Below are 57,283 nucleotides of genomic sequence, written 5' to 3' on the forward strand. Positions count from 1 at the left end.
TGGGCCATCCCACTTGACCCGCCTGACGTGCTGGAACATGCTCCACATGGGTGACGCGCTCATGACGTGCGGGAACGCCGAGCAGGTGCTGGAGGAGTGGACCTGGCCGGTGTGGGGAGGAAGCGGAGGAAGTCACTGTTTCCAGTCTGGCATCCGTGGGCAAAGTCGCCGGGAATCGTGATTTCGTATAGACACAAGGCAGACGCGTGGTTGAATGCCGCGCGTCAGGGTCCGACAGTCGGGAGCCCCGCTCCAGACTGCCATGGCCCGCAAGGGTACTTTCGCAGGCGAGGCGCTGGAGGATCTGTGGATCTGAAGCTGGATCACCACAACGAGGACCGACTCACCATCGTGGAGGTCGAGGGTGAGATCGATGTCTACACCGCGCCCAGATTGCGTGAGCTTCTGATCGACCTGGTCAACAAGGGCAACTTCCACCTTCTCGTGAACATGGAGAAGGTCGACTTCCTGGACTCGACCGGCCTTGGCGTCCTGGTCGGCGGGCTCAAGCGAGTTCGCGCGCACGATGGCTCTCTGGAGCTGGTCTGCACGCAGGAGCGCATCCTGAAGATCTTCCGGATCACCGGTCTGACGAAGGTCTTCGGGATCTACGCTTCGGTCGACGAGGCCAAGGAAGCTCACGGCAAAGACAAGTAGCCATGGCTACCGTCGAGCTGACGTTCAGCGCCCTCCCCGCCCACGTGCGGACCGCCAGGCTGGTCGCCACGGCCATCGCCCGGCGTACCGGCGTGGAGGAGTCGCTGCTTGACGAGGTCAGGCTGGCCGTCGGTGAGGCTTGTTCCCGGGCGGTGGAGGCGCACCGCGCCCACTGCCCGGGTGAGCCGATCCGCATCGAGCTTCGCGATGATTCCGGCCGCTTCGAGGTCACGGTCAGCGACCAGGCCCCGAGCGACGAGATCCAGCAGGAGCAGCCGGTCGATCTGGGCATGCTCTCCGATTCGTTCATGTCGGGTTTCGGCATCGCGGTGATCGCGGGGCTGGCCGACGATGTCGAGGTGTTCCCCAGCCCCAAGGGGATGCGCATCAGGATGAGCTGGCCGGCCTCTCTCAACGGCCGAGCCTCCTGACTTCGGCGCTGCCCTCGAAAGGGGCAGGCCTGCGGAAGCGGCTGCCTGTCCGAAAAGGACACGCCTGTGACAGGGGATGCGCGCCCGCGCCTGTGGTCGCGCGTCCCTGGGGCACATCACCGCCATAGCGGGCATACGTCTTACAACGCGCCCTGTGGTGCCCGGGACGCGTGTCTTGAGCGTGCGGTGGCACCTCCGAGGGGACGGGAGCCGTCCGTGGCGGGGTCCTGAGGGGAACCGTGCGGGTTTCAAGCAACCCGCCCATGGACAGAGCCACGCAACGTGCCTCGGAGCACGCAAGCATGCCTCGGCGAGGCGAGGCGAGGCGAGGCGAGGCGAGGCGAGGGCGAGGGCGGAGCGGGGCAACCGCGAAGGTGCGAGCGGGCGCTGCAGGGGGCGGAGCGGGCGGGACTGCCGCGGAAAGTGTGACGGGGCACGCCGTAGAAAGGCCTCTTGCGGCATTACGGCGAAGCCGACCACCCGCCACCCGCCGACCATGGCGGGCGGCCTCCAGGGGGACGCTTCTGAACCCGCACGTGCCCGGCCGCCGCAACGGCGCCCGGTAGCCCGCCCACGCCTACCCCAATTCCGGACAACACTTTTCAAGAAGTTGTCATGACCGTAAACCCGTGGACATAACCCGAGCCAGTTCCCAAATCGGGTCCCAGTCTGGGGCTTACTGGACGTGGGCATAATTGCCCGCCTCAAGAGCCTTCATATCCGCGGAACCCCTGCGTAGACTCCCCCGCACCGGCCAAGGTGATCCGGCGACACTGCGGACTCAACCGGAAGCGGCACCCATTACCCGGATGGTGCCGCACCAACCGAGAACCTTGCAGCACCGCCCGGGCAGGACGTACCGGTCTTGCCGAGGAGAACGGATGTTTAGGCACTACCTGGCTGCCGAGCCAGCGTCGAATCTGACCCTGAGCGGAAGCAATCTGACCATCGTGGTCGTGGTGGCCGCCGTGGCACTCATCGCATTGGCCGTCGCCGGCGGCCTCGTACGCGAGGTGCTGGCGGCCGACCAAGGCACAGAGCGCATGCAGAACATCGCGCGTGCCGTACAGGAAGGAGCGGCCGCCTATCTGAAGCGGCAGTTCAAGACTCTCGCCATTTTCGTCGTCATCATCCCCATCGTGCTGTGGTTCCTGCCCGGCGCCACGGATGTGAAGATCGGCCGCTCGATCTTCTTCATCGTCGGTGCGGGCTTTTCCGCATTGACGGGATTCATGGGCATGTGGCTGGCCGTACGCGGAAATGTCCGTGTGGCGGCCGCGGCCCGAGCGAGCGGCGAGAAGCGCGCCATGCGCATCGCCTTCAGGACCGGCGGCGTGGCCGGCATGTTCACGGTGGGCCTGGGCCTGCTGGGCGCCGCCGTCGTCGTGTTCCTCTACCAGGGTGACGCGCCCGGAGTGCTCGAAGGCTTCGGCTTCGGCGCGGCGCTGCTGGCCATGTTCATGCGTGTCGGCGGCGGCATCTTCACCAAGGCCGCGGACGTCGGCGCCGACCTGGTCGGCAAGGTCGAACAGGGCATCCCGGAGGACGACCCGCGCAACCCCGCCACCATCGCCGACAACGTCGGTGACAACGTGGGCGACTGCGCGGGCATGGCGGCCGACCTGTTCGAGTCGTACGCGGTCATGCTGGTCGCCAGCCTGATCCTGGGCAAGGTGGCCTTCGGTGAGCAGGGACTGATCTTCCCGCTCATCGTGCCGATGATCGGTGTCGTCACCGCCATCATCGGCATCTTCGTCACCGGCCTGCGCGACAAGGACCGCAACGGCATGGCGGCCATCAACCGCAGCTTCTTCATCTCCGCCGCGATCTCCGCGGTGCTCGTGGCCGCGGCCGCCTTCTGGTACCTGCCGAGCAGCTTCAGCGGCCTGGCCGGTTCCTCGGTCCAGTCCGACGCCGACCCGCGGATCATCGCGATCGGCGCCGTGCTCGTCGGCCTCGTGCTGGCCAGCGCGATCCAGCTGCTCACCGGCTACTTCACCGAGACCAACCGGCGCCCCGTCCAGGAGATCGCCGAGAGCTCCCGGACCGGCGCGGCGACCGTCATCCTGTCCGGCATCAGCGTCGGCCTGGAGTCCGCGGTCTACTCCGCGCTGATCATCGGTGGTGCCGTCTACGGCGCGTTCCTGCTGGGCTTCGGCAACGTGACCGTGGCGCTGTTCGCGGTCGCGCTGGCCGGAACCGGTCTGCTGACCACCGTGGGCGTCATCGTCTCGATGGACACCTTCGGCCCGGTCTCCGACAACGCGCAGGGCATCGCCGAGATGTCGGGCGACGTCGAGGGTGAGGGCGCCCGCGTCCTGACCAGCCTCGACGCGGTCGGCAACACCACCAAGGCGATCACCAAGGGCATCGCGATCGCCACGGCGGTGCTCGCGGCGACCGCCCTGTTCGGCGCCTTCAAGACCGCCGTCCAGGGCGAACTACCGAACCCGGCCACCTTCGGCCTCGACATCGACCAGCCGAACGTGCTCGTCGGCCTGATCATCGGCGCCGCGGTCGTCTTCCTGTTCTCCGGCCTGGCCATCATGGCCGTCGGACGGGCGGCGATGCGGGTGGTCTACGAGGTCCGCGACCAGTTCCGCAACAACCCCGGCATCATGGACGGCACGGTGAAGCCGGAGTACGGCCGCGTCGTCGACATCTGCACCCGCGACTCGCTGCGCGAGCTGGCCACGCCAGGTCTGCTCGCCGTCATGACCCCGATCGCGGTCGGCTTCGCACTGGGCTACGCGCCGCTGGGCGCGTTCCTGGCCGGTGCGATCGCCTGCGGCACGCTGATGGCGGTCTTCCTGGCCAACTCGGGCGGCGCCTGGGACAACGCCAAGAAGCTCGTCGAGGACGGCCACCACGGCGGCAAGGGTTCCGAGGCGCACGAGGCGACGATCATCGGCGACACGGTCGGCGACCCGTTCAAGGACACCGCGGGCCCGGCCATCAACCCGCTCATCAAGGTCATGAACCTGGTGGCGCTGCTGGTGGCCCCCGCCGTCGTCCTCTACGCGGACAACCCGGCGGTGCGTATCGGCGTGACGACGTTCGCGGTCGTGGTGGTCATCGTGGCCATCGTGATCAGCAAGCGCCGCTCGGTGCCGATCGACTCCACCTCCGACAACGACCGCGACCCGGCGCCCGTGGCGTCGTAGCGGTTTCGTAAGAGGTACTACTCAGAAAGGCGCCCGCCGCTCTCGGCGGGCGCCTTTTCACGTCCCGCCCAAACCCCGCCTTTCCCTTACGGCAAGCCCCCGCCCCCACCTCCCGCCGCAGCGGGCGCGCGCCGATCGTCGGGCGCCGCGCACGTCGCACGTGGTCCCCGCCGCCACGACGCCCCGCTGACCAGCCACCGCGGCAAGCAACAACACGAGGCAACGGCATGACGGGAAACCCAGGACAGGCGGATGCCGGGGCGGGGTGGTTGGGTGGGAAACTGGGCGGGTGGAAGAGAAGCGGCCCAACGGTGGCAGGACGCTGGTCCTTATTCTGCTGGCCATGGTGGTGATCCTGGGCGTTCTCGTCGGGCTCGCCGTCTGGGCGTCGAGAGGGTGAGCGGCGAGAGGGTGAGCGGCGTGCGTACGCTCATCGTGCTGAGGCATGCCAAGGCCGCCCAGGTCCCGGGGCTGGCGGATCGGGATCGGCCGCTCACCGAGCGGGGCGAGCGGGACGCCGGGCGCGCCGGTGACGAGATCCGGGCTCTGGGGTACGAGCCTGACCTGGTGCTCTGTTCGCCGTCCCTGCGCACGCGGCGTACCGCGGAGCTGGCTTTTCCCGAGCAGAGCGTCAGCTTCGAGCGGGACATCTACGAGGCCTACGCCGACGAGCTGCTGGCGCTGATCCGGCTGCAGGATCCGGAGGCGGAGACGCTGGTGCTGTGCGGGCACAATCCGGGGGTTCACGAGCTGGCGCTCGGGCTCGCGGGCGGGGATTACGGGTTCCGGCCCGGGTCGTTCGCGGTGATCCAGACGGCTTCGGCCTGGGTAGATCTCTGGCCAGGGGAGGGACGCCTGGTCACGCGCTGGGATCCCAAGCAGGCCTAGGAGCTACACCGGGGGCGGATCCATGCGGGGGGCCGTTCGTTCGCTGAGACGTGGCTTCGAGCTGCCCGCCCGTCCGCCCTGGGGCTACGGGCTGCTGTGCGGGGTGGCGATCGCGCTGCCGCTGGTGATCGGGTCCGTGGCCGGGACGCCGCACGCGGGTGGGCTGGCGGCTCTGGGGGCCTATTTCACGGCTTTCGGGGATTCCTACGGGAAGCCGTATGGGCAGCGGGCCCGGACTCTCGCCATCAAGGTGGGGCTGATCGCGGCGGGGTTCTGGCTCGGGACGTTGATCGCGCCGCACCCGTGGTGGGCGGTCGGGGTGATCGGGCTGGTGGCGGCGGCCGGCGGGCAGTGGCGGACCGTCGGGATGCCGCCGGTGCTGGCCGTGGTCACGGGGTTCTACCTGATCCCCCGGGCGGGGTTCGACGGGGCCTTGATGGTCGGGCTCGGCGGGATCGAGTTCTGCGTACTCGCGCTGGCGCTGTGGCCCGTGCGGCGGCTCGATCCGCTGAAGGACGCCTTCGACGAGGCGGTCGAGGCGCTGGCGGGCATGCTGGACGGGCTCGGGCGCTCCGAGGAGGACTGGGCCGAGCTGCGGGAGCGCGGGTCCCAGGCGCTGGATGACGCCGCCACCTCCTCCGCCGCGTATCGCGGTGGGGAGGATCTCGATCGCTCGCCGGACGCCTACGTGCAGACGCTGGTGCGGATCTTTCACGAGACGGTGGCGCTGCGGGCGTTCCGGGCGGAGGCGGGTGCGGAACGGCAGGAGATCGACAAGGTCGTCGCGGCGCTGACGGCCGCGTTGCGGCAGGTGGCCGCGGGCAGCGTCGCGGGCGTGCCGGTCGCGATGGCGGCCACGGCCGACTTCGCCGAGCACATCTCGCGGCTGCGGGCGCGGCGGCTGTCCGACCCGGAGTCGCTGCGGACCGTCGCGCTCCTCGGTCAGGTACGGCGCTGCCTCGACCGGATCGCCGTGGCGGTGCGGACGATCGGGGTGTTCACCAGCGAGGGCATCCAGGCTCCCGCACGGTTGCCGCGGTTCACCTGGCAGCTCAAGTTCGGTGACGAACCCGAGCACGCCGGGCGGCTCGGCATCGCGGTGGCCGCGTCGATGGCGCTGATGGTGGGCATGCACGAGCACTACGGCAAGTGGTTCGTGTTCACGGTGATGATGGGCCTGCGGTCCACCTATGGCGACACCGTGGACCGGGTGGTGCTCCGGGTCGCCGGGACCGTGGTCGGCGCCGGTGCGGCGGCGCTGGTGCTGGCGGCGGTGCCGAGCGCGTACACGATCGTGGCGACGGTGCTGGTGTTCGGGACGCTCGGGTTCGCGCTGCGTGAGGTCAGCTACGGGTACTGGACGGTGTTCGCGACGCCGCTGGCGCTGCTGCTGACGGACTTCTCGACCCGCCTGGACTGGGAGGCCGCCGGGACCCGTCTCGTGCTGACCGCGGGCGGCGGCGTGCTCGCGCTGGTCGCCGCCCGGCTGCTGTGGCCGCGCGGCGAGGCGAGCGGGATCAAGGACCTGACCGTGGACCTCCTGACCGAGCACGCCGCGGTCATCCGCGCCCTGGCCGAGCGCGACCTCGACGCCATGCCCGAGCGCACCGAGGCCGCCGGTCAGGCCGCCGACCGGCTCGGCGCGTCGCTGGACCGGCTGGAGAAGGAACCCGGCGGCGAGGCGCCCGAGGAACTACGCGGCGCCATCACCCTGTCCAGGAAGCTGCGCGACGACGCGTTGCTGCTGGCCGCGGTGCTGCGGGGTTCGGAGGTGGGCTCGGACGCCACCACCGCCGTGCTCGACGCGGTGGCCGACCGGCTGGTGGCGGGCGCGCGGGCCGTACGGGACAACACGCGGCCTCCGGAGGAGGACGCCTACGGCGACGGGCTGGACGAGGTGGCCAGCCATGTCGACGAGCTGCTGGAGGAGGCCGCCGAGGGCGAGCCTTCCTCGGTACGGCGGGCGTTGCGCCACGCCGTCACCGCCCATCCGGCGCTGCGCACCCTGAACACCGACGCCCTCGACCTCGCCCGATCGGTCACCCGGCGCTGAGTCGCCGCGGTCAGTTCGGCGCCAGGACGTCGTCCTCGGCGTCGGCGGCCTCGACCTCGTCGCGGGAGATGCCGAGGAGGTAGAGGATCACGTCCAGGTATGGGGAGTTGACCGCGGTGTCGGCGGCCTGGCGGACGACGGGCTTGGCGTTGAAGGCGATGCCCAGCCCGGCGGTGGCGATCATGTCGAGGTCGTTGGCGCCGTCGCCGATCGCGACCGTCTGGCTGATCGCGATGCCGGCCTCGCGGGCGAAGCGCTCCAGCGCGCGCGCCTTGCCGGGACGGTCGACGATCTCGCCGACGACCCGGCCGGTGAGGTGGCCGTCGACGACTTCGAGGACGTTGGCCGCTGAGTAGTCGATGCCGAGGTCCGACACCAGCGAGTCGGTGATCTGGGTGAAGCCGCCGCTGACGATGGCGAAGCGGTAGTCGAGGCGCTTGAGCGTGCGCACCAGCGTCCGGGCGCCCGCGGTGAGGACGACCTCCTTGCGCACCTGCTCGAACACCGACGCCGGCAGCCCCTCCAGCAACGCCACCCGGCGGCGCAGCGACTCGGCGAAGTCCAGCTCCCCGCGCATCGCCTCTTCGGTGACCCGCGCCACCTCGTCCAGGCAGCCCGCGTGGGCGGCCAGCAGCTCGATGACCTCGCCCTGGATGAGCGTCGAGTCGACGTCCATGACGATGAGCCGCTTGGCCCGCCGGGACAGGCCCGTGCGCTGGACGGCCACGTCCACCTGCTGGGCGGCGGCCTCGGCGGCCAGCTCGACGCGCAGCGCGTCGGGGTCGGCGCCGGACACGGACAGTTCGATACAGGTGACCGGCCACTGGGCCAGGCGTTCGATGCGGTCGATGTTGGCGCCTGCGGCGGCGATCCTGCCGGCGATGCCGGCGATGGCGGCCGGGGGGAGCGAGGGGCCGAGCACGCTGACCGACAGGCGGCCGCGGCGGCGCTGCTCCTTGGTGAGGGAGCCGGTGGAGAGCTCGACCTCCAGACCGAGGTCCTCCGCGGTGCGCTCGACGGCGGTCCACATGGCGCCGAGCGTGCTGCCGGTGCCGGTGGAGGGGCCGCCGACGTAGGCGACGAGCACGCCGAGGGTGAGCCGGCCGCGGATGACGACCTGTTCGATGTCGGAGACGGTGACCGGGAAGCCGGCCAGGACGGAGAACAGGCGGCTGGTGACACCGGGCCGGTCGGGGCCGGTGAGCGTGATCAGGAGGGTGCGCTGGTCCACTTGAGCCACGGTACTGCGCGCCATCCGCTGCTCGCTCACCGGCCCGACATTCGGACGCCGCCCGGTTTTGGCGCGCGTCCTTCAACCCCGCCTTTCCGTTACGGCAAGCCCCCGCCCCCGCCTCCCGCCGCAGTGGGCGCGCGCCGATCGTCGGGCGCCGCGCACGTCGCACGTGGTCCCCGCCGCCACAACGCCCTGTTGACCAGCCGCCGCGGCCCAAGGGCGAACCCCGGTGGATCCCGGGGTTCGCGTGGGGCGACCTAGCGGACGATCTTGGTCTTGACCTTCTTGCCGTAGAACCAGGACTTGAAGCCGCCGATCCGGTCCATCTCCTCCTTGTCCATGTTCTCCATGCCGATCGGGATGTCGTACACCAGCGCCCCGAGCTGGGCGGTGGCCGTGCCGCGGGTGCCCTTCTTCAGGGTGACCTGGATGTCGAGCCAGTCCCGGTCGCCCTTCTCCAGCTCCCAGGGGCCCCAGCACCAGAACCCGGTCGGGTCCCACTCGCACTGGGTGCCCTTGGGGCCGTTGTAGCGCAGGCCGTTGACGATGCCCTTGGGCAGCTTGCCGCCGACCCAGTAGTAGTCGGCCTGGTGGGGGCCGGTGTTCAGCACGTCGATCCGGTACCGGATCTTGCCGCCGCGCTTCACCGTCTTGGGCGCCTTGACGCCCACTTTCATGATCGAGTAGGGCTGGTCAGCGGCCTTGGTGGCGACGGTGGTGGTGGCCGTGGCGGCGGTGCCGGCGACCGCCGGGACGGCCGGAAGGAGCATGGCCCCCGCGACGAGCGTGAAGGTGGCTACCTTCGTGATGGAGTTGCGCATGCAGCTGTCTCCGTGAGGAAAGTGGGACGAGGAAACCCCCCGTGAACGTCGGCTTTTCCTATCACGCAGGCAAAATCCATGTAAAGCAATTACTTCTGAATCAAGTGCACATCACCAAACTCATGCCACAAATACCCCTCTCGAAGCGCCTCCGCGTACGCCTCCGCCAGCGTCTCCCGGCCCGCGAACGCCGTCAGCATCAGCAGGTGGCTCGACCTCGGCTCGTGCAGCCCGGTGATCAGCCCGGTGACCGCACGGGGCGGCGTATCGGGCGTGACCAGGTGGCTGGTCCATCCGTTCGACGCCCTGACCAGCCCGTCGGCGCCGGTCGCCGTCTCCAGCGCCCGTACGACGGTCGTGCCGACGGCGACCACGCGCCCGCCGTCGCGCCGCGTGAGGTTGACCAGGCGAGCCGTGTGCTCGGGCACGTCGTAGCGCTCGGCGTAGGGCGGCTCGTCCTTCTCCGGTGAGGCGACGCCGGTGTGCAACGTGATCGGCGTGACCCCCACGCCCCGTGACACGAGCGCCGTCACCAGCTCCGCCGTGAACGGCCGTCCCGCGCTCGGCATCTCCGCGCTGCCCGGCACGGTGCCGAACACGGTCTGGTAGGCGGCCAGCGGCCAGTCCCGGTCCACGTAGGAGTAGCGGATCGGCACGCCCTTCCTGGCCAGGTACTTCTCCACGTCCTGGTCGAGCCGCGCCCGCCACAGCCGCGGGGTCTCGCGTTCGATCAGCCTGAGCGTCGCGTTGCCGGGCAGCGGCAGCCATTCGCCCGGCTCGCCGCCGCCGTAGGGCTCGGACGCCTTCGCGGTACGGCGCCGCAGTTCCACCAGCCACGTCCCGTCCTCGCGGGCGGTGGAGAAGTGCACCGAGAGCCGGTCGAGCCGCACCGCCGCCGGAAGCGTGGCCGAGTTGTTGACCACCACGAGGTCGCCGGGATCCAGTTGCGCGGGCAGGTCGCCGAACGGGTGATGGGTGTGCGCGCCGCCCCGGCTCACCAGCAGGCGTACCCCGTCGCGGGACAGGCCGCGGGCCTCGGGCGGCGCGTGGGCCTCCAGCGCGGCGGGAAGCCGGAAGTCGAGACCCGACGGCCCGCCGTCCAGGGTGGCGGTCATTGCAGGTTCACCCGCCCGCTGGCCGGGCGGCGCTTGATGAGGTCGTGCAGGGCGATCGCGACCCGCGCCGGGTCGGCGGCGCCCGCGGCCTCGTCGGCTCCCACGGCGTCGGCCAGCATCCGGGTGTTCATCTCGCCCGGGTCGGCCCACCAGACGGCGACGTCGGGCTCTTCGGCGGCCAGGACGTTCGAGAGCTGCTCCAGGGCCGCCTTGGTGGCTCCGTAGCCGCCCCAGCCCTCGTAGGCGCCGGTGGCGGCGTCGGAGGTGATGTTCACGATCGCGCCCCGGGCGGCCCTGATCGCTGGGATGGTCGCCTGGATGAGGGAGAGCGGGGCGATCACGTTGGTCTCCAGCAGGACGCGGAACGCCTCCAGCGGATAGCCCGCGATCTTCGGCAGCGGGGTGGCGCCGAGTCCGCTGGCGTTGTTGACCAGCAGGTCCAGCGAGGGGACCGCCTTGGCCAGCCGTTCGCGGTGCTCGGCTTCCGCCACGTCGCCGGGGATCGCGGTGGCGCCGATCTCGGCGGCGACCTTCTCCAGGTCGTCGGCGCCGCGCGCGGTGAGGACGAGGTTCCATCCCGCACCTGCCAGGGACCTCGCGAGGGCGAGGCCGAGACCGCGGGAAGCGCCGGTGATGAGTGCGGTGTTCGTCATGGTTAGACGCTAGAAAGGAGCGGCCCGCCGTACATCGGGCTGAAGTCCCGCCCGGGACTGGGCACATCGACCTAGGACCATAGAGTGGTCGGGTGACCCCCGATCGCGACGAGATACTGCAGGCCGTGAGTTCGGCCGTGCTGGCGGTCACCCGTCACCTGTCGGTGCGCGAGGTGCTGCAGGTCATCGTGCGCTCGGCGCAACGCCTGCTCGACGCCCGCTACGCCGCGCTCGGCGTGCCCGACGAGGACGGCTCGTTCGCCGAGTTCGTCGCCGAGGGACTGACCGACAAGCAGTGGGACGCGATCGGCCCGCTGCCCCGCCAGCATGGCATGCTCGGCGCGATGCTCCAGGAGGGCACCCCCGCTCGGCTGCCCGACCTGCGCGAGGACCCCAGGTTCGAGTACTGGCCGAAGGCGCACCCGGTCATGAAGGACTTCCTCGGCGTCCCGATCCGCGACGGCGACGAGGTGCTCGGCATCATCTTTCTCGCCAACAAGCGCACACCCGGCGGTTTCACCCAGGACGACCAGGACCTGCTCACGCTGTTCGCCGCGCACGCCGCGATCGCCCTCACCAACGCCAGGCTGTACGAGCAGGGCCGCGAGCTGGCCCTCGTCGAAGAACGCAACCGCATGGCCCGCGAACTCCACGACGCGGTCACCCAGAAGTTGTTCTCGCTGCGGCTGACCGCCCAGGCCGCGGCCACGATCCTGCGCACCGACCCCGACCGGGCCGCCGCCGAGCTCGACCGCGTCCAGAAGCTGGCCGGTGAGGCCATGGCCGAGCTCCGGGCGGTCATCGTGGAGATGCGCCCGGCCGAGCTCGACCGCCACGGCCTGAGCGAGACGTTGCGCAAGCACGTACGCATGCTCGACCGGCTGCAGTCCGCCGCCATCACCTTCGACAGCGACGAACTCCCGCCGCTTGACCCGGCGGTCGAGGTGGTGGTGCTGCGCGTGGCCCAGGAGTCGCTGCACAACGCGCTGCGCCACTCGGGCGCCACCCAGGTGTGGGTGCGGCTGGCGTACGAGGGTGGCAAGCTGGCCCTCTCGGTGGCCGACAACGGCACCGGCTTCGACCAGGCCGACTCCAGAGGGCTCGGGCTGGCATCCATGAAGGACCGGGCGGAGTCGGTCGGCGGCACGCTGACCGTCGGCTCGTCCCGGGACGAGGGGACCACGGTCCTGGTGGAGGTGGGGATTTGATCAAGGTGCTGATCGCCGACGACCATCCGGTGGTACGGCAGGGCCTGCGCACCTTCCTCGACCTCCAGGATGACATCACGGTCGTGGGCGAGGCCGGAGACGGGCAGGAGGCGGTCGAACTGGTCGGCGAGCTCAAGCCGGACGTGCTGCTGCTCGACCTCAAGATGCCGGTGCTCGGCGGGCTCGGCGCGCTGGAACGCCTGACCGGTTCCGCGACGCGGATCGTGGTGCTCACCTCGGTCAGCGACCGCTCCGACGTCGGCCCGGCGATGCGGGCGGGGGCGGCGGGCTTCCTGTACAAGGACGTGGACCCGTCGGCGCTGGTGCAGGCGGTCCGGGCAGTGCACGGCGGTCAGGTTTTGCTGGCCCCCGAGGCGGCCGAGGCCATGCTCGGCGCGGGCCCGGCCGCTCCCGAGGTGCACGTCCCGGGTCCGGTCCAGCTGACCGAACGCGAACGCGAGGTCCTCACGCTGATCGCCGCCGGACGTTCCAACCGGGAGATCGCGCGGGCGCTGACGGTGGCGGAGAAGACGGTCAAGACACACGTGTCGAACGTGCTCATGAAACTCGGCGTCCAGGACCGCACCCAGGCCGCCCTCTACGCCGTCCGCCACGGCCTAGCCTGATCCCAGCCCCAACCACCCGATCGCCCGTCGCGCCGGACCCGCGCCGACTTCCTCGTTGGTGCCAGGCCCGCCCTGACTCCCCGGCTGGCTGTCGCCGCCGCACTCGCGCATCTATCCGGCGTTTCGCCTGTTGCGCGCCTCCAAGCCCGCGGGTGGCAGAAGCCGGTCCAACTGAGCCCCGTGCCCGGTGACCGGGCGCCGTTGCGGCGCCCGGCCCCGTGCGGGTCTAGTGGCGTCTTCCTGGAGGCCGCCGGCCATGGTCGGCGGGTGGCGGCTCGGTCGGCTTGCCGTAAAGGAAGGTGACGCCCTTAAAGGTCTTTATGTGTCTTTCTTCTTGTTGGACTCTTCGTGCACCACGGGCGGGTTGTAGTCCTTGACCACCGGCGGAGGCGTCCAGCCGCGGGTGGGGCGCTTGGGCGGCCAGACGATCTTGGTCTTGGCGGTCTTGAGCCACTTCCAGCCCTTGATGCCGATGCGCTCGAGCTCTTCCTCGTCGATGTTCTCCGCGCCCAGCGGCACATCGAAGGCGATCACGCCGAGCTTGGCCACGGCGGTGCCCTTGGTGTTCTTCTTGAGCGTCACCTGGAAGTTGAGCCATTCGGAGTCGCCGACTTCGAGGGCGTAGCGGCCCCAGCACCAGAAGTACCGGCCTTCCCAGTTGCACTTGGTGCCCTTGGCGGCGCTCCACCGCAGCGTCGGCACGACGCCCTTGGGGACCATGCCGCCGACCCAGAAGTAGTCGGCGTAGTGGGGGCCGGTGTTCTTGGCCTTGATCTTGTAGAGGATCTTTCCGCCGCGCTTGGTGCGGGTGCTGTATTTGACGCTGACCTTGAAGTTCGAGTACGGCGCGCGGGCGGTTTGGGAAACAATGGTGGCTTCTGTGGTTGCCTGGGCGGGTATGGCGGTCAATCCGGTGACGGCCAGGCTCGCGCCTAAGAGCATGCTGAGAGACTTGCGCATATGCGGCTCCCCCTACGGTGCTGGAAATCCCAGATTCTTCAGCTGATTATTGCCGAGGGCAAATATCCCACAAAGAGTGATGATCTTTCGTGATCTGGAGGTGCTTGCGCGGGTTTGGGGTTGCTGGCCAGGCTTGTCTTGGGGGTTTCTGCGTAAGGGGGAGGGATACGTGCCGGATTTGCACCCCTTACAGCAGGGTGATCCTGTATCGCTGGGGAACTATCGGCTCTTAGGCCGGGTGGGCAAGGGCGCGCAAGGAATCGTTTTCCAGGGCCAGGGCCCCGACGGGCAGATGGTCGCCATCAAACTGCTCAACACCCGGCTCGACCGTCCGGGCATCGACGGCGAGCGGTTCATGCGCGAGGTGGCCGCCGCCCGCCGCGTCGCGCAGTTCTGCACCGCGCAGGTCATCGGGGCGAACATGGACGGCGAATGGCCGTACATCGTCTCCGAGCTGGTCGACGGCGTCTCGCTGCAGCGGGTCGTCCAGACCGAGGGGCCGCGTCAGGGCGGTGCGCTCTACCGGCTGGCCGTCGGCACCGTCACCGCGCTGGCCGCCATCCACCGGGCCGGCATCGTCCACCGCGACTTCAAGCCCAGCAACGTGCTCATCGGCAGCGACGGTCCCCGGGTGATCGACTTCGGCATCGCCAGGGCGCTGGACTCGGCGATCACGATCAGCAGCGGGGTCGTGGGCACGCCCGCGTACATGTCGCCCGAGCAGATCTCCGGCGAGCGCGTGGGACCGGCCGGCGACATGTTCAGCTGGGCCCTGACGATGACCTTCGCGGCCACCGGGCGGCCCGCGTTCGGCCAGGACAGCCTGCCCGCCGTCATCTACCGGGTGATGAACGAGGAAGCCGACCTCTCCGCCCTTCCCGACAACCTCCGCACGATCGTCCGATCCTGCCTCAGCAAGCGCGCCGACGAACGCCCGACGGCCGCCGACACCCTCTTCGCCCTCCTGGAGAACCAGGGCCCCATCCCGGAGCGCGACGCCGACGTGGCGATGACCACGGGCTCCCAGGTCGCCGCCGACCCGCCCTCCATCCCCCCGGCCCACCCGGCGCAGGGCCCGGCCCAGGGTCCTTCGGGGTTCCCGCCGCCCGTGGCGCCGACCGGATGGGCCAACCCCTCCGGCGTGTACGGCCGGCCGTACGCACAACCAGCCGCGCAACCGACCCCGGCCCCGCACCCCCCGACCCCACAGCACCCAAGCCCCCCGCAGCCTCCCGGCGACAACGACGCGTTCTTCAAGGGCGTCCCCCAGAACCCGGGCCCACCCCAGCGCAGACGCGCCGGCCTGGTCACCGCCGCCCTGGTCGTCGCCCTGGCCTTGAGCGCGACGCTGCTGGTCGTGGTGCCGAGGATGTTCACCTCCGGCGAGGGCGAGCCGGACAAACAGAGCGTCGCGGGCGTCACCACCTCGATCACCCCGACGCCCACCCCAACCCCAACCCCAACCCCAACCCCGACACCGACTCCCACGCCGCCACCGCCCCGGGTGGTCGTCCAGCCCCCGGCCCTGGGCAAACAGGACGGCAAGCCGCTCAAGGGCCACTCCAAAGCCGTCCAGACCGTCTCCGCGATCACCATCTCCGGCAAGCTGATGCTCGTCTCCGGCGGCCAGGACGGCCAGGTGCGGATCTGGAACGCCAAGGACCACAAGCACGTGGCCAGGTTGAGGGGCCACAGCCAGGAGGTGTACGCCGTCGCCTGCCTGACCATGGGCAAGACGCCGATGGCCGTCTCCGGCGGGTACGACGGCACGGTCCGCCTCTGGAACCTCAAGACCCGCAAGGGCAAGGTCCTCGGCTACCACGGCGACTCCGTCTACGCGGTCGCGGTCGGCAAGGCGGGCGGCAAGTGGGTCGCGGTGAGCGGCGACGCGAACGGCATGCTGAAGTTCTGGGACCTGGGCAAGAAGAAGCAGGTCGGCAAGACCGTCCGCGCCCACTCCCGATCGGTCAACTGGCTGGGCGTGGGCCGCGTCGGCGAACGCGTGGTCGCGGTCTCGGCCGGCGAGGACAGGACGCTGCGGCTGTGGGATCTGGCCAAGCGCAAGAAGTACGGCAAGCCGTACAAGGGGCACACCAAGGGCGTCTACTCGATCGCGATGGGCGCGCTGGACGGCCGCCCGGTCGTGGCCTCCGGCGGCAAGGACAACAAGATCCGCCTCTGGGACCCGAAGACCGGCAAGTCCATCGGCAAGCCGATGACCGGGCACAAGAAGATCGTCTACTCGCTGTCGTTCGGCGTGGTCGGCGAGCGGGTGGTGCTGGTCTCGGGTAGTACCGACGGCACGATGCGGCTGTGGGATCCCAAGACCCGCAAGCCGCTCGGCAAGCCGGTGAAGGCCCACAGGAAGGGCGTCCTGCTGGTCGCCGTGGTGACGATGTCGGGCAGGCCGGCCATCGTCACCGCCGGCAAGGACAAGCAGATCCGGTTCTGGAAGCTCACGGGTTCCTGATCGGCTCGAAGATCGCGTGGTGGGCGGCCACGGTGGCCCGCCGTACCGCGTGGTCGAGCTGACGCAGGGCCGCGGACCTGGTCGCCATCTGCGCGGAGGTCAGCCCGAGGCCCTCGTCGGCCAGCCGGAGCATCACCGCCAGCCGCGCGGCCAGTGCGGACACGCGGTGGGCGCGGCCCGGATAGCCGGGCGCGAGCTCGCCGCCCGCGCGCTCCAACTGGCCGGGATGGGCCTGGCCCGGCCCTTCGACCGAGGTGAGCGCCTCGGTGGCGGCCCGGATGGCCTCGGCCAGATCGCGTTCCGCCTCGGCCACCGAGGGCAGGTCGGCGCGGACCGGTCCGGCCGGGTGCACCGTGAACGCGGTGCCCTGGTAGGAGGAACCCCGCAGGTCGGGCTCCGGTACCAGGCCGATGTTCCGCTCGGCGAGTACGGCTATCGCCGCCTGCCCGGCGTCCACCGCGGCGGCGTTGAAGTCGGGCGGCCCCGACAGCCCCAGCGGGTCGCCGGGGGCCGGGAGGGCCAGCCGTACCTCATGGAGACCTTGCGAGCGCAGGTCGGCGAGGTGCACACGGAGGGCGACGGTGGCGATCAACGTGGGTCCTGCGACGGACTCCACCTGGTCGGCGGCCTCGTCGAGGCCCACGTGACCGGCCAGCCAGGCGTTGCCCCAGGCCACGAGTGCGGGGGAGACAGGTGATTCAGCGCGCACTGATCCACGATATGTGCTCGCCCTGCAATAGGTTTGTCCCGTGCGTTCCGGCAACCGGGACAATCGGGCGCGAGGAGGTATCGGGGATGGGCGGTCAGGTGCTGCGGCTTCAGGATGTCGCCGTCAGACGCGACGGCGCGGCTCTCCTGCGTGGCATCGACTGGACGGTCAACGAGGACGAGCGCTGGGTGGTCATCGGGCCGAACGGCGCGGGCAAGACCACGCTGCTGCAGGTGGCGGCGACGCTGCTGTTTCCGAGTGAAGGTCTGGTCGAGGTTCTGGGCGAGCGGCTGGGGCAGGCCGACGTCTTCGACCTGCGTCCGCGGATCGGGCTGGCCAGCGCGGCGCTGGCCGAGCGCATCCCGGCCGAGGAGAAGGTCATCGACCTGGTGCTGACCGCGTCGTACGCGATCCTCGGCCGCTGGACGGAGGAGTACGACTCCAACGACGTCACCCGCGCGGTCGAGCTGATCGACATGATGGGCGCCGCCCATCTGATCAGGCGCAGGTTCGGCACGTTGTCGGAAGGCGAGCGCAAGCGGGTGCAGATCGCCCGCGCGCTGATGCCGGACCCCGAGATGCTGCTGCTCGACGAGCCGGCCGCAGGGCTCGACCTGGGCGGGCGCGAGGACCTGGTGCGCCGGTTGTCGCTGCTGGCCGGGGACCGGCGCTCGCCGACCCTGGTGCTGGTCACGCACCACGTCGAGGAGGTGCCGAGCGGGTTCACGCACGGGTTGCTGCTGAAGCACGGCTCGGTGGTGGCGCAGGGGCCACTCGACGTGGTCATGACCGCCGACAACCTCTCCCGCACCTTCGGCGTGCCGCTGTCGCTGGACCGCAGCGCCGAGGGCCGCTGGTATGCGAGAGCGCACTAGATCGTATTTGTGCGGTTACCGACCGCCTCCGTACAAAACCAAATAGGATCTCCGTGGTCGGGACCCCCACGACTTTCCGGAGCGTGCCATGGCCACGGAGCTCATCGTCATCCTTGTCGTGGTCGTCCTGGTGGGGCTGGCTCTGTACCGGACGGTCCGGATCATCGGGCAGGCGACCGCGGCGATCGTCGAACGGCTCGGCCGCTATCACCGCACGCTCGGCCCGGGACTCAACCTCGTGATGCCGTTCATCGACCGGATCAGGGACGAGATCGACCTGCGCGAGCAGGTGGTCTCCTTCCCGCCCCAGCCGGTGATCACCTCCGACAACCTGGTCGTCTCCATCGACACCGTCATCTACTTCCAGGTGACCAACCCCAAGGCGGCCACCTACGAGATCGCCAACTTCATCGTCGCCGTCGAGCAGCTCACCGTCACCACGCTGAGGAACGTGGTCGGCGGCATGGACCTCGAAAGCACGCTGACCTCCCGCGAGGAGATCAACACCGAGCTGCGCGGCGTACTCGACGAGGCCACCGGAAAGTGGGGCATCCGGGTCAACCGGGTCGAGCTCAAGGCGATCGACCCTCCCTCCTCCATCCAGGACTCGATGGAGAAGCAGATGCGCGCCGACCGTGACAAGCGCGCCGCCGTCCTGACCGCCGAAGGCCAACGGCAGGCGGCGATCCTGACGGCCGAGGGCGAGAAGCAGGCGGCGGTGCTGCGGGCGCGCGGCGAGGCGGAGGCGGCCGTGCTGCGCGCGCAGGCCGACGCCGAGGCGCAGGCGATGCGGGCCAAGGGCCAGGCCGACGCGATCGGCATGGTGTTCAAGGCCATCCACGAGGGCAATCCGGACCAGCGGCTGCTGGCCTACCAGTACCTGCAGATGCTTCCCGAGATCGCCAAGGGCGACGCCAACAAGTTGTGGATCGTGCCGTCGGAGATGGGCAAGGTGATCGAGGGCCTCGGCGGCCTGTTCGGCCCGCCGAAGGACCCGGCGTAAAGAGATATCTCCCAGGTCTCTAAGCTCGGGAAACGAGTTCTGAGCGAGGAGGGGCAGTGACGCCGTGGGAGGTGGCCGCGGTGTGCGCGGCCGGGGTCGGGGCCGGAGCCATCAACGCGGTGGTGGGGTCGGGGTCGCTGATCACCTTCCCCGCGCTGGTGGCGGTAGGCGTGGACCCGGTCGTGGCCAACGTCTCCAACAGCATCGGCCTGGTGCCGGGCTCGTTCACCGGCGCCTACGGCTACCGCGCCGAGCTGTCCGGGCAGCGTGAGCGGCTGGTCAAGCTGGGCACGGCCTCGCTGATCGGCTCGCTCGCCGGCGGCCTGCTGCTGCTCTGGCTGGACCCGGACGTCTTCCAGGTCGTGGTGCCGATCCTGATCGGGCTGGCCTGCGTGCTCGTCGTCATCCAGCCCAAGCTGAACGGCTGGCTGTCGGCCCGGCGTGAGCACGCGCACCCCGACGGCGGCGTCGTCCTGTGGCTGGGCGTGCTGGGCGCGGGCGTCTACGGCGGCTATTTCGGCGCCGCCCAGGGCGTGCTGCTCATCGGCCTGCTCGGCAGCTTCCTCACCGACGGCCTGCAGCGGGTCAACGCCGCCAAGAACGTCCTGTCCCTGATCGTGAACGGCGCCGCCGCCGTGCTGTTCATCCTGGTGGCGGAGGTCGACTGGTGGGCCGTGGCCGGGATCGCCGTGGGCGCCACGATCGGCGGCTACGTCGGCGCCAAGGTCGGCAGGAAGATCCCCGCTCCGGTGCTGCGCGGCATCATCGTCTGCGTCGGAATCGCGGCGATTATCAAACTAGTGTACGGATAAAAATAGGTCTTTCTGGGTATAAATCCAGACATGAAGGGTGACTGGGTAGAGATCGTCATCGACGCCGGGGGAACCCCGCGAACCTACGAAGTCAAGGCCACCCGCGCCGGCCGCAGGGTCGAGGTGGCCACCCGCCGAGGTCTGGTCGAAGTCAGCGAGGTGACCAGGAGCGGCAGTGCCGTACGCACCGCCCGGTTCATGTCCAGCCGCATCCTCGCCCTGGTCGAGCACCCCGCCGATCAGCGGAAGGCGTCCGCGTGATCGCGCGCCCACTCCCGGAACGACCGCGGCTCCCGGCCGGTCAGCACCCGCACGGTGTTGGTGACCGGCTCCGGTGAGTCCGCGAACTCGCTCAAGGCCTTGAGCTCCGCGTCCACGTACGCCTCGTCCCCCCAGGCCCTCAGCAGTTCCGGCCGCGCCAGTTCGGGCGCCAGATCCTCCCACCGCACCTCCCTGCCCACCGCCTCGCCGAGGATGCGCACCTGCTCGACCTGTGTGAGCGCCTCGGGCCCGCTGAGCGCGTAACGTACGCCGCCGTGCCCGGCCGAGGCCAGCACGTGCGTGGCGACCGCCGCCACGTCCTTCTCGTGGATCAAGGACCTCCTGGCCATCCCGTGCGGCCGGCGTACCACCCCGTTCCGCACCTGATCGGCCATGGCCAGGGTGCCGGTCGCCAGCCCGCTGGTCTGTAGGAAGGTCCATGAGGGCCCGGAATGCTCGATCAGCCGCTCGATGTCGGCGTGGAAGCCGTGTGTGTGGGTCGAGAGAAAGACCACGCGCCGCGCGTGCCTGGCGATCAGCTCGATCACCGGGGCCGCCCGCTGAGCGTTCAGAGCGGGCCACTCGAGGAACACCGTCTCCACCCCGTCGAGGCTTACCGGATCGAGCAGGTCGATGTCCTTCCCGGACAGCCCCCGCACGGGCACGCCCGCCGCGCTCAGCGAGGCGAACACGTGCCGGCCGATGTCGCCGGAGGCCCCGGTCACCAGAATCTCGCACATGGATCGACGGTAGAACCTCAAGTAAGCTTTACGTCAACCTCCCGGGCGTACCTGGATGGTCCCGTCACGCCTGATCCGGGTCTCGAACGTGGGCGCGGGGGCGGTGGCCGGGCCGTGCTTGACCGTGCCGTCGCCGAGGCGGAAGGTACTGCCGTGCCAGGGGCAGACCACGCAGGCCTCGCCGTCCTCCACGACCAGGCGGCCCTGGTGCAGCGGCCCGGCCAGGTGCGGGCAGCGGTCGGCCAGCACGGTCACCGACTCGCCGGTGCGCAGCACGAACAGCTGGATGTAGCCGAGCCGGCGCGCGACCGGCCGCCCGCTCGGCAGGTCCTTGAGCAGGCAGAGGTCGTGCCAGCCGAGCGGTACCAGGTGGGAGACCTGCGGCGCGTGGTTGGCGCCCGCCGCCTGCCGGTAGGCCAGATGGCCGCCGAGATAGCCGCCCACGCCCGCCGCGCCCAGCCCGAGGAACGACAGGACCCGCCCGCCGCGATCGTGGCCGCGCAGCCGGGCCAGCAGCGAGGCGGAGAACAACCCGAGCGCGCCGACGTTGGCCAGCAGATGCACGAACCCGACCCGCTGCTGCTCCCGGTGCAGCGAGGACCAGTCGGTGAGCCCCGCCGCCGCGGTCGGCACCGCGCCCGCGATGCCGGCCGCCAGCAGCAGCCGGACCGCCCGCCGGTCGGCGCCGGCCACGTCCAGGACGCTCGCCGACAGCCAGCAGCCGAGCGTCGCCGTGGCCAGCGGAGGGTGCAGCGGCTTGCCCGTGGGCACGCCGTGCAGCAGATCGCGCAGCCGCCCGGGGCGGACCTTCTCGCGTACGGTCTTGGCCAGCACCCGGATCGGCTCGTCCAGGGCTCTGGTCTTCTCCAGCCGGTCGGCCAGGTCGACCGGCCCCACGAAACGCCGCAAGTGCCGACGTCTCGCGCGTACTGTCTCTTTCACGACAAGTGCCCTACCCCGGGCATGGGCCGGTCACTCGGACAGGTGCCCTCTGGCCACCGAGAGCTCCACCAACTCCAGCGCGTACACGCCCAGCGAGGCCGAGCCCTCCTCGATGATGCGCACCTTCTCCCGCACCTGCGACGCCTTCACCTTGAACAGCGGCCAGGTGCCGCCCTCGGTGTGGTGGTTGGCCAGGATCGGCGCGAACCGGTCGAGCGCCTTGGCGAAGCGCGACTCCACCGTCTGCCTGGCCTCGAACTCCTCCCACAGCGCCCGCATCTCCGCGCCCTGCTCACCCGGCAGCATGGAGAAGATCCTGTCGGCGGCGGCCCGCTCGGCGCCGGCCTGCGCCGCCACCGCCTCGGCGTCGTAGATGAAGGTGTCACCAGCGTCGATCTCGACCAGGTCATGGACGAGCAGCATCGCGACCACGCGCTGGATGTCGGTGCCCGCCGGGGCGTGCTCTCCCAAGATCATGGCCAGGAGTCCGACATACCAGGAGTGCTCTGCGTCGTTCTCCCTCCGCGAACCATCCATGAGATGGTTGCGGCGGATCACCCGCTTCAACTTGTCGATCTCGACGGCGAAGGCGATCTGGGCGTTCAGGCGGTCCTCTTCTGGCGCGATAGTCACGCGCGACACCCTAATGTGCGGTGATCACACCGGTTGGCAAAATCGTGACCGGAACCCCGTTGAACACTGCGTTTCCGGACGGCAAATCCACGGTGGACTCGTCGGTGAGCGTGTTCGCGCTCACTCCCGGGTGCTCGGCCGCCACGCTCTGTGCGCTGCCCGCGTGCCCCCAGCCGTGCGGCAGGCTCACGACGCCCGGCATGATCGAGTCGGTCGGCTCCAGCGGCACGGTCAGCTCACCGGTCGACGACCTCACCGTGGCGTAGCCGTCCAGGCCCAGCCGGTCCACGTCCGCCGGGTTGATCTGCAGCGTGCACCGGTTGCTCCCGCCGACCAGCGGCGCGACGTTGTGCATCCAGCTGTTGTTCGAGCGCAGGTGCCGGCGCCCGATCAGCAGGAAGCCCGGCGGCTCGTCGCCCAGGCCGTCGCGCAGCCGTTCCACGTCGTCGATGAGCTGCGGCGGCGCCAGCTCGACCCGCCCCGACGCGGTCGTCAGCAACTCGGGCAGCCGGGGCTCCAGCGGACCGAGGTCCAGGCCGTGCGGGTTGTCGAGCAGCTTGCGCAGCGACAGCTCGCCGCGCCCGGACCACTCGCCGTAGGGGCCGAGCCGCAGCATCATGTCCAGCCGCCGCTCGGCGCCGGACTCGCCGTCGAGCAGCGCCGCCAGCTCGCCGGCGTCCCTGCCCTCCACACCGGAGCCCGGCGTGGAGACCGCCTTCTCCAACGTCTGCCCGATGATGAACGCGTCCAGATCCCCGTCCAGCCCCGAGGCGATCACCGCCAGCCTGGCCAGGATCATGCCCTCGGAGGGCCGGTCGGCCAGCGGCAGCAGTGGCCGCGAGTAACGCGTGTAGTTGCGCACCGCGAACCCGAGCAGCGCGAAGTCGTAGTGCCCCGCCTGCAGCACCCTCGGCGGCGGCAGGATGACGTGCGCGTGCCTGGTCGTCTCGTTCAGATACGGATCGACGCTCACCATGAACGCCAGCTCGCCCAGCGCCCCGTCCAGCCGCCCGCCGTTCGGCGCGGACAGCACCGGGTTGCCGGCCACCGTCACCATGCAGCGGATCTGGCCCTGCCCCGGCGTCTCGATCTCGTCAGCGAGCGTCGCGACGGGCAGCTCGCCGTTCGCCTCCGGCAGGTCTCTGACGCGACTGCGCCACCTTCCCGTCTGGTACGGCTTGCGCCGCCGCCCGCCCTCCGTGGCCGGCATCGGGAACATGACGCCGCCCGGCCGGTCGAGGTTGCCGGTCAGCACGTTGACCACGTCCACCAGCCATTGGGCCAGCGTGCCGAACTCGGCCGTGCACGTGCCGATGCGCGCGTAGACCGCGGCCGTGGGGGCTCCGGCCAGCTCGCGGGCCAGCCGTACGATCACCTCGGCGGGAACGCCCGTGCGGTGGGCCACCACGTCGGGGGCGAAGTGCTTGGCCGCCTGCGTGAGCTCGGCCAGCCCGTTGATCTCCTGCCGCACGTCGGTCAGGCCCTCGGCCAGCAGCGTGTGGACGATGCCGAACAGCAGGTAGGCGTCGGTGCCAGGGCGGATGAACACGTGCTCGTCGGCCAGCGCCGCCGTCCTGGTGTGGCGCGGGTCGACGACGACCAGGCGGCCGCCGCGCCCGCGCAACGCCTTGAGGCGCCCCGGGAAGTCGGGGGCGGTGCAGAGGGAGCCGTTGGAGTCGAGGGGGTTGGCGCCGAGCATGAGCAGGTAGTCGGTGCGGTCGAGGTCGGGCACCGGGATGCTGAGCGGGTGGCCGAACATCAGCCCGCTTGCCACGTGCTTGGGCATCTGGTCGGCGGTGCTGGCGGAGAAGACGTTGCGGGTGCCGAGCGCCCGGATCATCGGCGCGGCGTAGAGGGCTCCGGCCATCGTGTGGGCGTTGGGGTTGCCCAGGTAGACGCCGAACGCCTCGCGCCCGTGCGTCTCGGTGACCCTGGAGAAACCCTCCTGAACCGCCGCGAACGCCTCGTCCCAGCCGACCTCCCGCCACAGCTCACCCTCACGGACCAGCGGCCGGGTCAGCCGGTCCGGGTCCTCGTCCAGCTTGCCCAGGCTCGCGCCCTTGGGGCAGATGAAACCCTTGCTGAACGGATCCTCCTTGTCACCGCGCACGCTCGTCACGTGCCCGCCGTCGTCGAGGGTCAGGGTCAGGCCGCAGACGGCTTCGCAGAGCGGGCAGGTACGGTGCACGGTCGTCATGAGAACTCCTGAGTTCGCTATCCAGACTCATCTTGACCTTTTGCCGTCCCGTCGTGAAGACCCCAACTCGTGACCGCGAAAGCCCCACAAAACCCTGGGTGGGCTTTGTGGGGCGGAAGCCCCGGAGCCCCCGCGGTCTCCGGGGCTTGCTTGGTGTTTCAGCCCACGAGGGGCAGGAGGAGCGTCTTGGGAAGATCAGGCGGCTCCTCGACGTCGGGCCTGAGGCTGACCCAGGCCCTGCGGCCGTAGAAACGGTCCAGTCCAGGGGAGGCGGCGCCCTCGACCCCGTCTCTGCGTACGGTCTCCACGATGAGCAGGCTGGCCCACTTGCGGTGCCGGAAGACCCGCGAGCTGCGTGCCCAGCAGGCCGCCGCGATCTCCTCGGCGTAGGCCTCGAACTCCTCGGCGGAGATGCCGGCCCTGGTCATGATGAGCGCCTTCTCACCGGTGACGGTCGGCGTGATCCACAGGACCAGGGGGATGCGGCCCGACCTGGTGTGCATGGTGGTCTCCAGGCAGGTCCGCTGCAGGCGGTGCCGGGTGATCAGGCACCAGAAGTGGCCGACGAACCAGCCGCGCCCGTAACGGGTGGCGGCCGGAACGGAGACCGCGCTGCTCAGCATGATGAAGGGGAGCCAGACGCCGTCCTGCGTGGCGGCGACCACCGCCAGGACGAACAGGGCGAGCGCGCCGATCAGCAGGAGCTCGGTGCGGATGCGCCACAGGGCGGTGAGGAGGCCGGTGCGACCGGCCGGAGGCAGGTCCTCGACTCCCGGGTAGATCTGGTTCCTGGGGTTCCTGGGGGACATCTAGGACACCTCCTCTGGAACTTTGGCCGTGACCTTGAGCTGGTCGAAGCGTGGGTCGCGGTAGCAACGTGCGCCGAATCCGGTCCGTGCCACGGTCCAGCCTCGCCGGTGGGCGAATTCGTCTGGCTCCATACAGATTTCCCGGTCGGCCCACGCGATGAGTTCCTGGATCCGGGACTTGATTCGGCTCAGGCCCTTGGTACCTTGTGAGTACATAGAAGACCCCTTTCGCGGCATTACTCGAGGTGGCTTCTTTCGCCGGGCCGAGTGCTGCAGCCGGGTCGTCGCAGGGTGGCAGCCCTTGAGCGGCGGGTTGGCGGTCAGCTTCGGTCCGGCATTTCTGTGCTCGAACGAGCTACGACGCGGCGCTACTTGCGTTCGGTGTCCTTCCGGCAAACGGCCTCCCTGGTGTTGTTGCACGTATCCGGGACGGCGACGTTGCCGGTGGAGCGGCCTTGGCCGCACGCGTTCAGCGGGAGATGCGGGGTGTGCGGCCGTATGTCCATGTTCGGCCTCCCTTTTCCCTCGTCATCTCCTCCTGGCCTGATCGTCCTCCCGGGCCGTGCTTGCTGCAATACTCTAAGCAAGAGAAGATTTACATTTCTTCGCATCTTGCTTCCCGGCTTGCGGTGCAACTTGCATCAGAACTGTCAGGGGCCTATCAGGTGCACTCCGGGGAGCGCCAGCGAAGGTTCTTGCCTCCACCGTCCTCCCGTGGAACTCTTTGAGCAAGCCCAAGTGGCACTACACGTGCAAGTTGCAGTGTAAGATTGGGTGAACGGCCCAGAAACCCGGGCTCCAAACGGTCCTTTACCGCTACACCTTCATTCCCGATGAGGAGAGTGGACGGTGCCATCAGAGCAGGGCAGCCCGACTGTCCGCAGGCTCAGGCTAGGCCAGGAGCTGCGCCTACTTCGTGAGCGCCGAAAGCTGACCGGGGCCAAGACCGCCGAGCGTCTCGGCTGGTCGCCCAGCAAGGTGTCGAGGATCGAGTCCTCCAAGACCATGCCAAGCACCGAGGACATCGAGGCGATGGCCCGGTTGTTCAAGGTCGACGATGAGAAACTCGACGAACTGCTGGGGCTCCTAAGGGATGCCGACCAGCGCGGCTGGTGGGAGGATTACGAGGACGCCCTGCCCTCGGAATACACGACATTCCTGGGGCTGGAAGCAGAGGCCACCGCTCATCGCGGCTGGGAACCCCAGCTGGTGCCGGGCCTGCTGCAGACCGAGGACTACGCCAGGGAGGTCATCCTGGCGACCCGGGGCATCGCGCGCATCACGCACAGCGGTGTCCGCAGCCGTGTCGAGGCCCGCCTCGACCGGCAGCAGCGTGTCCTGCACAGATCCGATCCGGCCGAGGTCTCCGTCGTGCTGGACGAATCCGTGCTCACGCGGCGTTTCGGTGAGCCCTCGGTGATGCGTGAGCAGCTCGGACACCTCCTGGAGATGTCCCTGCTTCCTCACGTGAACGTTCAGGTGCTGCCCTTGGACGGCGAGCATCCGGTCAACACCGGTGCCTTCGTCCATCTGAAGTTCGTGGACCTCGACGATGCTGTTTACTTGGAGCTGCTCTACGGGGCCCGCTTCGTGGAGGCGCTGGACCTTGTGGCTGACTACGAGCAGGCATTTGAGCATCTTCGAGCCACGGCCCTGTCCGAGGACGAATCTCGGGTACTGGTCCAACGCAAGATCATGCAGTGGCGGTAGGGCCACTCAGAAGCGCAATCAACACCAAAGGGGCTGTTGAAGCGCTATTCAGGATAAGGAACAACCAATGGACGTCACGCCCGCCTGGCGGAAGAGCCGTTTCTGCAACGGCAATTCCGCGTGTGTTGAATTCGCTCGCCTGGCCGACGGAAACGTCGCGCTGAGGGACAGCAAGGAGCAGGACGGACCGGTCCTGGTCTTCACTCCCGAGGAGTGGGACGCCTTCACCCTCGGTGTCCGTGCCGGCGAATTCGACATCGACACGCTCGCCGTAGGCGCATAGATCAGAGCGGCCCGTGCACGTTGCTGACCACAACTTACAGGACCGCTCCGATAAGGGCTCTGACCAGCCCATTCGTTGTCTCCGACCAGCCCTGCACGAAGACGAAGACAATCATGGCACAACCAAGGTCATCTCTGGCAATGGGTGCTGGTGATCTGTTGCCAAGCTTCCACCCGGATGGCCACGCGAACCCCTGACCGCCGCCACCATGCCCGCGCCCTGGTGGCAGGCGAGGAAACACGTACGCGGCCCGAGCCCCACATCGTGGCGCTCCAACCCCTCATCTTCTTGCCTCATCCCTCGCTCGCGAGCCTGCGCGCCGTCGCACGTCCTCGCGTACCCCCTCGTGACGAACGCGGGCTCACCCATGACATCTGCGCGCTCCTCCGTCCTGCACCGCCACCCACCCCCGAGACCACCCCAGGCTCCCCGCCACCCCACAACCCCACCGACCCCCCACAAGCCCTGACCCAGGCCACCCTGCCGGGGCCACCGTTTGCCTGTCTCATGGGGATCGCGTTGCCAGAGCCGCGCCCTGCCTTGCCAGGGATGGCCACCTCCGCGAGCCGACACCTCGCCACCGACGGCGTCACCGCCCGAGGCCCCCGCGCCACGTGAGAGCGCCACGCAGCCACACGGAGCCGCACGAAAGCGCCACACCGCCGCCACACGGAACCGCATGCCAGCGCGCCGCCTCGCTCACCACAGGGCCCGTGCCGCGATTGGCCGTGCCGCGGAGGACCGTGCCGCGAGAGCCGGGAGCCGTGTAGCGCCAGTGCGCCCACGCCGAACACCACGCCGCCGCCTGACGCGCTCCCGCTGCCGCGTCTCTGGCGCCGTCCGGCTACCGCGGCCTCCACCGCCTGACGCCGTCCGGCGGACGCGCGGGCTCCTGACGGCGGTCTCCTGGCGTCCGTTGGGCCGGGTCGATGTGCCCATGTGGCGCCGGTGCATCCACGTCGTGCCGCCGCCCCGAGGTTCTGATGTGCGGTCTGTGGTTTGGGGGCAGCCCGCCGTGCCCGGAGGCGAGCGGCTGGGCACGGCCGGAGCCGGTGCCGGGGGCTACCGGGGAGGGAGGGCGTCGCTCTGGTTAGGACACCAGGGCGTCCAGGTCGTCTTCTGGGAGGCCCAGGTCGACCCTGATGCGGTAGCGCGTGCGGAGGAGGGCGACGTGTTCTGGGTCGTCCTTGTCGCACGACAGCACCGCCTGCGTCGCCCACTCCAGGCCGCCCCTCAGGTCGCCATAGGCCACCAGGGTTTCGGCGATGTTGTGGGCGGTGGCCGGCTGGATCGCCGGCTCGGCGCGCAGGGCTTCGATGATCTCGCGGGCCTCGTCGGGACGCTCCAGTTCGAAGAGCGTGTCGGCGATCCCGGCGCGCGGATCGATACTGGCCTCGCCGCCGTCTTCCAGCGCGCGCTGAAAACAGTCCATCGCGCGCGCCGGCTGACCGGCCGCGCGCCACTCCTCAGCCGCAAGGACCAGGATGGACGCTCGGGAGACGTCGCCCTCGGAGTACTCATGGGCGAGATCGTCGAGCTGCCTGGCCAGCGAGCTGTGGTCGTCTGCCAGGAGGGCCCGCTCCAGCAGGCGATCAAGGTGCTCACGGGTCACATACGCCACACCGCCGAGACTACCGAGCGACCCGGTGTCTTTGCTGGGCAATACGCAGGGCGAGACACGCACAGATTGAGTAACGCCTGGTACAACTCTGGTCACAGTCCGCGTGTTGTCCCAGGCGGCAGGGCATATAGCCGTCGCGCGAACCGCGACGGAGGGGGCTGTGATGGGCTTGTCCAAGCAGGTGACCTTCTCGCTGGCGTGTGCGGTGGTGCTGTCCGCGCTCATCCCCGGAGCCGCCGGCTACCTGTCCGCCCGCGTCGAGTCGATCGAGGCGGCCGAGCGTAAGCTGCACGCCCAGGAGGCGCGGCTGAACGCCCGGCTCGCCCGCGAGACCAGACCGGTCTCCTACCCGGCGCCGTGCGAGGTCCAGCCTGCCAGGCCGATCCGCGAGCAGCCCGCCCCGGCGGCGTTCGTCCCGGCCCCGGAGTACAAGCCCGACTTCAAGCCGAGAAAGCGCGAACGCCAGCCCGTGGTACCGCCGCCCGCGTGGCTCCCCGAGTGACCCACCCCGGCCACTCAGGAGCAGCCCCGAGAGGGTGAACGTCGCCGAAGACGCGGGGTGACGGCTCACTGAAAAGGGTGGGCCGGCCCGAAGGGGAAGGCTCCTGGTCGGGGAGTGAGCGGCCACGAAGGGCGAGGGCTCCTGAGCGGCTCTGAGGGTGGGACCGCTCCGAAGGGATTCGGGCGGTGAGTTAACTGTCGCTCTGTGGTGACAGGTGGCGGAGCTGGCGGGAGAGGTACCCGCGGACCATCTGCTTGGCCGCGTCGATCAGCTCCGGTGACCCCTTGGGGTCGCGGCGGAAGGCCAGCTTGAGCACCGCGTCTCCGGCCTCCACCGCCACCAGTACCCCGATGTCCAGTTCGTCGCTGTCGGCCAGGCCGTACTCGTTGAGCAGGAGGCCGCGCAGCCGTCCGGCGATGACCGCGTTGTTGTCGATGTCGACGTCGAGCAGGTTGAGGTCGACGGCGTCACCGAAGTGCAGGCTTTTGAAGCCTGGAACGGTCCTGTGCATGTCGACGTACTCGTCGATGATCGCGTCGACCGCCTCCCACCAGCCGCGGTAGTCCTCCTCCATGAACCTGCGGCCCACCCTGGAGACGAACTGCTCCACGTTGCGCCTGGTCAGCTCCTGGGTGATGGCCCGCTTGTCGGGGAAGAACTGGTAGACCGAGCCGATCGCGACTCCGGCGCGTTCGGCGATGCGGGTGGTCGAGAGCGCTTCGTAGCCGATCTCGTCGAGCAGCGCCGCGCACGCGTCGAGCATCCGCTCCACCCGGCGTGTGCTTCGTCGCTGGGTGGGCTTACGGCGCAGCGGCTGGGGCTGCGAACAGTCGTCGTCGTCAATTTCGGGGGTGGACACGAAATCCATCTTCCCCCGAAGCGGGCGATCGTTACCGTCCAACGACGGGATTTCTCACGACACCGGATAACCGGGCGAAAGCCCGCATCGCCGAGGGCGAGATCCGCGACATCGCATATCCGATTTTCCCCTCCGCATTGACCGGGACAACAGCCTCATTTCGGTGTACGGCCCGCAGGATGTGCGCCGCCACCCGCTCCGGCGGATACCCACGCCGCTGGAGCCCCAGCTCGGCCAGCTCCCGCAGGTCGGACCCGACATAGGTGGCGTTGCGGGCGATGGCCGTGGACACGAATCCGGGGCAGACAGTGGTCACGCCGATGCCGTGGCCGGCCAGCTCGGCCCGCAGGCAGTCGCCGAGCATCTTCACCGCCGCCTTGGAAGTCGAGTACGCCGGCAGTTCCCGCGTCGCCACGAAGGCGGCCAGCGAGGCGATGTTGACGATGTGGCCGCCCTCGCCGCGTTCGACCATCTGGCGGGCGAAGAGCCGGCAGCCGTGAATGACGCCCCAGAGATTCACGTCGAGCGTGCGCCGCCAATCGTCGAGGGAATGGTCAAGGAACGGCCCGGCCACCGCGATTCCGGCATTGTTCACCACCACATCCGGCACGCCATACTGTTCCGCGATATTTCCGGCGAACTCCTCCATGGCCGTGGTTGAGGCGACATCGAGTTGGACGGCGTGAGCCGTACGCCGGAAATCTTTGCCGATGTCCTCCGCGACCCGCACGGCCGCCTCGCGGTCGAGGTCGGCGCAGACCACCTCGGCGCCGTGCGCGGCGAAGGCGCGCGCGGTCGCCCGCCCGATGCCGCTGCCGGCGCCGGTGATCACGACGAGGCGGTCCTGGTAGGCACGACGGCCCTCGCGCACGCGGTCGCGGCGCAGCGAGCGGGTCGAGGCGCCGCCGTCGACGTGCGCGGCGAACTCGGCGATCATCCTGGCCACGGCCTCGGGGTGGCTGCGCTGCGCCCAGTGCCCGGCCGCCAGCCTGCGGTGCCAGAACTCCGGCGCCCACTGGCGCATCGACGCCAGCAGTTTGGGCGAGACGAAGATGTCGCGGCTGGTCTCGATGAGCTGGACCGGCACCTCGACGCCGGGGTCGGCGGGGGCGCGCAGGCGGGTGAAGAAGTTCTGGCGGTAGAGGCCCAGGCCGTTGCGGCCGTCGCGCTTCAGGGTTTCGGCCGGGTGCCCCAGTCTCGGCTCGATGCCCTCGGCCAGCCGCATCGAACGGTCCAGCGCGCGGGGCAGCGGGCCGCGCCAGGCCAGTTCGGGCAGGACGGGGAGCTGGAAGGCGCCGATGTACCAGGACCTGGCGAGCTGACCGGCGACCTCGCGGCGGCCGCCGTAGCGCAGGAAGTGGGCGGCCTGGTCGAGGCCGGGGCCGCCGAAGGTGGTGAAGGAGGCGGCGCGCTCGCGGATGCCGGGGCGGCCGATCGCCTCCCAGCACTGCAGCGAGCCCCAGTCGTGCCCGACCAGATGGACCCGCGGCTTGCCGATCTCGTCGAGCACCGCGCCGAGGTCGGCGGCCAGGTGGTCGAAGGAGTAGTGCCGCCGGTCGTACGGCGCGCCGGACTGCCCGGCGCCGCGCACGTCGTAGCGGACCACGTGGTAGCGATCGCTGAGCAGCCCGGCGACCTCGTCCCAGACGCGGTGGGTGTCCGGGTAGCCGTGGACGAGCAGGATCGTGGGGTTGTCCCGCTCGCCTTCCTCGAAGAGCGCGAGCCGTACATCGCCAGACGGTATTAGACGCACGGTCCAATGATTAACGGGCGGACAGTCCTGTGCAAGAGCGGAGCGCCTTCCAGCTCGTGACGGCCTGGGTGCGGGCGGTGCCGGTCAGGGGGATGGGGGTGCCGCCCTGGATGCCGGCGGGGGTCCACTGGTCCTTGATGACCTTGCGGCCGTTGATCGTCAGGGTGAGGACGCCGCTGGGGCTGTTGCCGTACCAGAGGAAGTTGCCGAGGCCGTAGTTGACGTAGGACCGGCCGAGGTAGCCGCTGCCGAGCAGGACGTGGGCGTGGCCGCCGACGATGACGTCCGCGCCGGCCTTGGCCAGCTTGGGGGCCAGGGAGCGCTGAGCCGGGTTCGGGCAGGTCATGCGCTCGGTGCCCCAGTGGAGGTAGACGATCACGGTGTCGGAGGTACGGCGGGCCTTCCTGACCTCCTGGATCAGCCGTTCCTCGTTCTTGGCCGAGGCCAGGCCGCCCTGGGTGTCGGTGGCGGTCCAGGCCTGGATGAACTCGGCGTCCAGCACCTGGGTGGCGCCGATGATCGAGACGCGGTTGCCGTTCACCGTGGTACGCCAGGGCTTGTAGGCGGCGTCCTCGTTCCTGCCGATGCCCACGACCGGGTACTTGGAGCGCTTGATCGCGGCCAGCGAGTCGGCCAGGCCGGTCTGCATGTAGTCCATGCCGTGGTTGTTGGCCATGCTGACCACGTCGATCCCGGCCGCCTTCAGCGCGGAGAACGCGGTGATCGGCGCCCGGAAGGTGAACTGCTTGCCCGGCGCCTTCGTCCCGCCGGTCGTGATCGCCGTCTCCAGGTTGACCATGGCCAGGTCGGCGCGGCTCAGCACCTTGGCGATCGGGCCGAACGCGGTGCGCGGGTTGCCGTCCAGCCGGGCGCGTAAGACGCCCTCGAAGTGCACGTCCCCACCGAAGGAGATCGTGTACGGCTCCCGCTCGACGGGGGTCTTGGTCGGCACCTCGGGGGAGGTCGGCATCGACTTACGCGCGGGGGACTTATCCGGCTCCGACTGGGCTGCGGAGCATGCGGCCAAGGTGACGGCTACGGCTAATGCCAGGAGGGCAGGGCTGCGTCTCATCTACGGCGTCTCATCTATGGCGTCTCATGTATGGCTACTTCTCCTCGATCCCACACTTCAGGGATTGAGCATGCCATGTCAGACGGATTCGCGGGCGTGTGCGGTCAACCACACCACTCCGGAGCGAGTGGCGTCATTCGCGGGGGTATAGATGATCATGCGAGTTTCGGTGGCCGCGTCACAGCTGAAGTTGGTGGTGGTGAAGTGGAGCTCGCCGACGGCGTCGTTGACGAAGACCTTGTCGCGGCGTCCGGGGTCGGCCACGTCCTGCCGCGCCCACAGCCGGGCGAACTCCGGGCTGGCCGCGATCAGCTTCTCGGCGAACTCCTTCCAGCAGGGGTCGTGCGCGTGCCTGGCGTAGGCGCCGCGGAAGACGGCGACCGCCCGCGCGAGATCCTCCTCCCGCTTGACCAGCCGGGTGAACATGTCATCGCGGGTGAAGGTCAGCCACAGGGTGTTCGGCTTGCCCTCGGCGATCTCGGGGAAGATCGCGGCGTACGCGGCGTTCCAGGCGAGGATGTCGTGCCGGCTGGTGGCGATGGAGGCGGGCATCGGGCTCAGCTGGTCGAGGATCTGCCGCATCTCCGACGTGACCCGGCCGGAGTCGGCGACGGGCACCGGATCCTGGTGCCCGGCCAGCCGGAACAGGTGCAGGCGCTCGGCGGGGTCGAGCTGGAGGGTGCGGGAGATGGCCTCCAGTACCTGGATGCTGGCGTTGATCGGCCGTCCCTGCTCCAGCCACGTGTACCAGGTCACGCCCACCCCGGCGAGCTGTGCGACCTCCTCTCGGCGCAGGCCGGGCGTGCGCCGGCGGGTGCCGGGCGGCAGTCCGGCCATGTCGGGGGTGATGCGCTCGCGGCGGCTGCGGAGGTAGGCGGCGAGGTCGGTACGCTTCATAGCCAGGTACCTCCGATACCAGGATAAATGGGCTCTCGTTACTGGTATCCAGTCTGTCGCAATCTGATAGTCATGACTACTGCCACCCTTGCCCCCCAACAGGAAAGGACGAAGACCAGCGGAATCCTCCTGGTGATCATCCTCGTCGGGCAGTTCCTGGCCATCCTGAACGTCAACATCGTCAACGTCGCCATCCCGACCGTCGAGCGTGACCTGCACTCCTCCGGCGCGGGCCTGCAGATGATCGTGGCGGGCTACACCATCGTCTACGCCGTCCTGCTGATCACCGGTGCGCGGGTCGGCGACCTTTTCGGCTACCGCAACACCTTCCTGGCCGGGCTGGCCTTCTTCACGCTGACCACGCTGGGCTCCGGGCTGGCGCCCACCACCGGGTGGCTCGTGGTGTTCCGGTTCGCGCAGGGCGCCGGCGCCGCGCTGATGATGCCCCAGGTACTCACGCTCATCCAGCGCAACTACCACGGCGCGGCCAGAGGCCGGGCGATGGGCCTGTGGTCGGCCGTCGTCAGCGGCGGCATCGTGGTCGGCCAGGCACTCGGCGGCATCCTGCTCGGGCTCGGGCTCGGCTGGCGCGTGCTGTTCCTGGTGATGGTCCCGATCGGGGCCGTCTTGCTGATCGCCGGGTTGCGGGTGCTGCCGTCCGACGGGGGCGGCGGACGCACCGGTCTTGACCCGATCGGGCTCGTCACGCTGTCGGCGGCCGTCCTGTTGTTCGTGGTGCCGCTGGTGCTCGGCCGCGATCTGGGCTGGCCGGTGTGGGGCTGGATCTCGATCGGGCTCAGCGTCGTGGTCTTCTATGTCTTCGTCCGCGTGGAGCGGTGGGTGTCGGGCCGCGGGGGGCGGCCCTTGGTCGACGCCTCCGTCCTGCGGGCGCCGGGCATGCGGCCGGGGCTCGGCGTGCTGTTGTTCGGGCCGGCCACGTGGGGCGCCTTCCTGTTCACCTCGGCGCTGCACCTGCAGGGCGAGCTTCGCCTGACGCCGTTGCAGTCGGGGCTGATGCTGGTGCCGTGCGCGGTGGCGTTCGCGGGGGTCGGGCTGCTGTGGCCGCGGCTGCCTGCCAGATTGCAGCGGACGCTGCTGCCGTTCGGGTACGTGGTGGCGGCGCCCGCGTACTTCGGGCTCGGGCTGGTCAGCGGGGGCGGCTGGCCGTACGCCGTGCTGAGCGCGCTCATCGGCGCCGGGCTGGGTGTGCAGATCGCGGTCACCAACCTGGCCACGCAGTCGGTGTCGGACGAGTACGCCGCCGACGCCAGCGGGGCGCTGCTCACGGTGATGCAGCTCGGCCAGGTGATCGGGGTGGCGGCCGTGGGGACGTTGTTCATGGCGCAGGGCGAGGGGGCCACCGCGGTGGCGCTGGCGGGGCTGGCCGTACTGGCTGGCTTGTCCTCTCTTTTCCTCGTCAGACCAAAACTTGGATGACTCGTTTACTTGAATCATTCTTGTTAAGGGCATAGGTTGCGAGGGAGAGGGGGACCCGTCAGGGTCCCCGTCCACGTCCGGATTCGGGAGGACCTCGCGATGACCACCAGGCCAATCAGCACCGACGACGCCGGTATCCCCGCGCCGAGCGACGAGCACTCGCTCTCCGTCGGACCGAACGGCCCCCTGCTGCTTCAGGATCACTACCTGATCCAGAAGATGGCGCACTTCAACCGCGAACGTGTCCCGGAAAGAGTGGTGCACGCCAAGGGCGGCGGGGCTCACGGCGTGCTGCGGATCACCGAGGACGTCAGCCAGTTCACCAAGGCCAAGCTGTTCCAGAAGGGCAAGGAGACGCCGCTCTTCCTGCGCTTCTCGACCGTGGCCGGTGAGCTCGGCTCCGCCGACACCGCCCGCGACCCCCGCGGCTTCGCGATCAAGTTCTACACCGAGGACGGCAACTACGACCTCGTCGGCAACAACACGCCGATCTTCTTCATCCGCGACCCGCAGAAGTTCTCGGACTTCATCCACAGCCAGAAGCGCCGCGCCGACAACCACCTGCGCGACAACAACATGCAGTGGGACTTCTGGACGCTCTCGCCGGAGTCGGCGCACCAGGTCACGTTCCTCATGAGCGACCGCGGCACCCCGGCGTCCTGGCGGAACATGCACGGCTTCGGCTCGCACACGTTCCTCTGGTACAACGCCGCGGGCGAGAAGTTCTGGGTCAAGTACCACTTCAAGACCGACCAGGGCATCAAGAACCTCACCGCCGCCGAGGCCGACGCGCTGGCCTCCGGCGACCCCGACCACCACATCCGCGACCTGCACACGGCGATCAAGGCGGGCGATCACCCGTCGTGGACGGTGAACGTGCAGGTCATGCCGTTCGAGGCGGCGGCCGACTACCGGTTCAACCCGTTCGACCTGACCAAGGTGTGGCCGCACGGCGACTACCCCGAGATCACGATCGGCACGATGACCCTGAACCGGAACCCGGACAACTACTTCGCCGAGGTCGAGCAGGCCGCGTTCGAGCCGTCCAACCTGGTGCCGGGCATCGACACCTCGCCGGACAAGATGCTCCAGGGCCGCCTGTTCTCCTACCCCGACACCCACCGGTACCGGATCGGGCCGAACTACCAGCAACTGCCGATCAACGCGCCGGCCGTACCGGTGAACAGCTACAACTTCGACGGGCCGATGACCTTCCGCAACCAGCGGGACCCCGTCTACGCGCCCAACAGCGTGAACGGCCCCGCCGCCGACCCGGCCCCGTACGCCGGATCGGACTACCACGTCGCCGGCGAGATCATCCGCTCGGCCTACACCCTGCACGCCGAGGACGACGACTACGGCCAGCCGCGCGCCCTGTGGGAGAACGTGCTGTCGGAGACCGACCGCGAGCACCTGGTCGGCAACATCGTCGGCCACGCCTCCGCGCCCGAGGTCACCGCGGAGATGAAGAAGCGCGTCGTGGAGTACTGGAGCAACGTCCACAAGGACCTCGGTCAGGGCGTCTCCCAGGGCCTCGGCCTGTCCTGACCCCGGCACGAGCGAAGGGCCGCGACCTGGCGGGTCGCGGCCCTTTCTCATGGCTCGCGGACGGCGGGCGCGCGCCGCCCGCGCGGTCAGCTCAGCCTGAGACCGTTGAGCAGGTCGGCGATCCCCCCGGTCACCGGCTCGCTCTCGGGCACCGGCACCGCCTCCAGCGCCTTGCCGGGCGTCTCGGGCAGCTTGCCGGTGATCTCGTCCGCCACGGTCTCAGCCGGCTGTGGCAGGGCGATCGGGGCTTCCACGCCGGCCACCAGGCCGGACGCGTCGGGCAGCGCGGGCACCTCGCCCTCGACCGGCACCGGCGGCAGCGCCGCCAGCGTGCCGGGGATCGCCGGGTTGTTGGGCAGACCAGGCAGATCGGGCGCGGTGGGCACGTCCGCCACGCTCCGCAGGCCCGCCACACCCGGCGAGCCGGTGGGCATCGACGGCGCGCCGGCGGCCGCGGCAACGCCGCCCAGGTCCGCCAGGCTCAGTACCGCCGACGCCTTCGACAGGCCCGGCAGGCCCGCCTTCCTGGCCAGCGTCTCGGCGGACATCGCCACGTCGCTGTCCTTGGGCGCGGTCATCTTGTCGCCGTAGTTGCCGCTCATCCGCAGGTCGAGCAGCTCCTCGCAGACCGAGGCCACCGTGGTGGGCGCCCGCAGGGCGGCGACCCTGTCGGCGCAGTAGTCCGCCCCCAGCGCGGGGCCCGCGACCAGCCAGCTCACTCCCGTGGTCAGAGTGGCCACCGCAAGGATGCTCCGGATGCTCCGAGATGACACTTCACGTCCCCCTGATCGTTTTTGGTGATCCGACGAACGCTGAAGCTAGTCACGCGGCCGGGACAGGGACGGGTGCTTGCCCGAAGGGTGGGCCAGACCTTACCCGGCGGCCCCGGCCGGAGATCGGCTTTGACCTCAGGCGGCGCGCTCCACGGTGAGCTCGTCGTCGCCCAGGTCCACCCGGACCGTGTCGCCGTCGGTGACCGTCCCGGCCAGTACTTCCCTGGCCAGCTTGTCGCCGATCGCCGACTGCACCAGCCGCCGCAGCGGCCGGGCCCCGTACATGGGGTCGTAGCCGGTGAGCGTGAGCCACTCGCGGGCCGCCGCGGTGACGTCGAGCGTGATGCGCCGGTCGGCCAGGCGATGGGCGAGCCGGTCGATCTGCAGGTCGACGATCCGGCCCAGCTCTTCGGAGCCGAGCGCGTCGAACAGGATCACGTCGTCCAGCCGGTTGAGGAACTCCGGCTTGAACGCGTTGCGCACCGCGCCCATCACGGCATCGCGCTTGGCGCCGTTCTCCAGCTTGGGATCGACGAGGAACTGCGAGCCGATGTTGGAGGTCAGGATGAGGATCGCGTTGCGGAAGTCGACCGTGCGCCCCTGCCCGTCGGTCAGCCGGCCGTCGTCGAGCACCTGCAGGAGGATGTCGAAGACCTCCGGGTGCGCCTTCTCGACCTCGTCGAGCAGCACCACGGTGTACGGCCGCCGCCGTACCGCCTCGGTGAGCTGCCCGCCCTCCTCGTAACCGACGTATCCAGGAGGCGCGCCGACCAGCCGGGCCACGCTGTGCTTCTCGGAATACTCGCTCATGTCGATCCGGGTCATGGCCCGTTCGTCGTCGAACAGGAACTCCGCCAGCGCCTTGGCCAGTTCGGTCTTGCCGACGCCCGTCGGGCCCAGAAACATGAACGATCCCGTGGGCCGGTCGGGGTCGGAGATGCCGGCGCGGCTGCGCCGTACGGCGTCGGAGACGGCCTGGACGGCCTGGGCCTGTCCGATGAGGCGGCGGCCGAGCTCCTCCTCCATGCGCAGCAGCTTGGCGGTCTCGGCCTCCAGCAGGCGTCCGGCGGGGATGCCGGTCCAGGAGGAGATGACCTCGGCGATGTCGTCGGCGCCGACCTCCTCCTTGACCATCGGCTGGGACTCGGCCTCCTGGGCGGCGGCGCCGGCGATCTCCAGCTCCTTCTCCAGCCGCGGGACCTCGTCGTAGAGCAGCTTGGAGGCCTCGGCGTAGTTGCCGTCGCGCTGGAAGCGCTCGGCGGTGCTGCGGGCCTCGTCGAGCTGCTTCTTCAGGTCGCCGAGCTTGTTGAGCCCGGCCTTCTCCCGCTCCCAGCGGCCGACCAGGGCGTTGAGCTCCTCCTGGCGGTCGGCCAGCTCCTTGCGCAGGCGCTCCAGGCGCTGCTGGCTGGCCTCGTCGGTCTCCTTGGAGAGCGCGAGCTCCTCCATCTTCATCCGGTCGACGTTGCGCTGGAGCTGGTCGATCTCGACGGGCCGCGAGTCGATCTCCATGCGGAGCCGGGAGGCGGCCTCGTCGACCAGGTCGATGGCCTTGTCGGGCAGGAAGCGGTTGGTGATGTAGCGGTCGGACAGCGCGGCGGCGGCGACCAGCGCGCTGTCGGCGATCACGACCTGGTGGTGCGCCTCGTAGCGGCCCTTCAGGCCGCGCAGGATCGCGATGGTGTCCTCGACGGTCGGCTCGCCGACGTAGACCTGCTGGAAGCGCCGCTCCAGCGCCGGGTCCTTCTCGATGCGCTCGCGGTACTCGTCGAGCGTGGTCGCGCCGATCATCCGCAGCTCGCCGCGGGCCAGCATCGGCTTGAGCATGTTGCCCGCGTCCATGGCGCCCTCGGCGGCCCCGGCGCCGACGACCGTGTGGAGCTCGTCGATGAAGGTCACGACCTGCCCGTCGCTCTCCTTGATCTCGGAGAGCACGGCCTTGAGCCGCTCCTCGAACTCGCCCCGGTACTTGGCCCCGGCGACCATCGCGCCCAGGTCGAGCGAGATCAGCCGCTTGTTGCGCAGCGACTCGGGCACGTCACCGGCCACGATGCGCTGGGCCAGCCCCTCGACCACGGCGGTTTTGCCCACGCCGGGCTCGCCGATCAGGACCGGGTTGTTCTTGGTACGCCGGGACAGCACCTGGACCACGCGCCGGATCTCCGAGTCGCGGCCGATGACCGGGTCGAGCTTGCCGGTGCGGGCCCGCTCGGTCAGGTCGACGCCGTACTTCTCCAGCGCCTTGTAGGTGTCTTCCGGAGTCTCGCTGGTGACGCGGGCGTTGCCGCGTACCTTCTCGAAGGCGTCGAGCAGCGCCTCGGGCGTGGCGCCCTGCGCCCTGAGCAGGTCGGCGGCCTGGCCGCCGTCGGCGGCGAGCGCGACGAGCAGGTGCTCGGTGGAGACGTACTCGTCTTCGAGCCGCTTGGCGCGCTGCGCGGCCGTGTTGATCACGGTGAGCAGCTGGCGCGAGCTCGACGGCGCCGACACCGTGGCCCCCTGCGCCTTCGGCAGCGCCGCGAGCAGTTCCTCCGACTTCGCGCGGATCGCCTTCCAGTCGGCTCCGACGGCCTCCAGCAGAGGTACGGCGGTGCCGCCCGTCTGGGCCAGCAGCGTGGTCAGCAGGTGGGCCGGGGCGATCTCCGGATTGCCTTCCGCGGCGGCTCGCCGCATGGCCCCCGACAGCGCCTCCTGGCTCTTCTGGGTGAGCTTGTAGTCCATGTGTTCTTACGCCCCCGGTGGCAGCTCGTAGCGGATCAACGCCCTCACCATCTGCATCTCGGCCCTGAGCCGGTGAACCTCCTCACGCAGCCGCAGGGCCTCGTTCTCCAGCTCGAGAATGCGCTTGATCCCCGCGAGGTTGATGCCCTCTTCCTGGGACAGGCGCTGGACCTCGCGGAGCATGATGATGTCGCGCGTGGAGTAGAGGCGGCCGCGTCCGGCCGTGCGGCCGGGGCTGACCAGTCCGAGCCGGTCGTACTGCCTCAGCGTCTGCGGGTGCAGTCCCGAGAGCTGCGCGGCCACCGAGATGACGTAGACGGGGGTGTCGTCGGACAGGTCGAAATAGTTGGCGTCCATCGGCTTACTCGCTTCTGGCTCGCTGGATGAGTTCGGCGCGCGGGTCGTCGCCCGCGGTGGCCGTGCTGAACTCCGTCAGCAGGTCACGCGACTTCTCATCGAGCGCCTCAGGCACGAGCACTTCGACGCTGGCGAGCAGGTCGCCCTTGGTGCCGTCCTTGCGGGTGACGCCGCGGCCCCGGACGCGGAAGGTGCGCCCGTTGGGAGTACCCGCGGGGATACGCAGCGTGACCGGCAGACCCTTGAGGATCGGCACCTTGATCTCGGCGCCCAGCGCCGCCTCGGTGAAGGTCACGGGCACCGTGATGGTCAGGTTGTCGCCGGTCCGGCCGAAGACGGCGTGCGCCTTCACGTGGGTGACGATGTAGAGGTCGCCCGCCGGCCCGCCGTTCTCGCCCGGCGCGCCCTTGGCCTTGAGCTTGACCCGCTGGCCGTCGGCCACCCCCGCGGGGATGCGCGCCTGGATCGTGCGGGTGCTCTTGGCCCGCCCGCTGCCGTCGCAGTCGGGGCACGGGTCGTCGACGATCAGACCACGGCCCTTGCAGTCGCGGCAGGGCTCGGAGAAGGCGAAGTTGCCCAGGTTGCGGCTGGCCGCGCCGGTGCCCTCACAGGTCGGGCAGACGCGCGGCGTGGTGCCGGCCTTGGCGCCGGTGCCGGTGCACGACTTGCACGCGGCCGAACTGGTCAGCCGGAGCGAGACCGTGCTGCCCTCCACCGCCTCGGTGAAGGTCAGCGTGACCTCGGACTCGATGTCCTGCCCGCGCCGCGGCCTGGTCGTGCTGCTGGTACGGCCGGTGCCGGCGCCACCCCGGTTGAACAGCCCGCCGAACAGGTCGCCGAGCCGCTCGCCCGCGCCGCCACCGCCGCCGCCGCTCTGCTGACCGGCGGTGCCGCCGAACAGGTCGCCGAAGTCGAACGGGAAACCGCCACCGCCGGGACGCTGGCCGCCGACGCCGGACCCGAACAGCGTCCGGGCCTCGTCGTACTCCTTGCGGCGCTTGGTGTCCGACAGGATGTCGTTGGCTTCGGAGATCTCCTTGAACTTGGCCTCTTTGACGGAGTCACCCTGGTTGGTGTCGGGGTGATACTGCCGGGCCAGCTTCCGGTAAGCCTTCTTGATCTCGTCTGCGGTGGCGGTCTTGGGCACACCAAGGACGGCGTAGTAGTCCTTCTCCAGGTAGTCCTTGGTGCTCATCGATGGCCCTTCGTCCTAGTTTTCGTCGTTGTCGTCGTCAGCCGGTGAGTCGTCCGGCTCCGCCACGGCCACTCGCGCCGGGCGCAGCACCCGCTCTCCGAGGCGGTACCCGGACTGCAGCACCTCGATGGCGGTGGGTTCGGACACTTCCGACGAGTAGCTGTGCATCAGCGCCTCGTGGATGGTCGGGTCGAAGGGGTCGCCCTTCTGCCCGAACGAGCTGAGCCCCAGCTTGGTGACGGCCGCTTCGAGCGACTCGGCCACCTTCGCGAAGCCGCCGGTGAGCTCGCCGTGGTCGCGGGCCCTGCCGATGTCGTCGAGGACCGGCAGGAACTCGGCGAGAATCCCGGCCATGGCCTGCTCGCGGACCGCGACGCGGTCGCGCTCGACCCGGCGGCGGTAGTTGGTGTACTCCGCCTGGAGCCGCTGGAGATCGGCGGTGCGCTCCGCCAGCAGGATGGTGTCGGAGCCGGGTGCGCCGCTGGTGTTCGACTCGGCGCCGCCGTTGGCGGAGCCCGCGCCGGGCGCGGGGGTCGTGCCCGCGCCGGCGGCGTCCTGGGAGTCGGACCCGGCGCTCTGGCGCGCCTGGCCCGTCTCGGGGTCGATCTTGCGGTTGTCGCGGATCACCGGCTCGTCTGCCCCCGGCATCACTTGTCCTTCTTCGGCTGGTCGTCGTCGACGATCTCGGCCTCGACCACGTCGTCGTCGTCGCTCTTGTCCTGCTCGGCGCCGGGAGTGGCGTCCTGCGGAGCGCCCTCGCCGCCCTGCTGCTGCTGGTTCTGAGCGTAGATCGCCGAGCCCATCTTCTGGCTGACGGTCGCCAGCTTCTCGGCGCTCGTGCGGATGACGTCGGTGTCGGTGCCCTCAAGAGCCTTCTTCAGCTCGGTGAGCGCGTCGTTGACCTCGGTCTTGATCTCGCCGGGGACCTTGTCGTCGTTCTCGCGCAGGAACTTCTCCGTCTGGTAGGCCAGACCGTCCGCGTTGTTGCGGACCTCGGCCTCCTCGCGGCGCTGCTTGTCCTCTTCGGCGTAGGACTCGGCCTCGCGCATCATGCGCTCGATGTCGTCCTTCGGCAGCGCGGAGCCGCCGGTGATCGTCATCGTCTGCTCCTTGCCGGTGCCGAGGTCCTTGGCGGAGACGTTGACGATGCCGTTGGCGTCGATGTCGAAGGTGACCTCGATCTGCGGGATGCCGCGCGGCGCCGGGGCGATGCCGGTCAGGTCGAAGGTGGCCAGCTTCTTGTTGTAGGAAGCGATCTCACGCTCGCCCTGGTACACCTGGATCTGCACCGACGGCTGGTTGTCCTCGGCCGTGGTGAAGACCTCGGAGCGCTTGGTCGGGATCGTGGTGTTGCGCTCGATGATCTTGGTGAAGATGCCGCCCTTGGTCTCGATGCCCAGCGACAGCGGGGTCACGTCGAGCAGCAGGACGTCCTTGACCTCACCCTTGAGCACGCCGGCCTGCAGGGCGGCGCCGATGGCGACGACCTCGTCCGGGTTCACGCCCTTGTTGGGCTCCTTGCCGCCGGTCAGCTCCTTGACGAGCTCGGAGACGGCGGGCATGCGGGTCGAACCACCGACGAGCACCACGTGGGCGATGTCGGCGACCTTGATGCCGGCGTCCTTGATGACCTGGTGGAACGGGCCCTTGGTCCGCTCGAGCAGGTCGGCGGTGAGCCGCTGGAACTCGCTGCGGGTGAGCTTCTCGTCGAGGTGCAGGGGCCCCTCGGAGGAAGCGGTGATGTAGGGCAGGTTGATGTTCGTCTCGGACTGGCTGGACAGCTCGATCTTCGCCTTCTCCGCGGCCTCGCGGAGACGCTGGAGAGCCATCTTGTCCTTGGCCAGGTCGACGCCGTGGGCGTTCTGGAAGCGCTTGACGAGCTCGTCGACGACGCGCTGGTCCCAGTCGTCGCCACCGAGGTGGTTGTCACCGGAGGTGGCCTTCACCTCGACGAAGCCGTGGCCGTCCTCCTGGCCGACGTCGAGCAGGGACACGTCGAACGTGCCGCCGCCGAGGTCGAAGACGAGGATGGTCTGGTCCTGGTCCTTGTCGAGCCCGTAGGCCAGAGCGGCCGCGGTCGGCTCGTTGATGATGCGCAGGACGTTGAGGCCCGCGACGGTGCCGGCCTCCTTGGTCGCCTGACGCTGGGCGTCGTTGAAGTACGCCGGGACGGTGACCACCGCGTCGGTGATCTTCTCGCCCAGGTACGCCTCGGCGTCCTGCTTGAGCTTCTGCAGCACGAACGCGCTGATCTGCTGGGGGGAGAACTTCTTGCCGTCGATCTCCTGGGACCAGTTGGTGCCCATCTCCCGCTTGACGGAGCGGATGGTCCGGTCCACGTTGGTGACGGCCTGTCGCTTGGCGACCTCGCCGACCAGGACTTCGCCGTTCTTCGCAAAGGCGACCACGGACGGCGTGGTCCGCGAGCCCTGCGCGTTGGCGATGACGGTGGGCTCACCGCCCTCGAGGATCGAGACGACAGAGTTGGTCGTCCCCAGGTCGATACCTACCGCACGTGCCATGAGTACGTCCTTGTAGTCAAAGTTGAGTCCGATGGGCTCAACTTACGAAGCCGAATGACCTTTGTCAAACGAGTTGAGCCTACCCGACTCAACCCCGATGAGCGTGAAAGCATTCCGCGGCATCGGGCAAGAACGGGTGTGATCGTGCACAACACGCGTAACGGGGCAGATCCGCTGGGGGTTCCACCTGATCTCTTCGACCGATATTTCGGTGAGATCCACCGCTACATCGCCCGCCGCCTGACCGACGACATCGCCGACGATCTGGCCGCGGACGTCTTCGTGGCCGCGCTGCGCGGCGGTTACGACCCGGCCGCGGGTCAGATCAGGCCCTGGCTGTACGGCATCGCCACCAACCTGGTCGCCCGGCATCGCCGTACCGAGAGCAGGAGGTGGAAGGCGCTGGCCCGCGCGGCCGAGCGCGACTGGGACGACCGGGAGGACGCCGTCCTCGACCGGATCGACGCCGCGCGCCTCACCGGGCCGCTCGCGGGGGCGCTGGCCGGGCTGAAGCCGCGCGACCGCGACGTGGTGCTGCTGGTCGCGCTGGGTGGTCTGAGTCACGCCGAGGTGGCCGCGGCTCTGGACATCCCCTACGGAACCGTCGCGTCCCGGCTCAACCGGGCGCGCAAGCAACTGCGCGAGGCGCTCAAGGAGGAGTTCGGTGGAGTCGATGGATGAGCTGGAGCTGCTCGCACGTGCCCTGCCCGACGCCCGGCCGCCGTCGGACGAGGTCGTGGCGAGAGGACGCGCGAAGGTGGCGGCCGCACGGACCCGGCCGAGGGCGGGCCGGCTCGCCTCGCGAGGGAGCCGGACGCGGGGGAAGTGGGCGCGGAGGAGCTGGGCGTGGGCCGCGCTGGCGACGGCGGCGGTCGTGTCGGTGGTCGTCGCGCTGGCCGCGAACCTCGCGCCGGCGCCCGCCCCGGTGCTGACCCCGGCGCCCTCCCAGAAGCCGCTGCCGACCCCGCACAAATCCCCGAAGCCGGGGCCGAACCAGGCCATGCTCGACCTCGCCGCGCGCATCGGGAAGCTGCACGAGCCGCCACGACGGTACTGGCGCACGTCCCGGATGACCGACAGCAAGGTGCGGGCCGAGAACTGGGTGCCGCGCTCGGCCGGTGATCGGGTCATGCTGTGGGAGACGGCCGGCGGAAAGTGCACGTCGGGCTTCAGCGCCTACTGGGGCGGCAGGTACGGCGACAGGTCCGTCGCGGACTTCACCATGGCCGACCTCGCGGCGCTGCCGGCCGAGCCCGAGGCTCTGGAGCGGAAGTTCCGGGAGTACAACCGGATCTGGAACGACCGGGGCTTCCGCAAGTCCTTCGCGGAGTTCGCCCCCGTGCTCGGCAACATGTTGGACATGCCGATCAGTCCCCAGGTGCGGGCGGGGGTGCTGCGCGTGCTGGCCGGGCAGCCCGGCACCCGCGTGCACGGCGTCGCACGCGATCCCCTCGGCCGCGAGGGCCTGGTCGTGGACCTGGGCGAGGAGGGCGGGACCATCAACGACGTGCCCGTCCGCCACCGTCTGTTCATCAACCTCCAGAACGGCGCCTCGCAGGCCAGGGTCGCCTACGCCGTCAAGGGCGGCCGGATCGTCTCGTACCACGCGACCGTCGTGAGCGGCTGGACGGATCTCCTTCCGCGGATGCCGAAGGGCTGCCCGCGCAAGGGCTGAGCCGTCAGCGCCCGAAGTCGCCGGCGTGGGCGCGGGCCCAGGACTCGAAGGTGCGGGCGGGGCGGCCGGTCAGGTCCTCGACCGCCGTGGTCAGGGACGCGGGCACGCCGTCGCACGACTCCCACCAGTCGAGCAGCGCGTCGGCATAGGCGCCGCGCACGTACTGGGCCACCTCGGCCTTCCACTCCTCGCGGGTGACGGGCTTGACGCCGATCTCCCGGCCGAGCGCGCGTCCGAGGATCTCGAGCTGCTCGGCGAAGGTGATCGACCGCGGCCCGGTCAGCGTGTACGCCCGGCCGCCCAGCCCCGGATCGGCCAGCACCGCGGCGGCACAGGCGGCGACGTCGTCCTCGTGGATGGCGTCGCTGTGCGCGCCGGGGTAGGGCAGGCTGACCGGTTCGCCGGACTTGATGGCCCACGACCATGCCGTCGCGTTGCCGGCGAACGCTCCCGGGCGCAGCAGCGTGGCCGGGATCGGGGAGCGCAGCAGCGCGTTCTCGGCGTCGAGGTGGGAGACGGCCAGGGGGTTGCCGGACGGGTCGTCGGTGAGCACCGAGGAGGAGGAGAGCAGCACGATGTGCCGCACCCCCGCCTTGGCGGCCTCGGCGGCGAAGGCGTCGGCGCAGGACGGCTCGGCGTAGAGGAAGACGGAGCTCACGCCGTCCAGCGCGGCGGGGAAGGTGCCCGGATCGGTGAGGTCGCAGCGCACGGTCCGGTCGTCGTCCGGTGCCCTGGAGGCGGCGCGGACCGGCAGGCCGCGTTCACGCAGCATCGGGATGAGGGCGCGGGCGACGGCGCCGCGGCTTCCGGTGACAAGGGTGGTCATGCTGGGGTTGTCCCTTCAGGACGATAGAATAAGTGCGTCACGCAAACATTGCGTCACGCACGTAATTTAGCCGAGTGGAGGCGCACGGTGTCAAACCGCGCGGAGTTGTTCGACGTCCTCGTCGCCGAGAGCCAGCGGCACTACGCGGCGTACGTGCTGTTCAACCAGGCGCTGGCCGACAGCCTCGGCATTCACCCCACGGACCTGCAGTGCATGGGACTGCTCGACCTGGAGCCCGGTCCGGTGACCACGGGCAGGATCGCGGCGCTCACGGGGCTGACGCATGGTTCGGCCACCCGCCTGGTCGACCGCCTGGAGAAGGCCGGCCTGGTCGTACGGCAGGCCGACGAGAAGGACCGCAGGCGCACGCTCGTCGCGCCGGCCCCCGCGGCGAGGGAACGGATCGGCGCGGCCTGGACCGAGCCCGGCACGGACTTCGGCCAGGCGCTCACCGGCTACTCCGAGAGCGAGCTGGAAGTGATCGTCGACTACCTGCGCCGCACCGCTGAGGTGGGGCGCAGGCAGGCCGAGCGGCTGACGGCCGGCAGGCGGGCCGTCAGGTGATGGGGGTGTTCATGTCGGTGGTGAGCTGGGCGGGGGTCAGGGCCCTGTTGTAGACGCGGACCTCGTCGATCTGGCCGTTGAAGTATTCGCCCCAGACGGCGTTGCCGCCGATGCGCAGCACGCCGTTGTCGGTCCTGATGTTTCCGGTCGCGGTGACGGAGCTCACCTCCGCTCCGTTGACGAACAGCTTCAGGTTGGCGCCGTCGTAGGTGGCGGCGACGTGGGTCCAGGTGTTGAGGGGCAGGGAGGCGGTGCCGTAGAGGCCGCGTTCCGAGGTGGTGTGGATGGTGCTGTGGGCGCGGTCGTTGAGATCCAGGGTGTACGCGAGGTCGTTCCCGAACTGCTTCATGACGATCGTGCGCCAGCCCGTGGTGGTGGCCGGCCGGATCCATGCTTCCAACGTCATGGCGCCGGTCAGGCGCAGGCTCGGGGAGTCGGCGACGGTGACCCAGCTACCGGTGCCGTTGAACGACAGGGCGTTGCCGTACTTGCCGGTCGTGGTCCAGGACGTGGCGGTGGAGGTGCCGTTGTTGCCGCTGCCGGAGGAGTCGGCGACGGTGACGCCGGTGCCCTCGTTCATGGCGTAGGCCGCCACCAGGCCCTGGCCGGTCGGCGGCGCGGTCACGGCCGCGCTCACCTCGCCGGACGAGGCGCTGGTGTTGGGGACGGCGTCGAAGGCGCGCACGCGGTAGTAGTACGTGCCCGCCGCCAGGCCCGAGTCGGTGAACGACGTGGACGGCGTGGAGCCGACCTGGTTAGCCCCTGACGGGGTGAAGTTCGGCGTCGCCGAGCGGTGGATCGTGTAGCCCTCGACGCCCACGTTGTCCGTCGAGGCGGTCCACGACAGGGAGGCGAAGCCGGCGCCGCCGGTGGCCGCCGGGGCGCCGGGGGCGCTCGGCGCTTCGGTGTCGGGCGGTTGCGGGGTGCCGATCGGGGTGTTCATGTCGGCGGTGAGCTGGGCGGGCGTCAGGGCCCTGTTGTAGATGCGGACCTCGTCGATGAGGCCGTTGAAGTATTCGCCCCAGACGGCGTTGCCGCCGATGCGCAGCACGCCGTTGTCGGTCCTGATGTTTCCGGTCGCGGCCACTGAGCTGGTTTCTGTGCCGTTGACGTAGAGCTTGAGGTTGGCGCCGTCGTAGGTGGCGGCGACGTGGGTCCAGGTGTTGAGGGGCAGGGAGGCGGTGCCGTACAGGCCGCGTTCCGAGGTGGTGTGGATGGTGCTGTGGGCGCGGTCGTTGAGGTCGAGGGAGTAGGCGAGGTCGCTGCCGAACTGCTTCATGGCGATGGTGCGCCAGCCGGTCGTGGTGGCCGGGCGGATCCATGCCTCCAACGTCATGCCGCTGGTCAGGCGCAGGCTCGGGGAGTCGGCGACGGTGACCCAACTGGAACTGCCGTTGAACGACAGGGCCTTGCCGTACTTGCCGGTCTGGGCCCAGGTGGTCGCGGTCGTGGTCCCGTTGTTGCCCGAAGGTGAGGCGTCGCCGACGGCCGTGCCGGTGCCTTCGTTCATCGAGTACGCCGCCACCAGACCCGGCTGGCCGGTCACGGTCTGGTAGGTCGCGGTGTAGGTGGCCGCGCTCGCCGGGGCGGTGATGTTGTGGGCCGCGGCGCCGCCGTCCGACCAGGAGACGAAGCCCTGGTCGCCCTGGGGTGAAGGCGCGGACAGGCCGACGCTCGAACCGACGATCACCGTCCGGGTGAACGGCGCGACCGTCTGTTCGGCGTTGAAGCCGAGCAGGAGGCCGGGTGGGTTCGTCTGGAAGGTCAGGTTCACCGTCTTGGGCTGCAGCAGCACGCTCTTGGTGTCGGTCAGGCCGTGCGCGTCGGTGACGGTGAGCTTGAGCTCCAGGTGCGACGGATACTCGTGGTCGGGCGCCTGGAAGGAGCCGGACGCGCCGGTGAACGTGGTGATCTCGTGCTCGTGGCAGCCGCCTGGGCAGTGGTGCATGATCAGCGCCCAGTGCATGCGCGAGCCGGGGATCGTGCCGTCCTGGGCGTCGGTGCCGGTGCCGGAGAACCCGATCGACTCGCCCACCGCCCAGGTCGTCGCGGCGGTCGGGGTGGTGATAGCCGCTGTGGGCGCCGTGTTGCTGACGTTGATCGTCACCGTGGCGTCGCCCTGGCCGCCCCTGCCGTCGCTGACGCGCAGCCGTACCGTGTGGGAGCCCGGCTGGGTGTAGGTGCGCGAGGGGGTGGCGGAGGTGGAGTCGTCGAGGTCGCCGTCGCCGTCGAGGTCCCAGGCGTAGGTGAGCGGGTCGCCGTCGGGGTCGGTGGAGCCGGTGCCGGAGAAGCTGACAGCGAGCGGGGCCTCTCCCGAGGTCGCGCTGGCCGTGATCGCGGCCGTCGGCGGGTTGTTGTTGTACAGGTAGCGCACGACCGTGCCGGCGTTGTAGTCCACCGCGAACAGGTCGCCGTTCGGCCCGGTCTCCAGTTCGACCGAGCCGACCCCGGAGTCGAACGTCGTGATCGTCGCGGGGTCGGGCAGCCCGTTGGCGCCCTTGGTCATCACCCAGACGCACGAGCGGCTGTAGTCGGAGAAGAACAGCGCGCCGTCATAGGCCGGCGGGTACGGCCCGCCCGGGTAGAACGCCACCCCGCTGGCCGAGGAGTTGCCGCTGGGGCAGGGGTCGTTGGGCGCCGGCCGGGTGCTGTGGTTCCAGCCGAAGTACGGCGCGGCGTGCGCGGACGGGCCGGCCGCGTAGTAGTTCTCGCACAGGGTCAGGTTGAGCGCGTCGTAGCCGCCCTGCCGGTTGGGGCCCTCGTAGCAGGGCCAGCCGAAGTTCGTCACGCCCGCGGTCGGGGAGGCGACGCGGTTGATCTCCTCCCACGTGGTCCAGCCGACCTCGCCCAGCCACATCTCCGCGGTGCCCGGCCGGTTGGTCAGGCGGAACGGGTTGCGCAGGCCGTTGGCGACGATCCTGGCGGTGTTCTGGTCGGCGCTGCCGGCGTTCGGGTTGCCCGCGGCGGCGGCGCCGGTGTCGGGGTCGACGCGGATCATCGTGCCGTCGAGGCCGCTCGGGTCGCCGCTGGTACGCACGTCCTGGGAGCGCAGCGCGCCGCCCTCTGCAGACGGGGGCGACAGGGCGGTGCCGACCGAGTTGGGCGGGTCGCCGCAGGGGTTGTCCGGGGTGATGTCGGAGCTGGGCAGGTTGTCCTGGCCGTAGTCGGCGAAGTTGAAGCTGGCGCCGTCGCCGCCGGTCGCGTACAGCATGCCGTCGGGGCCGAACTGCAGGTCGCCGGTCGAGTGGCTGGGGTGCTGCTGGCACCAGTCGGTGATCAGCGGCGTCTCCGCGCCGGCCGGCGAGATGACCGAGAGGCGGCCGGTGATCAGGCAGCCGTCGCCGGTGGGGCCGGGCGGGCTGGGGCAGGGGTCGTCGGTGGCGCCGGCCGTACCCCAGCGTGGAGCGTTCCCGCCGGGGACGGCGTCGCGGGCGTACAGGACGTACAGGCGGGGGTCTGCGGGGAAGTTCGGGTGGAGCGCCATCCCGAGCAGGCCGCGGTCCCAGAAGTTGTGCACCTGGGTGCGCAGGTCGGCGTAGACGGTGGGGGTGGTGTCGGTGAGGGAGTCGAAGACCTTGATGATCCCGCTCTTCTCGGCCACGAAGACGCGGCCGTCGGCGGCGAACTCGATGTTCGACGGGCGCGTCAGGCCGCTGAAGACGACCTGTTTCTGGAACTGCGCCGGCAGGGCCTGCGCGGGCGCCGCCACCAACGCGACCATGCCGACGGTGAGTAAGAGCACGGACATGAGCGCACGTAAGAGCCGTGTCAAGAGAACCCCCCCAGTGACCGTTTGTCTTGATCTATGCAAGAAATCGCATGGAAGTCACTGGGGATGTCCTCATCTGGACATGTCCCGAATTATCGGAGCTTGGCGCCGTCGACGATCTTCCGCTTGCCCAGCGGCGCCTTGAGCTTGACGGTCGTCGTCTTCTGGATGGCGATCATGATGCAGGCGACGTCCTTGGCCTTCCTCGGCGTGCCCTCGTAGAGCGTGATGGTGACCTTGCCCCTGGTCTCCTTCACCTTCACCCGGGCGAGCACCGTGCACGGAGCCACGCCCGACTCCCACGTGAGCCTGACCTTGCGGCCCTTGTCGAAGGACTTGGCCTTGGCGAAGGGGACCTTCCTCGTGTTGATCGTGTCGGCGACCGGCTTGACCGGCTCCGGGCCCTTGGGCGGGGTCTGCTCGACGGGCCCCGAGCTCACCGGGGCGGCCTTCGTGCCGGTGGGGGCTGCCGTCTGGGGCGGCGCAGCCGTACCGCAACTCGTTACCAGAACCAGGCATCCAGCCAGGAGGATTGTCCGCATAACCTTTCGACGGATCCCGCGTCGTGCGGGTTCATCCGCGGCGCTGAAGTTAGGGTGAGGGACGTGCTTCGTCAGGCCCTCATCGCCGTCTCCAAGAGCGAGCGCGCCCAGCGCGTCGTCTCCTCCTCGCCGCTGACCAGGGAATTGGTCCGGCGATACGTCGCCGACGACATCGGCGCCGTCGTCACCGAGCTGACCGACCGTCGGCTGCTGGTGACCGTCGACCACCTCGGGGAGGAGGTGCGCGACCGGGCGCAGGCCGACGGCGCCGTGCGCGCCTACCTCGCCGTGCTCGACCGGCTGCCGCCCGGCGCCGACGTCTCGGTCAAGCTCACCGCGCTCGGCCTGCGCCTGTCCGAGCAGCTCGCGCTCGACAACGCCGCGACCATCTGCGACGCCGTGACGGGTAGAGGCATCACGCTCACGCTCGACGCCGAGGAGCACGACACCGTCGCCGGGCTGGAGTCGGTCCACGCCACGCTGCGCAAGGAACATCCCGGGGTCGGCATCGTCGTCCAGGCGTACCTGCTCGACGCCGCCGAGCGCTGCGCCCGCCTCGACGGCGCGCGCGTACGTCTGTGCAAGGGCGCCTACACCGCACCGGGCGCCTACACCTCCGCGCGGGAGATCGACCGCTCGTTCGTGCGCTGCCTCAAGATCCTCATGGCCGGGAGCGGCTATCCGATGGTCGCCACGCACGACCCGCGCCTCATCGAGATCGCCTCCGCCCTCGCCGTGCTCAACGGCCGCGACGCGACCGCCTTCGAGTTCCAGATGCTGTACGGCGTGCGTCCCGCCGAGCAGGAGCGGCTGGCCGAAGTCGGCGCCCAGGTCCGCGTGTACGTGCCCTACGGCGCCGACTGGTACCCCTACCTGATGCGCCGCCTGGCCGAACGCCCGGCGAACCTCGCCTTCTTCGCCCGTTCCCTGCTGTCCAGAAGCTAGCCGCGGCCCGCCCGGTAGGCTGCGGGCCAGCGTCTACACCTGCGAGGAACCTGACATGATCGCGATTCTGGGCACGGGCAAGATGGGCGAGGCCCTGCTGTCGGGGCTGCTGCGTGCCGGGTTCAAGCCGGGCGACATCGTGGCCACCGCGCGCCGGTCGGAGCGTTCCCAGGCGTTGCGCGAGACCTACGGCGTGCGTACGGTCGCCAACCCCGAGGCCGCCAAGCTGGCCGGCACCATCATCCTGGCCGTCAAGCCGCAGGACATGGCGGCCCTCCTCGCCGAGATCGCCCCCTACGTCGCCGCCGACCGCCTGGTCATCTCGGCCGCCGCCGGCATCACGACCTCCTTCGTCGAGGAGCGGCTGGGCGTGGACGTGCCGGTGGTGCGGGTCATGTCCAACACGCCGATCCGCTTCGACGAGGCGATGAGCGTCATCTCGGCCGGCGCCCACGCCGGCGAGGAGCACCTGCGCCGCACCGAGGACCTCCTCAAGCCCGTCGGCAAGGTGCTGCGCATCCCCGAGTCGCAGCAGGACGCCGCCACCGCCCTCTCCGGCAGCGGGCCCGCGTACTTCTTCTACCTGGTCGAGGCCATGGTGGACGCCGGCATCCTGCTCGGCATGCCCAGGGCCGCCGCACTCGACATGGTCACCCAGTCGATCGTCGGCGCCGCCATCATGCTGCGCGACTCCGGCGAGCACCCGGTCATCCTGCGCGAGGCCGTCACCAGCCCCGGCGGCACCACGATCGCGGCGATCGCCGAGCTGGAGCGCCACAGCGTGCGCGCCGCCTTCCTGGCCGCCATCGAGGCCGCCCGCGACCGGGGCCGCGAACTCGCCTCCGGCTGAGCGCGACCCCCCACTAACAGGAAACTTTCCTGCGTGGGGCAGGATGGGCGCCCATGTGGACCCGGGACTTCCGTCTCTTCTTCGTGGCCAGGACGGTCTCCATGGCCGGATTCGCCATGATGCCCGTGGCCACCGCCCTGGGCATGCGGCAGGCGGGCCACGGAGCCACCGGCGTGGGCCTGGCGCTGGCCGCGACCTCGGCGCCGATGGTCGCGCTGATCCTGTTCGGCGGCGTCCTGATGGACCGTTTCACACCTCGCCGGATGATGATCGGCGCCGACGTCGCCAGGATCGCCACCCAGGCGACCACCGCGGTCCTGTTCATGACCGGCAGGCCCGCCCTGTGGCAGATCCTCGTCCTGTCCGCGGTCAACGGCGTCGCCACCGCCATGTACAGCCCCGGAGTCGCCGGAACCATCCCCAGGATCACCGCCGACATCCAGAAGGCCAACGCCGCGCTCCGCGTCTCCGAGTCGATCATGATGCTGGCCGGGCCCGGCCTGGCCGGCGCGCTGGTCGGGCTGGCCGGCGTCGGCACCGTGTTCGCGCTGGACGCCGCCGGGTTCGCCGCCAGCGCCGTCTGCCTGCTTCTCATGCGGGTCAGGGTGGCCCGCGCCGAAGCCGCCCGGCCGATGCTCCACCAGCTCAGGGAGGGCTGGCAGGAGTTCCGCTCGCGCACCTGGATGTGGAGCGTCATCCTGATGTGGATGATCTTCGGCATCACCCTGTTCGGCCCGCTCATCCCGCTCGGCTCAGAACTCATCACCGGCGCCTACGGCGAGGCCGCCTACGGCCTGGTCCTGTCCGCGGGCGGCGCGGGCACCATCGTCGGCGGCCTGGTCGCCATGCGGGTGCGCCCCGCCCGCCCGCTGGCCGCCGGCGCGACCGGCATGCTCCTGTTCGCCCTCGAACCGCTCACCATCGCCCTCGGCGCCCCGCTTCCCGTGATGATGACCGGGCACCTGCTCGGCGGCGCCGCCTGGGGCCTCTGGTCGGTCATGTGGGCCACCAGCATCCAGACCAACATCCCCGGAGAGGCGCTCAACCGGGTCAGCGCCTACGAGATCGGCGGCTCGGTCATGGCCATGCCCATAGGCAACGCCGTCGCCGGGCCGGTGGCGGGCTTCGTGGGGGCGGAGAGCGTGCTCGGGTTCTCGGCCGTGATCGCGGTGTCGGGATGTCTGGTGCTGCTGGCCGTACCGGCTGTCCGGGGGGTACGGCTGGCCACCCCCCGGCCGGTCGAGGCCGACGCCGTGTGAAGGGCGCGTGACCCTCTCTTTACGATGGGCCGGGTGACGATCCGTCGCGGAATTCCCCCGCTGCTCGTCCTTCTCGCTCTGACCGGCTGTTCGGCTGACGCGCCGCCCGCCGTACAGCTCGCGGAAGTAAAGCGCGCGCCCGTCACCGAGGTCGTCGAGGCCCCGGCCACGATCGGCGCGCGCGCCACCGCCACCCTGCGCTCGCCCGCGCAGGGCACCGTCGCCAAGCTGTACGTCAGCGACGGCGACCACGTGAAGAAGGGCCAGATCCTGGCCAAGATCCGCTCCCCGCAGGCCGAGGACCAGCTCAAGCAGGCCAAGAAGGCCGCCAAGCCGGCCCGTACGCCGTCGATCGGGATGCCGCGGATCCAGCTCGCCGCCTTCGACACCTCCGCACTCGACCGCAAGGTCGGCGCGCACTTCACCAAGGCCGCCCGCGAGGCCAGGAAGATCGACGACCCGCGGGCGCGCGAGCAGGTGCTGGCCGCGGTGAGCCTGGCGCGTACCCAGTACCGGGCCCAGTCGAAGGCGCTGGCCGGCATCACCGCGCAACTCGGACGGACCATCTCCCAAGTGCTCGCGCAGACCGCCGGCGGCCTCAGTGCCTCGATGTCCTCGCTGCAGGCGGCCTCGCTGACCCAGGCCAGGGTCGCGGTCAAGGCCGCCGAGGGGACCGTCAAGGCGCTCACGATCAAGGCCCCGTTCACGGGCGTCGTCACGCTCGGCCGCGCCTCGGGGGAGAGCGGCGCCGCCACCCCGGGCCTGAGCGGCCTGCTCAGCCAGCTGCCCGGCGGCGGCCAGCCACTCCCGAACCTGCCCTCCAACGGCGCCGGGACCGCCGTCGCCGCCGGGGTCCCCGTCTCGGCCGGCGACTCGATCATCACCGTCACGGACATCTCCAAGCTCACGATCTCCGCCGACATCGACGAGACCGACATCCTCCTCGTGAAGGAGGACGCCAAGGCCGAGGTCGAACTCGACGCCGTCCCCGGCGCCACCTACACCGCCGGGGTCGCCGGAATCGGTGTCACCCCCATGCAGTCCAGCACCGGCGGCGTCAGCTACCCCGTACGCCTCAGTCTGGGCGCCGGAACCTTCGACGACGGCACCAAGGCGCCCGCCCCCAAACCGGGCATGAGCGCCGTGGCCCGCCTGATCGTCCGCGAGTCGCCCGAGGCCGTCTCGGTGCCCGCCTCGGCGATCGTCAGCAGCGGGCGGGAGAGCGTCGTATGGGCCGCCGCCGGCGGCGTGGCGCAGCGGCGCGTGGTCAAGCTCGGGGCGCAGGGGGAAGCGGTGGTCGAGGTACTGAGCGGGCTGTCGGTGGGCGAGCGCGTGGTGGTGAAGGGCGCTGATTCCGTACGGCAGGGCCAGCAACTGCCATGACCTCCACAGAGCCGGCGCTGGAGGCCGTCGACCTCACGCGGCGCTACCAGCTCGAAGGCGTGTCCGTCGAGGCGCTGCGGGGCGTCACGCTCCGGATCGACCAGGGGGAGTTCGCCGCCATCATCGGCCCGTCGGGCTCCGGCAAGTCGACGCTCATGCACCTGCTCGGCTGCCTCGACCGTCCGTCGTCCGGGCAACTGCGCGTGAACGGCGTGGAGATGTCCGGCCTGTCCGACACCGAGCTGGCCGAGCTGCGCAACCGGACCATCGGCTTCGTCTTCCAGTCGTTCCACCTGCTGGCCAGGACGTCGGCGTTGGAGAACGTGGCGCTGCCGCTGGTGTACCGGGGTATGGGCAAGGCGGAGCGGCGCGACCGCGCGCGGGCCGCGCTGGAGGCCGTCGGCCTGGCCCACCGCCTCGACCACCGCCCGTCCCAGATGTCCGGCGGCGAACAGCAGCGGGTCGCGATCGCCAGAGCCCTGGTCGGCGAGCCCAAGGTCCTGCTGGCCGACGAGCCCACCGGCAACCTCGACACCCGCAACGGGGCCGAGGTCATGGCCATGCTCGACCGCCTGAACGCCGACAGCGGAGTCGCCATCGTCCTCGTCACCCACGAACCCGACATCGCCGCCCACGCCCGCCGCCAGATCCACGTCCGCGACGGCCTCATAGAACTGGACACCGCCACAGACCACCTCCCCGAGTTACTCCCCAGAAGCCCCCACCCCACGGCCACCCACCCCAAGCCCGCCCACCCCACGGATGCTCACCCCACAGTTGATCGCCCCACGGTTGATCGCCCCAAGGTCACACACCCCGAGCCCGCCCATCCCGGGGGTGACCACCCCACAGTTGCTCACCCCGACCCCGCTCACCCCGACCCCGCTCACCCCGAGGCCGCTCACCCAGAGGGTGGCGGTGATCCTGAGGGCGGTCACTCCGAGGTTGACCACTCTGGGGGCGGC

General features: G+C 70.0%; 50 protein-coding genes (1 of these 50 only partly in view). 25 read left to right on the plus strand and 25 right to left on the minus strand.

All coding sequences use genetic code 11. From position 1 onward, the window contains the following. Positions 1-306: 306 nt before the first annotated feature. The 5 genes from ACFWYW_RS36550 to ACFWYW_RS36570 all read left to right on the plus strand — a co-directional run bounded on the left by ACFWYW_RS36550 (position 307) and on the right by ACFWYW_RS36570 (position 7,193). Complete coding sequence (locus ACFWYW_RS36550) at positions 307-657, plus strand: STAS domain-containing protein (RefSeq protein ID WP_020542579.1); 351 nt, start codon at positions 307-309, stop codon at positions 655-657. A 2-nt stretch (positions 658-659) separates the two neighbouring features. Beyond that, positions 660-1,088, plus strand: a complete 429-nt coding sequence (locus ACFWYW_RS36555; protein ID WP_379611337.1) for an ATP-binding protein — start codon at positions 660-662, stop codon at positions 1,086-1,088. Between the two features lie 881 nt (positions 1,089-1,969). Further along, positions 1,970-4,252, plus strand: a complete 2,283-nt coding sequence (locus ACFWYW_RS36560; RefSeq protein WP_379611338.1) for a sodium-translocating pyrophosphatase — start codon at positions 1,970-1,972, stop codon at positions 4,250-4,252. Positions 4,253-4,672: 420 nt separating this feature from the next. Then, positions 4,673-5,140 carry a SixA phosphatase family protein gene (locus tag ACFWYW_RS36565; protein WP_379611339.1) on the plus strand — a complete coding sequence of 156 codons (468 nt, stop codon included), beginning with the start codon at positions 4,673-4,675 and terminating at the stop codon, positions 5,138-5,140. Between the two features lie 22 nt (positions 5,141-5,162). Continuing rightward, the gene (locus tag ACFWYW_RS36570; protein WP_379611340.1) at positions 5,163-7,193 is read left to right on the plus strand and encodes an FUSC family protein; all 2,031 of its coding nucleotides are present in this window, start codon (positions 5,163-5,165) and stop codon (positions 7,191-7,193) included. Positions 7,194-7,203: 10 nt separating this feature from the next. Here the strand turns inward: ACFWYW_RS36570 and serB are convergent, their stop codons facing one another. The 4 genes from serB to ACFWYW_RS36590 all read right to left on the minus strand — a co-directional run bounded on the left by serB (position 7,204) and on the right by ACFWYW_RS36590 (position 11,016). Continuing rightward, positions 7,204-8,424 (minus strand): phosphoserine phosphatase SerB, encoded by a 1,221-nt coding sequence (gene serB, locus ACFWYW_RS36575; RefSeq protein ID WP_379611342.1) that lies wholly within the window; start codon positions 8,422-8,424, stop codon positions 7,204-7,206. A 260-nt stretch (positions 8,425-8,684) separates the two neighbouring features. Continuing rightward, a complete protein-coding gene (locus tag ACFWYW_RS36580) occupies positions 8,685-9,248 on the minus strand; it encodes a hypothetical protein (protein WP_379611343.1) in 564 nt (187 codons plus the stop codon). An 89-nt stretch (positions 9,249-9,337) separates the two neighbouring features. Further along, complete coding sequence (locus tag ACFWYW_RS36585) at positions 9,338-10,363, minus strand: S-adenosylmethionine:tRNA ribosyltransferase-isomerase (RefSeq protein ID WP_379611344.1); 1,026 nt, start codon at positions 10,361-10,363, stop codon at positions 9,338-9,340. Then, positions 10,360-11,016: an SDR family NAD(P)-dependent oxidoreductase gene (locus tag ACFWYW_RS36590; RefSeq protein ID WP_379611345.1), complete on the minus strand. Its 657-nt coding sequence runs from the start codon at positions 11,014-11,016 to the stop codon at positions 10,360-10,362. Before ACFWYW_RS36590 ends, ACFWYW_RS36585 begins: the two co-directional genes overlap by 4 nt. 92 nt (positions 11,017-11,108) lie before the next feature. Between ACFWYW_RS36590 and ACFWYW_RS36595 the strand changes: the two genes are divergently transcribed. Together ACFWYW_RS36595 and ACFWYW_RS36600 are read left to right on the plus strand one after the other, a co-directional pair. After that, positions 11,109-12,224, plus strand: coding sequence for a GAF domain-containing protein (locus ACFWYW_RS36595; RefSeq protein WP_379611346.1), 1,116 nt, complete (start codon positions 11,109-11,111; stop codon positions 12,222-12,224). After that, positions 12,221-12,850, plus strand: a complete 630-nt coding sequence (locus ACFWYW_RS36600) for a response regulator (RefSeq protein ID WP_379611347.1) — start codon at positions 12,221-12,223, stop codon at positions 12,848-12,850. Before ACFWYW_RS36595 ends, ACFWYW_RS36600 begins: the two co-directional genes overlap by 4 nt. Positions 12,851-13,168: 318 nt before the next feature. Here the strand turns inward: ACFWYW_RS36600 and ACFWYW_RS36605 are convergent, their stop codons facing one another. Further along, positions 13,169-13,810 (minus strand): hypothetical protein, encoded by a 642-nt coding sequence (locus ACFWYW_RS36605; protein WP_379611348.1) that lies wholly within the window; start codon positions 13,808-13,810, stop codon positions 13,169-13,171. Positions 13,811-13,889: 79 nt separating this feature from the next. Here ACFWYW_RS36605 and ACFWYW_RS36610 point away from each other — a divergent pair, with 79 nt between their 5' ends. Next, the gene (locus tag ACFWYW_RS36610) at positions 13,890-16,280 is read left to right on the plus strand and encodes a protein kinase (RefSeq protein WP_379641181.1); all 2,391 of its coding nucleotides are present in this window, start codon (positions 13,890-13,892) and stop codon (positions 16,278-16,280) included. Here the strand turns inward: ACFWYW_RS36610 and ACFWYW_RS36615 are convergent. Then, positions 16,267-16,989 (minus strand): hypothetical protein, encoded by a 723-nt coding sequence (locus ACFWYW_RS36615; protein WP_379611350.1) that lies wholly within the window; start codon positions 16,987-16,989, stop codon positions 16,267-16,269. The genes ACFWYW_RS36610 and ACFWYW_RS36615 overlap by 14 nt on opposite strands. An 86-nt stretch (positions 16,990-17,075) precedes the next feature. On the opposite strand from ACFWYW_RS36615, the gene ACFWYW_RS36620 reads away from it, so the two are divergent. The 4 genes from ACFWYW_RS36620 to ACFWYW_RS36635 all read left to right on the plus strand — a co-directional run bounded on the left by ACFWYW_RS36620 (position 17,076) and on the right by ACFWYW_RS36635 (position 19,940). After that, positions 17,076-17,864, plus strand: a complete 789-nt coding sequence (locus tag ACFWYW_RS36620; protein WP_379611351.1) for an ABC transporter ATP-binding protein — start codon at positions 17,076-17,078, stop codon at positions 17,862-17,864. An 88-nt stretch (positions 17,865-17,952) separates the two neighbouring features. After that, entirely contained in the window at positions 17,953-18,867 is a 915-nt protein-coding gene (locus ACFWYW_RS36625) for an SPFH domain-containing protein (RefSeq protein ID WP_379611352.1), read from the plus strand. Positions 18,868-18,923: 56 nt separating this feature from the next. After that, complete coding sequence (locus tag ACFWYW_RS36630; RefSeq protein ID WP_379611353.1) at positions 18,924-19,679, plus strand: sulfite exporter TauE/SafE family protein; 756 nt, start codon at positions 18,924-18,926, stop codon at positions 19,677-19,679. Between the two features lie 30 nt (positions 19,680-19,709). Beyond that, complete coding sequence (locus tag ACFWYW_RS36635; protein WP_184958722.1) at positions 19,710-19,940, plus strand: hypothetical protein; 231 nt, start codon at positions 19,710-19,712, stop codon at positions 19,938-19,940. Here ACFWYW_RS36635 and ACFWYW_RS36640 read toward each other — a convergent pair. From ACFWYW_RS36640 to ACFWYW_RS36660, 5 genes are all read right to left on the minus strand, one after another. Beyond that, a complete protein-coding gene (locus tag ACFWYW_RS36640) occupies positions 19,919-20,680 on the minus strand; it encodes a nucleoside-diphosphate sugar epimerase (protein WP_379611354.1) in 762 nt (253 codons plus the stop codon). The two genes, ACFWYW_RS36635 and ACFWYW_RS36640, sit on opposite strands and share 22 nt — an antisense overlap. A gap of 33 nt (positions 20,681-20,713) precedes the next feature. Continuing rightward, complete coding sequence (locus ACFWYW_RS36645; protein ID WP_379611355.1) at positions 20,714-21,589, minus strand: Rieske 2Fe-2S domain-containing protein; 876 nt, start codon at positions 21,587-21,589, stop codon at positions 20,714-20,716. A 63-nt stretch (positions 21,590-21,652) separates the two neighbouring features. Then, positions 21,653-22,264, minus strand: coding sequence for an HD family hydrolase (locus ACFWYW_RS36650; RefSeq protein WP_379611356.1), 612 nt, complete (start codon positions 22,262-22,264; stop codon positions 21,653-21,655). Between the two features lies 1 nt (position 22,265). After that, positions 22,266-24,452: a molybdopterin-dependent oxidoreductase gene (locus ACFWYW_RS36655; RefSeq protein WP_379611357.1), complete on the minus strand. Its 2,187-nt coding sequence runs from the start codon at positions 24,450-24,452 to the stop codon at positions 22,266-22,268. 158 nt (positions 24,453-24,610) lie between these two features. After that, entirely contained in the window at positions 24,611-25,261 is a 651-nt protein-coding gene (locus ACFWYW_RS36660) for a hypothetical protein (protein WP_379611358.1), read from the minus strand. 849 nt (positions 25,262-26,110) lie between these two features. On the opposite strand from ACFWYW_RS36660, the gene ACFWYW_RS36665 reads away from it, so the two are divergent. Both ACFWYW_RS36665 and ACFWYW_RS36670 read left to right on the plus strand, forming a co-directional pair. Next, positions 26,111-26,971, plus strand: a complete 861-nt coding sequence (locus tag ACFWYW_RS36665) for a helix-turn-helix domain-containing protein (RefSeq protein WP_379611359.1) — start codon at positions 26,111-26,113, stop codon at positions 26,969-26,971. Between the two features lie 67 nt (positions 26,972-27,038). Continuing rightward, a complete protein-coding gene (locus ACFWYW_RS36670; protein ID WP_184958714.1) occupies positions 27,039-27,254 on the plus strand; it encodes a DUF397 domain-containing protein in 216 nt (71 codons plus the stop codon). A gap of 1,090 nt (positions 27,255-28,344) precedes the next feature. Here ACFWYW_RS36670 and ACFWYW_RS36675 read toward each other — a convergent pair. Continuing rightward, positions 28,345-28,875, minus strand: coding sequence for a tetratricopeptide repeat protein (locus ACFWYW_RS36675; protein ID WP_379611360.1), 531 nt, complete (start codon positions 28,873-28,875; stop codon positions 28,345-28,347). A gap of 163 nt (positions 28,876-29,038) precedes the next feature. Between ACFWYW_RS36675 and ACFWYW_RS36680 the strand changes: the two genes are divergently transcribed. Further along, positions 29,039-29,377 (plus strand): hypothetical protein, encoded by a 339-nt coding sequence (locus ACFWYW_RS36680; protein WP_379611361.1) that lies wholly within the window; start codon positions 29,039-29,041, stop codon positions 29,375-29,377. Between the two features lie 190 nt (positions 29,378-29,567). On the opposite strand, the gene ACFWYW_RS36685 is transcribed toward ACFWYW_RS36680, so the two are convergent. The 4 genes from ACFWYW_RS36685 to ACFWYW_RS36700 all read right to left on the minus strand — a co-directional run bounded on the left by ACFWYW_RS36685 (position 29,568) and on the right by ACFWYW_RS36700 (position 33,958). Then, positions 29,568-30,236: a TetR family transcriptional regulator gene (locus tag ACFWYW_RS36685; protein WP_379611362.1), complete on the minus strand. Its 669-nt coding sequence runs from the start codon at positions 30,234-30,236 to the stop codon at positions 29,568-29,570. A 31-nt stretch (positions 30,237-30,267) separates the two neighbouring features. Beyond that, positions 30,268-31,989: an SDR family oxidoreductase gene (locus tag ACFWYW_RS36690; protein ID WP_379611363.1), complete on the minus strand. Its 1,722-nt coding sequence runs from the start codon at positions 31,987-31,989 to the stop codon at positions 30,268-30,270. Between the two features lie 10 nt (positions 31,990-31,999). After that, positions 32,000-33,061 (minus strand): CapA family protein, encoded by a 1,062-nt coding sequence (locus ACFWYW_RS36695; RefSeq protein ID WP_379611364.1) that lies wholly within the window; start codon positions 33,059-33,061, stop codon positions 32,000-32,002. Between the two features lie 78 nt (positions 33,062-33,139). Beyond that, on the minus strand, positions 33,140-33,958 hold the full coding sequence (locus ACFWYW_RS36700) for a helix-turn-helix transcriptional regulator (RefSeq protein ID WP_379611365.1): 819 nt from the start codon (positions 33,956-33,958) through the stop codon (positions 33,140-33,142). A 72-nt stretch (positions 33,959-34,030) separates the two neighbouring features. Here ACFWYW_RS36700 and ACFWYW_RS36705 point away from each other — a divergent pair, with 72 nt between their 5' ends. After that, positions 34,031-35,395 carry an MFS transporter gene (locus ACFWYW_RS36705; RefSeq protein ID WP_379611366.1) on the plus strand — a complete coding sequence of 455 codons (1,365 nt, stop codon included), beginning with the start codon at positions 34,031-34,033 and terminating at the stop codon, positions 35,393-35,395. A 99-nt stretch (positions 35,396-35,494) separates the two neighbouring features. After that, on the plus strand, positions 35,495-36,943 hold the full coding sequence (locus tag ACFWYW_RS36710; RefSeq protein ID WP_379611367.1) for a catalase: 1,449 nt from the start codon (positions 35,495-35,497) through the stop codon (positions 36,941-36,943). An 86-nt stretch (positions 36,944-37,029) separates the two neighbouring features. On the opposite strand, the gene ACFWYW_RS36715 is transcribed toward ACFWYW_RS36710, so the two are convergent. From ACFWYW_RS36715 to dnaK, 6 genes are all read right to left on the minus strand, one after another. Continuing rightward, positions 37,030-37,683, minus strand: coding sequence for a hypothetical protein (locus ACFWYW_RS36715; RefSeq protein ID WP_379611368.1), 654 nt, complete (start codon positions 37,681-37,683; stop codon positions 37,030-37,032). Between the two features lie 168 nt (positions 37,684-37,851). Next, positions 37,852-40,431, minus strand: coding sequence for an ATP-dependent chaperone ClpB (gene clpB / locus ACFWYW_RS36720; RefSeq protein WP_379611369.1), 2,580 nt, complete (start codon positions 40,429-40,431; stop codon positions 37,852-37,854). Positions 40,432-40,437: 6 nt separating this feature from the next. Beyond that, positions 40,438-40,788, minus strand: a complete 351-nt coding sequence (locus tag ACFWYW_RS36725; RefSeq protein ID WP_184958700.1) for a heat shock protein transcriptional repressor HspR — start codon at positions 40,786-40,788, stop codon at positions 40,438-40,440. Positions 40,789-40,792: 4 nt separating this feature from the next. Further along, positions 40,793-41,983, minus strand: coding sequence for a molecular chaperone DnaJ (dnaJ, locus tag ACFWYW_RS36730; protein WP_379611371.1), 1,191 nt, complete (start codon positions 41,981-41,983; stop codon positions 40,793-40,795). 15 nt (positions 41,984-41,998) lie between these two features. After that, positions 41,999-42,631: a nucleotide exchange factor GrpE gene (gene grpE, locus ACFWYW_RS36735; RefSeq protein ID WP_379611372.1), complete on the minus strand. Its 633-nt coding sequence runs from the start codon at positions 42,629-42,631 to the stop codon at positions 41,999-42,001. Then, positions 42,631-44,505 carry a molecular chaperone DnaK gene (gene dnaK / locus ACFWYW_RS36740; RefSeq protein ID WP_379611374.1) on the minus strand — a complete coding sequence of 625 codons (1,875 nt, stop codon included), beginning with the start codon at positions 44,503-44,505 and terminating at the stop codon, positions 42,631-42,633. The genes grpE and dnaK overlap by 1 nt, the downstream gene beginning before the upstream one ends. 144 nt (positions 44,506-44,649) lie before the next feature. Between dnaK and ACFWYW_RS36745 the strand changes: the two genes are divergently transcribed. Continuing rightward, a complete protein-coding gene (locus ACFWYW_RS36745) occupies positions 44,650-45,186 on the plus strand; it encodes an RNA polymerase sigma factor (RefSeq protein ID WP_379611375.1) in 537 nt (178 codons plus the stop codon). Next, complete coding sequence (locus ACFWYW_RS36750) at positions 45,170-46,180, plus strand: hypothetical protein (RefSeq protein WP_379611376.1); 1,011 nt, start codon at positions 45,170-45,172, stop codon at positions 46,178-46,180. Before ACFWYW_RS36745 ends, ACFWYW_RS36750 begins: the two co-directional genes overlap by 17 nt. Positions 46,181-46,184: 4 nt before the next feature. On the opposite strand, the gene ACFWYW_RS36755 is transcribed toward ACFWYW_RS36750, so the two are convergent. Beyond that, positions 46,185-47,006: an SDR family oxidoreductase gene (locus ACFWYW_RS36755; RefSeq protein WP_379611377.1), complete on the minus strand. Its 822-nt coding sequence runs from the start codon at positions 47,004-47,006 to the stop codon at positions 46,185-46,187. Positions 47,007-47,093: 87 nt separating this feature from the next. Here ACFWYW_RS36755 and ACFWYW_RS36760 point away from each other — a divergent pair, with 87 nt between their 5' ends. Beyond that, positions 47,094-47,570 (plus strand): MarR family winged helix-turn-helix transcriptional regulator, encoded by a 477-nt coding sequence (locus ACFWYW_RS36760; protein WP_379611378.1) that lies wholly within the window; start codon positions 47,094-47,096, stop codon positions 47,568-47,570. On the opposite strand, the gene ACFWYW_RS36765 is transcribed toward ACFWYW_RS36760, so the two are convergent. Together ACFWYW_RS36765 and ACFWYW_RS36770 are read right to left on the minus strand one after the other, a co-directional pair. Continuing rightward, positions 47,563-51,318: a LamG-like jellyroll fold domain-containing protein gene (locus ACFWYW_RS36765; protein ID WP_379611379.1), complete on the minus strand. Its 3,756-nt coding sequence runs from the start codon at positions 51,316-51,318 to the stop codon at positions 47,563-47,565. The genes ACFWYW_RS36760 and ACFWYW_RS36765 overlap by 8 nt on opposite strands. A 113-nt stretch (positions 51,319-51,431) precedes the next feature. Beyond that, positions 51,432-51,779, minus strand: coding sequence for a hypothetical protein (locus tag ACFWYW_RS36770; protein ID WP_379611380.1), 348 nt, complete (start codon positions 51,777-51,779; stop codon positions 51,432-51,434). Between the two features lie 165 nt (positions 51,780-51,944). Here ACFWYW_RS36770 and ACFWYW_RS36775 point away from each other — a divergent pair, with 165 nt between their 5' ends. The 5 genes in view from ACFWYW_RS36775 to ACFWYW_RS36795 are tightly spaced (at most 55 nt apart) and all read left to right on the plus strand, a layout consistent with a single transcriptional unit that may run on beyond the window. Then, positions 51,945-52,826 carry a proline dehydrogenase family protein gene (locus tag ACFWYW_RS36775; protein ID WP_379611382.1) on the plus strand — a complete coding sequence of 294 codons (882 nt, stop codon included), beginning with the start codon at positions 51,945-51,947 and terminating at the stop codon, positions 52,824-52,826. Between the two features lie 55 nt (positions 52,827-52,881). Next, positions 52,882-53,676 (plus strand): pyrroline-5-carboxylate reductase, encoded by a 795-nt coding sequence (gene proC, locus ACFWYW_RS36780; protein WP_379611383.1) that lies wholly within the window; start codon positions 52,882-52,884, stop codon positions 53,674-53,676. Positions 53,677-53,729: 53 nt separating this feature from the next. Further along, positions 53,730-54,935, plus strand: a complete 1,206-nt coding sequence (locus ACFWYW_RS36785; RefSeq protein ID WP_379611384.1) for an MFS transporter — start codon at positions 53,730-53,732, stop codon at positions 54,933-54,935. Between the two features lie 33 nt (positions 54,936-54,968). Next, on the plus strand, positions 54,969-56,318 hold the full coding sequence (locus tag ACFWYW_RS36790; protein ID WP_379611385.1) for an efflux RND transporter periplasmic adaptor subunit: 1,350 nt from the start codon (positions 54,969-54,971) through the stop codon (positions 56,316-56,318). Then, positions 56,315-57,283: the 5' portion of an ATP-binding cassette domain-containing protein gene (locus ACFWYW_RS36795; RefSeq protein WP_379611386.1), read on the plus strand. Its footprint extends 66 nt past the window's final position; 969 of the gene's 1,035 nt are visible here — the first part of the coding sequence; it begins with the start codon at positions 56,315-56,317; its stop codon lies beyond the right edge, outside the window. The genes ACFWYW_RS36790 and ACFWYW_RS36795 overlap by 4 nt, the downstream gene beginning before the upstream one ends.

Source organism: Nonomuraea sp. NPDC059023 (assembly GCF_042740095.1).
Classification (GTDB): Bacteria; Actinomycetota; Actinomycetes; order Streptosporangiales; family Streptosporangiaceae; genus Nonomuraea.

Bases quoted from the DNA above. Each gene is read 5' to 3' on its own strand.
- ACFWYW_RS36555 (WP_379611337.1), top strand. From the start codon at position 660: ATGGCTACCGTCGAGCTGACGTTCAGCGCCCTCCCCGCCCACGTGCGG.
- ACFWYW_RS36560 (WP_379611338.1), top strand. From the start codon at position 1,970: ATGTTTAGGCACTACCTGGCTGCCGAGCCAGCGTCGAATCTGACCCTG.
- ACFWYW_RS36570 (WP_379611340.1), top strand. From the start codon at position 5,163: ATGCGGGGGGCCGTTCGTTCGCTGAGACGTGGCTTCGAGCTGCCCGCC.
- ACFWYW_RS36580 (WP_379611343.1), bottom strand. From the start codon at position 9,248: ATGCGCAACTCCATCACGAAGGTAGCCACCTTCACGCTCGTCGCGGGG.
- ACFWYW_RS36585 (WP_379611344.1), bottom strand. From the start codon at position 10,363: ATGACCGCCACCCTGGACGGCGGGCCGTCGGGTCTCGACTTCCGGCTT.
- ACFWYW_RS36590 (WP_379611345.1), bottom strand. From the start codon at position 11,016: ATGACGAACACCGCACTCATCACCGGCGCTTCCCGCGGTCTCGGCCTC.
- ACFWYW_RS36605 (WP_379611348.1), bottom strand. From the start codon at position 13,810: ATGCGCAAGTCTCTCAGCATGCTCTTAGGCGCGAGCCTGGCCGTCACC.
- ACFWYW_RS36610 (WP_379641181.1), top strand. From the start codon at position 13,890: ATGATCTTTCGTGATCTGGAGGTGCTTGCGCGGGTTTGGGGTTGCTGG.
- ACFWYW_RS36620 (WP_379611351.1), top strand. From the start codon at position 17,076: ATGGGCGGTCAGGTGCTGCGGCTTCAGGATGTCGCCGTCAGACGCGAC.
- ACFWYW_RS36625 (WP_379611352.1), top strand. From the start codon at position 17,953: ATGGCCACGGAGCTCATCGTCATCCTTGTCGTGGTCGTCCTGGTGGGG.
- ACFWYW_RS36635 (WP_184958722.1), top strand. From the start codon at position 19,710: ATGAAGGGTGACTGGGTAGAGATCGTCATCGACGCCGGGGGAACCCCG.
- ACFWYW_RS36640 (WP_379611354.1), bottom strand. From the start codon at position 20,680: ATGTGCGAGATTCTGGTGACCGGGGCCTCCGGCGACATCGGCCGGCAC.
- ACFWYW_RS36655 (WP_379611357.1), bottom strand. From the start codon at position 24,452: ATGACGACCGTGCACCGTACCTGCCCGCTCTGCGAAGCCGTCTGCGGC.
- ACFWYW_RS36660 (WP_379611358.1), bottom strand. From the start codon at position 25,261: ATGTCCCCCAGGAACCCCAGGAACCAGATCTACCCGGGAGTCGAGGAC.
- ACFWYW_RS36670 (WP_184958714.1), top strand. From the start codon at position 27,039: ATGGACGTCACGCCCGCCTGGCGGAAGAGCCGTTTCTGCAACGGCAAT.
- ACFWYW_RS36680 (WP_379611361.1), top strand. From the start codon at position 29,039: ATGGGCTTGTCCAAGCAGGTGACCTTCTCGCTGGCGTGTGCGGTGGTG.
- ACFWYW_RS36695 (WP_379611364.1), bottom strand. From the start codon at position 33,061: ATGAGACGCAGCCCTGCCCTCCTGGCATTAGCCGTAGCCGTCACCTTG.
- ACFWYW_RS36700 (WP_379611365.1), bottom strand. From the start codon at position 33,958: ATGAAGCGTACCGACCTCGCCGCCTACCTCCGCAGCCGCCGCGAGCGC.
- ACFWYW_RS36705 (WP_379611366.1), top strand. From the start codon at position 34,031: ATGACTACTGCCACCCTTGCCCCCCAACAGGAAAGGACGAAGACCAGC.
- ACFWYW_RS36710 (WP_379611367.1), top strand. From the start codon at position 35,495: ATGACCACCAGGCCAATCAGCACCGACGACGCCGGTATCCCCGCGCCG.
- clpB (WP_379611369.1), bottom strand. From the start codon at position 40,431: ATGGACTACAAGCTCACCCAGAAGAGCCAGGAGGCGCTGTCGGGGGCC.
- ACFWYW_RS36725 (WP_184958700.1), bottom strand. From the start codon at position 40,788: ATGGACGCCAACTATTTCGACCTGTCCGACGACACCCCCGTCTACGTC.
- dnaJ (WP_379611371.1), bottom strand. From the start codon at position 41,983: ATGAGCACCAAGGACTACCTGGAGAAGGACTACTACGCCGTCCTTGGT.
- grpE (WP_379611372.1), bottom strand. From the start codon at position 42,631: ATGCCGGGGGCAGACGAGCCGGTGATCCGCGACAACCGCAAGATCGAC.
- dnaK (WP_379611374.1), bottom strand. From the start codon at position 44,505: ATGGCACGTGCGGTAGGTATCGACCTGGGGACGACCAACTCTGTCGTC.
- ACFWYW_RS36755 (WP_379611377.1), bottom strand. From the start codon at position 47,006: ATGACCACCCTTGTCACCGGAAGCCGCGGCGCCGTCGCCCGCGCCCTC.
- ACFWYW_RS36765 (WP_379611379.1), bottom strand. From the start codon at position 51,318: ATGTCCGTGCTCTTACTCACCGTCGGCATGGTCGCGTTGGTGGCGGCG.
- proC (WP_379611383.1), top strand. From the start codon at position 52,882: ATGATCGCGATTCTGGGCACGGGCAAGATGGGCGAGGCCCTGCTGTCG.
- ACFWYW_RS36785 (WP_379611384.1), top strand. From the start codon at position 53,730: ATGTGGACCCGGGACTTCCGTCTCTTCTTCGTGGCCAGGACGGTCTCC.